This window comes from Phaeocystidibacter luteus, assembly GCF_008933115.1.
In the GTDB taxonomy this organism is placed as follows: Bacteria; Bacteroidota; Bacteroidia; order Flavobacteriales; family Schleiferiaceae; genus Phaeocystidibacter; species Phaeocystidibacter luteus.
In genome coordinates this window covers 173014-230684 of the sequence record NZ_WBVO01000002.1, presented here as the reverse complement: position 1 = coordinate 230684, position 57671 = coordinate 173014, and the positions used below count along the sequence as shown (strand labels likewise).

The window sequence follows — 57671 nt, the reverse complement described above, 5'->3', positions numbered from 1 at the left end:
TGTCAACCAATGACGGCGGTGAAGTTGAATTCACGCTTGGAACAGAAGATGAAATTATGGGCGTTCCGCTCGTCGTGCCCATTACGTCGAGCACCGAGCACGTAGTGATTACCTACAAAACTAGTCCAGACGCGAAAGCACTCCAGTGGTTGGATCCTGAGCAGACTTCGAGCAAAACTGCTCCTTTCCTACTAACGCAGAGCCAAGCAATTTTGGCTCGCACCTGGATTCCTTGTCAAGATGGCCCAGGAATTCGCTTCACCTATAATGCGGATGTTTCTACTAGAGCCGACCTCATGCCTGTAATGAGCGCAGGAGGCAATCCAACAGAGCTTTCTGAGAATGGAACATACCATTTTGAAATGCCACAGGCCATTCCAAGTTATTTGATGGCGTTGGCAATTGGCGACATTGAGTTTCGCGCTATTGGTGAGAATACAGGAGTTTATGCTGAACCAAATATCGTAGAGGATGCCGCCTGGGAATTCGCCGATATCGATGCGATGATTACCGCTGCCGAATCACTTTACGGTCCATATGCATGGGGTCGATACGACATTATCGTGCTTCCGGCCAGCTTCCCATTTGGTGGAATGGAAAATCCACGAATCACCTTTGCAACGCCAACCATTTTGGCGGGTGACCGCAGTTTGGTTAGCCTCGTTGCACACGAGCTCGCACACAGCTGGAGTGGCAATTTGGTGACCAATGCCACTTGGAATGACTTCTGGCTAAATGAAGGTTTCACCGTGTACTTCGAGCAGCGCATTATGGAAGAAGTTTATGGTAGAGATTACAGCGAAATGCTCGCTAGCCTTTCTCACGAAGGCCTAAAAGATGAGGTTGCTGAATTCATGAAAGAGCATCCAAACGATACGAAATTGGCCATCGATTTGACAGATAGAAACCCAGACGATGGAGTAACAACCATCGCATACGACAAGGGCTATCACTTCCTTCGTTTGGTTGAAGAAACCGTTGGACGTGACCGTTTTGATTCATTCTTGAAAAACTATTTCAAGACACATGCTTTTGAGGTAATGACTACAGGGCAATTTGTAGCCCTACTCAAAGAAGACCTACTTACAGAAGAAGAGGTTGCAAGTATTGGGGTTGACAAATGGATTTATGAAACCGGTCTACCTGAAAACGCTCCAGTTCCATCGCCTGCTCGTTTCGAAAATGTAGACAAGGCCGTTGCCATGTTCATGGAAAACGGAGAGTTCTTGGCTACTGAAACTACAGACGAATGGTCTACGCATGAGTGGTTGCGATTCATTCACGGACTTGAGGGTGCTACGCTAGCTCAGGTTCAGGCTGCAGACGAGAAATACGGCTTTACACAAAGCGGGAACAGTGAGATTCTCGCAGCATGGTTCCAACCAGCTATCCGTGCTGGATACGAACCGGTTAAACCAGTAGTAGAAAACTTCTTGATCAACGTGGGTCGTCGTAAATTCCTAACCCCTACTTATCGCGCGATGCTAGAGAGCGACAAGTCTGATTGGGCCATGAACGTTTACACGAAGGCGCGTCCTAACTACCACGCCGTTGCTCGCGAAACGATGGACCACCTCCTTAACTACGAAGGTTAAATGGTGGTAAGTGGATTTACGTTCGTTCGCAATGCTGACAAACTCTACATCCCTGTTAAGGAGAGTATAGAGAGTGTTCTGCCATTGTGCGATGAATTTGTAATCGCCTTAGGTGACAACGATGCGAGCGACCGAACGGAAGAAATCATCCGTTCGATTGATTCAGATAAGATCAAGATTGTTCGCACCGTTTGGGACAAGGATGGAAAGTACTTGAAGAATACGGAGTACGCACATCAAACCGACATTGCGAAGCAAAACTGCTCGGGTGATTGGCTGCTCTATATTCAGTGTGATGAAGCGATTCACGAGAAAGACCATCCCGAGATTCGCGAAGCACTAGAAAAGTACGTTGACGATCCGCAGGTGGAAGGGTTTCTCTTCAACTACAACCACTTTTGGGGCGATTACGACCATGTGCATCGTTCGCATGGATGGTACAAGCACGAGATAAGAATTATCCGAAACAAGCCGGAGATTCACAGCTGGAAGGATGCGCAGAGCTTTCGTGTGTTCGACAAATTCGAGGAGGACACCTATGAAGAATACATGCGGACAGAAGGAACCCGCAAGTTGCGTGTGATTCCGCTCGATGCGTACATCTATCACTATGGTCATGCTCGTCCACCACGTGTGATGTCAAACAAGCGCAAACAAACCTTCGGAACCTTCCACGGCAAGAAAAAGGGAGAGCGGTTGTTGAAAAATATGCCCGACGAATTTGACTATGGTCCGTTGAACCGAATCCCAAAATTCAAGGGGACTCATCCAGCCGTTATGGAAGAATGGATGAAGGACTTTCATTGGAAAGAGAAACTTCAATACTCCGGTTCACCGAATAAATATCGTCAGAAGCATAAACACGAAAAGACGAAGTATCGATTGGTTTCCTTTATTGAGAACACCTTCAATGGTGGAAACCCTCTTTGGTCGTTTCAGAACTTTGAATTGCTAAAGAAGAAATAGTGGTAAAATCGTCAGCCGATTTGGTAACCGCCCTAGAAGCGCTAAGCATTCCCGCGAGAAAAGAACACAATCCAAAGTTCTTCAAATCGGGCAAAGGGGAATATGCGGAAGGCGACTTATTTATAGGGAACAAGGTTCCGGATATGCGCGCTGTGGCGAAGGATTTCTATCCTAATATGTCCGATGCAGAGATGATTAAATCCCTGCATTCGAAATGGCATGAGGTCAGACTGACTGCTGTTTTCATCCTCATTCATAAATACAAGAAAGCTCGGAAAGACCAAACTCGCCGCGAAGAACTGATACAGATTTACCTAAACAATCTGGAAGGAATCAACAATTGGGACTTGGTAGACTCCTCCGCCCCTTACCTGCTGGGAGATTGGTTGTTGGATAGGGACCGAGCAATCCTTCGAGAGTTTGCGTTGGAGGAAGACCTCTGGAAAAACCGAATTGCGATGGTTTCGACCTATTGGTTCATTAAAAACAAGCAGTACGGTGACACTCTGGAGTTGGCCGAGGTCTTGTTGTTTCACGAGCACGACCTCATTCACAAGGCGGTAGGTTGGATGTTGCGAGAGATGGGCAATAGAGAACCTGTGCTACTTCGACAGTTTTTAGAGCATCATGCGCACCATATGCCTCGAACTGCGTTAAGGTATTCAATTGAGAAGCTCGACAAGGAAGAGCGAACTCATTGGATGACCGCAAAAGACAGACAGTAGAAGATGATGAATGCAAATGAGCTTGAAGAAATAAAGGACTTACAAACGGCCTTTTTCCAATCGAATGCCACGCGTGATTATAGATTCAGACTAAAATACCTGAAAGCCTTAAAGCGGGGAATTCAGGAGATGGAAGAAGAGATTATCGCCGCCTTGAAAAGCGACTTTAGCAAGCCAAAGTGGGAAACTTGGACGTCTGAAATCGGATTGCTCTATTCAGAAATTGACCATTTCACGAAGCACTTGAAACGCTGGGTTCGTCCGAAATCCGTCCCTTCTCCTCTTCCCCTTTTCCCCAGCCGAAGTAAGATTTACAGCGAGCCGATGGGTAGATGTTTCATCATTGCTCCCTGGAACTATCCATTCCAACTCGTTTTCGAACCCTTGATAGCGTGCCTGGGCGCAGGAAATACAGCTTTGGTAAAACCTTCGGAGCTTACCCCGGCAACGGCAAAAGTTGTTGAGAAGCTCATCACAAAGATCTTCCCAAAGGAATATGTCGCCGTTGTTCAAGGTGAAGGAGAAAAGGTCGTACCCGAGGTGTTCGACGCCTATCGTCCGCAGCACGTATTCTTTACAGGCTCGCCGGCCGTGGGCAAGATTATCGCCAAGAGGGCAGCCGAAGATTTAGTTCCTTGCGTGCTCGAACTCGGAGGTAAGAGTCCAGCTATAATTGATGGGACAACCCCCATGAGAACGACGGTGAGGCGCATCATCTTAGCCAAATTCTTGAATGCTGGTCAGACCTGCGTGGCGCCAGACTACATCTTGATTGAAAAATCGGCAAAAGAGAATTTTCTTGTGGTGATGTCGGAGGAGTTAAAGAAGAGCTATGGCGAGAATCCTATGCAATCTGCTGATTTGGCTAGTATCATCCATGATAGAGCTTTTTCGCGACTGACGGAGCTCATGCGTGATGGTGACATTGCGATTGGAGGAAAACACGATGCGTCTAATCGAAGAATAGAACCCACCCTACTTACCAATGTATCGTTGGATTCACGGATCATGAGGGAAGAAATTTTCGGCCCGATACTACCCGTTATCGAATACAACAGCTACGAAGAGATTATCGATACGGTTAGGAGAAATCCTGACCCACTTTCGCTGTACGTCTTCACGAAATCGAAGAAATTACAAAAGGGAATCATTCGAGATTTGAGCTTTGGTGGAGGAAGTGTGAACAATGCCGTTGTTCAATTCACGAGTAGTGAGATACCATTTGGCGGGGTTAGAAACTCGGGTCAGGGTAATTACCATGGCAAATTTGGGTTTGACGCATTCTCACATCAGAAAGCGATGGTTAGCTCAGGAATGTGGTTTGACCCAGGATTCAAATATGCGCCGTATACGGAATGGTCATTGAAGGTGTTGCGGAAGTTGTTCTAGCACCTCCTACTCAAGATTCATATATTGGGAAACCTCAATACTGGATTGGGTCCCCCTTGAATGAAACCATCCATCAAAACATATAAGTCTGAGGATTTCAGGAAAGAATATCTCAATGATGACCCTGAACTGAATAGGTTATTTGAGAAGAGTATTGTTGATTTCTTCTGTTTGCGCGTAGAAGATCTCATCGAAGGTGTGCTTAAACCCATTAAACCTTCAAGGGAAGAAAGCCACACGATAATTTACATCACTGAAGGATCGTACAAAACGAAAATTGGCTTCGAAGAGTACACAGTTGAGGCGGGCAACGTTTTGGTCATTCAGGCTGGAACTGTGTTCTCGGTCGAGCATATCATCACAAAAAATAAAGGCTTTACTTGTCACTTTCATCCAGACCTTCTCGAAGGACGATTTGGAAACCGCTCGCTTGTATCGGAGTTCGAATTCTTGGAGGTGGGACATCCTTCGGTTGTTAACGTTGATCATCACTCAAAAGGTGCCGTAGATAACGTATTTGAAAGACTTGTACGTGAGTTTAGGAGTGTTGACAAACCCAATCCACAAATCATTCAATCGTATTTATACGCACTACTCTCCGAGTTAAACGTGTTATTTGGATTGAACAGCTATAAGGAGCGTAACAGCTTCATTCGTATTGTTTCTAAGCTGAAATCCCTTGCTCACACTCACGCACAGAAGAACTTGAAGGTGTCTGATTTCGCCGAGTTGATGAACCTCAGCCCGAACCACCTAAACAAGGCAGTGAAGGCGATTACCACAAATTCGGCCTCCCAACTCATCGATGAGGTGAAAATGATCGAAAGTAAATACCTCCTATATCAATCTGATCTTTCTATAAGTGAAATCTCATTTGAGATGGGATTCTCAGACCCTTCATACTTTACAAGATTCTTTAAAAAGAAGGAAGGCATTGCCCCATCTGAATTCAGAAAAATGATTGAAAAGTCCTAGTAATGGAATGATTGATACCATGTGTTGAATTTAGGTGAATCTAACTTTGCACCTCTCAAACGACACAGAGTATGTATGCATTTGCCTTACCCTTACATTCCTTATTTAGATGGCTTGTCCTTGTTGCCCTATTGCTTTCTATCACAATTTCCATCGCGGTATTCTATATAAAAAGAGATTCTCGAAATCGGATAACAAGCTTCGTCACAGGACGGCGACTATAGCGCACATTCAGCTCATCATTGGTATTCTTCTGTATTTGAAAAGTCCCATCGTTTCCTATTTCTTTAACAACAAAACGGAAAGTTCCACAAACTGGGACCCAACGTTCTACGGGGTTGTTCATATTTCGTTGATGATTCTAGCGATAGTGACGATAACCATCGGCTCAGCAAAAGCGAAAAGACAGAATCAAGACTTAGATAAGTTCAAAACCATGCTGCTTTGGTATTCAGTTGGTTTAATGATCATTCTGATCGCTATTCCTTGGCCCTTCTCACCCTTGGCAAACCGACCCTTAATCCGACCCTTCTAATGAGACGATACTTCAACTCAAATATTGGACGCCTTCGCATGTTGGCATTTCTGGAGGGGACTTCATTGATAGTTCTTGTCTTTGTAGCCGTTCCTTTGAAGCACCTCTTTTCGATGGATGAACTATCGAAAATTTTAGGACCTATTCACGGCGCACTTTTCGTTCTGTTCATTCTGAACACTATTGGTGTTGCCACCGAGTATCGATGGAAATTCAGAAGCACAACATTCAAGGTGATGATTGCGTGCATAATTCCTTTTGGGACGTTTTACATCGACAGAAAGATTCTGAGACCTATTCACTTAAAGAGCGAATCATGAATGTTTACGTCTTTAAAACTTCTGTAGAAGAGAATACTCTAGAACATGTCAATCAACTTTTGGACGGCGTTCTTAGCGGTAGCTCATGGAGTTTTGACTTGGAGGATAGGGATAAAATCTTGAGAATCGTGTGCGATGAGCTCGATACGACATTGCTCACCACGTGCTTCAATAATGAGGGATTCTTTATTGAAGAATTGGAATAGTACCAATTAGAGCATGAGTTTCAATACTCAAATCATCTCCAATGAAGAACAAATACGTACTAGCACGCTCAATTTCCAATCAAATTCCCATTCGGTTGGATTCATCTCAAAATATTTTTTTGAAATCAGGACCAATTCAAAAATAGTGCTTGATATTTGAGCAAACAGCCTGTCACACTACACTAGTTGACCACCCAGTTACAGCTGTTTAGGCCTAGACCAAAGTTGAAGTGACTTTAGTCCATATAGCATTCGGAACAATTCTGAATCGGTGCCTATACGAAATGGGTGATTTTAAAACTACTTGTTATGACAGGTAAAACTTTTCTCAGCTTTTCATGGAGATTTATACCTCCAAATTGTACTTCACTGATTTTAGCAGTGAGCGTCAGTTTTCTTTTTGTCAGGTGTGGTGAGAACACCATTAATGAACAGATTCCTTCTGACAGACATTTCGAGAATCTATCTCTGACTTCGATGCTGGAATTTGAAATTCCATCTGAAGTCAAGGATGAAGTTTATTTAGCAGAAGAAGTATCTACTATTATCCTTGGTCCTTTCGAGCATACAGGGTTTGATGCAGAATCAACCGAAGTATTAGCCACTGGATACCTTAGAGTCAGAAGTACTTCCAAGGGAATAGTTAGCGTTGAGTGTTCGGCAGACCTTGTTTTGGCCCTTGGCACGAATACACGAATTTTTGTTGATGATCCTTTATGGAAGCAACGCTTGATGGATATGTTTGAGAACACATACCCGCTTTCAGGAAAAACGGACGGGTGGCTTTCTGACGTTGGTGACTGGTTCGTAAGAAATTTTTGGGGAGATAGAGAACATGGTCCATGCAATGATCATCCCGCTATGAACTTCCGACTCTATTGGTACGATCACTGGTTGTGGGGAGAACACTCTTACAATACGGAGCCATGTCCAAACTAGTAATATATCTACTCATAGCACTACCTGGCATTGCACAATGTCAGGTAGTGCTATATGACCGTATGGCGAAAGAACAAGTGAGTGATTATGTTATAATCATCGCTGATTCTATATCAGATTTGACCTTCACCCAGAGCACTTCTGGGAAAAGATGCCTTTTTGATTTGGCGATAATATCTTGTGGTTATCACTCCTTACGTTTATCAAAAAATGAATTACTCCCTGACACACTTGAAATGATCAAAATGCATCATGATCTCCTGGAGGTGGAGGTGTATTCCGAGGGTGCTCTGCGAGAATATAAATCAGCAGCCAAGAGGCCGAGGATTGAATTCTCCCCTGACCTTGGCCAGCTAGGGTATTTCATTCCAACTGGAGACACATGTAAGTGGAAGACTCTGATCCTCCATGATGTGAAAAAAATTGAAACCAACGATTCGGATTTAACGAGGTATAGAATTGCATGGATCAACATACAGGATTCCTTACCACTCACCAACCCCGATTCTATATTCTCTGCTCAAGTCTTCTATGAAATTGATGTGTTGGCTGTACATGACAGAACAGGCAACAGATCCGACCACATACTAGAATTACCTCAATTTGAATTCCAGAATTTTCGAACAGCTGAAGCCTCGTATCTCGGAATAATGGTACTTCCCCTTGACCCTGTTGAATTAGCTGGTGGTCAGGTCGGAAATCCATTGAATTCAGTGATAATTAGTCCAGTCAGTTTGGAAGGCAATGTCCTTTCAGCGTCAGGAATGTACTTCGGTTTGGATTATTCGCTAATGAGTAAGTGATTCAGAATTTATCTTCCGAATACTCGAGTCACTAATCTCGAAACTGCTTCAGGCTCCAACTTCTCCAGCGGATGCTCCCAACCTTCTATTTCTTCATATCGGGCATCGACGAGTGAAAGGCTAACGCTCTCAGACTCCTCTCGACTGACCATCTTGTCTTCACTGCCGCGAGTGATAACTACCGGATGTTGAATGAACTGAAGGTTGTGCTCATTGAGCAACGGATTCGCGCCTAGTGTGGTCATGAGTTGAGACGTAGCACTTAAAACATCCTTCCAGGCTCCACCATGCAGCGACTGTAAATGAGCCGCATACTTTGGTACCTTCTCCTCCAACAACGCTGGATCGAGGTATCTCATTTCCCTCTTAGCTCCTTCCACAGACCAATCAAACTTGGTCCCCAGGGTCAAGATGTGACGAATTCTCTCCGGATGTGTACGAACAGTGAGAAGGGCAATGTACCCTCCCATACTGTAGCCAAAGACGTCAGCTCCCAAAATATTGTTCTCACCAAGCCATTTGCCGAAATGAGCGGCTAAAGTGCCCATTTCAAACCCTTCCTCTGGCACGTCTTGTCCGCCATGCCCCGGACATTCGTACGCAAAAACCTCTCTGCTTGTTTGTTGTCGAATTTCCCGAGCAATAGGCTCCAGTTGTGAACCTGCCCCAAGAGCGCCGTGAAGGAGTACAATTGGATTCAAATCACTCGGTTTAGTTGGAGATTGATTTTGTTGCGCATCTTAGTGTACTTCTGAATTCGGTCCAAAGCATCACGAGAATCCTCTAAGGTGTGTTCCTTGAGTTGATCCTTTACGTCAGCAATTAACTTTTCAACCTTGCAGGCCTTGAATCGAAGTACAGCCTCGATGGTAAACTTCGACAAATGCACCGATCGATCCGTTATGAAAACTTCTTTTCTCCTCCAGTCACTCAGGGCGTATCGTTCGGTCATCAAATCCGTCGACATTGACGAAATACGTTGATCTTCGGATCTGGCAAAGTCCTTCCCGGTAGGAATAGGATCCTCATTCTTATAAGCCTCGAGCACCTGATCGTATACCGTTTGGAAGATGGCATTCTCGAAGGTAAATCCATCGTCCATCAATTCCTCTAGAATAAAGATCCCGGCCGGCTCTTCTATCTTCTCTTTGTTCTTAGGGTCTTCTGGATCTTCGTCATACCGGATGATATCTTCCGCGTGATTCAGCAAAATCCAAATGATGGCCTCTTCTTGCTTGTAGTGAAGGCTATCTTGAGCATCTGAGAGAAAGGCTTCCTCCGTAGCGGTAAGCGACTCAGGCGGCGCCACTTCCGGACGAACGACTTCCATGCGTCGCTGCTCGGTGCGAGAACGCTTTGCCTTATCGTCGAGATGCTTTTTGCGAAGTTGAGCGAGTTCTGCGTAGAGAACTTTCTCTTCCATCTCCATAATTTGCGCACATGTACGCAGGTAGATATCGCGAGAAATTTCGTCAGGTATCAGAGCAATGCTCTCTACAATATCTCGAATCACATTCGCCTTGGCGATAGGGTCGTTCTTGCTATCAGCCATCAACATTTTAGCCTTGAAGCTGATGAAGTCGGTCTCTTCCTCCTTCAGGTAATCTTCAAGTTCATGTTGAGGATGTTTGCGAGCGAAACTATCCGGATCCTCTCCATCAGGGAAAAGGAGCACGCGAACGTTTAAACCTTCTTCGAGAATTAGGTCAATTCCGCGGAATGATGCTTTAATACCGGCCGCGTCGCCGTCATAAAGTATCGTAACGTTGTTCGTCAGCCTTCGAATGAGCCTAATCTGCTCCACAGTAAGTGCCGTACCAGAGCTAGCTACAACATTCTTGATTCCCGCCTGAGTGAGAGAAATAACATCGGTGTACCCTTCAACGAGTAGGCACTTATCCTTTTTTACGATCTCGCCTTTCGACTGATAAAGGCCGTAGAGGATCTTGCTCTTATGGTAAATCTCACTCTCTGGAGAGTTGAGATACTTTGCGGTTTTCTTGTCGTTTCTAAGTGTTCTCGCCCCGAAGCCTAGCGTTCTGCCAGAAAGACTATGAATAGGGAAAATTACCCTACCCCAAAATCGGTCTAGCAACTCACCCGAGTCACGTTTGATGGACAAACCGCTTTTGACGAGAAACTCTTCTGCGTACCCTTTCGAAATCGCCTCATCACTAAAGATTCCGCGTCCATCTGGCGAGTACCCGAGATGGAAATTCTTGATGGTCTCTTCCGTGAATCCGCGCTCTTTGAAATAGCTTAGTCCGATGTTCTTCCCTTCTTCAGAGTTCCAGAGTCTGTCCTCAAAATATTTCTGGGCGTATTCTGAAACGACATACAAGCTTTCGCGTTCCGAAGCTGCTTCGCGCTGTTCATCGGTAACTTCATCCTCTTCAATTTCCACGTTGTACTTGCGCGCGAGCCAGCGCAACGCTTCTGGATAGGTAAAGTGCTCGTGCTCCATCAGGAATGTCACGGCCGTACCACCCTTACCAGAAGAGAAATCTTTAAAAATCTGTTTAGCGGGAGAAACGATAAAACTCGGGGTTTTCTCGGTCGTAAAAGGACTCAGCCCTTTCATGGAACTCCCAGATTTTTTGAGCTGCACAAACTCCCCAATAACCTCTTCAATTCGAATGGCGTCGAAGATTTTATTTATGGTGTCTTGGGAGATGCGGCTCATGGGGGCTAAGGTAACAATTTAGAGGGTTGGAGGGTGAGAGGGTTGGAGGGTTAGACTGGACGTAAAGTCTAAGGCTTGAGGCTTGAGGCTTGAGGCTTGAGGCTTGAGGCTTGAGGCTTGAGGCTTGAGGCTTGAGGCTTGAGGCTTGAGGCTTGAGGCTTGAGGCTTGAGGCAATATACTTCCGCTCTCGAAAATACAAGGCTTCTTTTGCAGCGCATGCTGCAATCCTTTCACAGCCGCTAGGCTGGGAACCTTTTGTCCGACTAAAAAGGAGGACAATCCTTATGCGCCAGCATCCTCCTCTTTCTCCCCCACCTCCGTAATCCCACCAGCGAGGATATACTTCATCACATCGGTTGAATTTTCTTTTACTTCAGTGATGTACTTCGGCGGAACCATGAAGAGTTGTCCGGAAATGGCGAAAGAATGCGGCACATAAACCGTTACCAAGGTGCCTTCATCGTCTTTCAAAAGGTCTTGAGCGTCATCCGTCACAAAACCCAATCGGCGAATCTCACTGTTCTCGTATAGCTTGATGAGAACAGGGTGTTTGAATCCTTTGCGCTGACCCGTAAAGCTCTTTAGAAAATCCTTAATGGATGTGTAAATCAGATTGAAAACCGGGATGCGCTCTAGCTTATCTTCAATCAAACTAAAGATTGGAAACTTGAGGAGGTAGCTTCCAAAAACACCAACTGCCGTAACGCCAACGAAGATTACGATAACCCCTAGACCGGTGAAACTCATTTCGGAGTCTTCGGGTAAGAGTCCATCAATCATGTGATCTACCCAATAAAAAACCTGGTAGAATGCGTAAAGTGTTACAGCCACAGGGGCCGTATATAGCAGTCCTTGTAAAAAGTACTTGATGACTCTCTTAATCATAGCTCTTCCAGTTCGCGTTGTGCTTTTTTCGTAAGCCCCTTTACCACAAGCTCATAGCTGTGTTTGATTAGGTCGATTACGAGATCTCTAGGTGTAATATCAGTAGCAACAGAGTTCCAGTGCTTCTTGCTCAGGTGCCAACCCGGATTGATTCCGTCATATTCCTCGCGAAGTTCAATCGCTCTTTCTGGGTCGCACTTCAAAGAAATAGATGGAGTTGGACTCTCGAGTGGAATAATGGCGTACATCTTACCCATCACTTTGAATACGAGTGTTTCATTATCAAAGGGGAAGGTCTCTTCTGTGGCTTTCAAAGTCATGCAGAAGGCGTGCAGTTCTTCGACGTTCATACTAGTCGATTTTGGTGGTTACGTCAAGTCCTAATTCCGTGATGGGATTCCAGAATACTGAATCGAAATCTTGCACGCAATCCTCTATGACTTTCACACCTTCGTTCTCCAGGAGTTGCTGCATCAATTTCGAACCTTGAAAGTAGTGCTTTCCCGTAAGCATCCCTACTCTATTGACTACTCTATGCGCGGGCACGTCATGTTGATTCATTGAGGCATTCATGGCATACCCAACCATTCGAGCGCTACGCGGAGCACCCACTGCCTTGGCAATAGCGCCATAGCTCGTAACGCGGCCTTCTGGAATCTTTCGAGCTACGTCATAAACCCTTTCGAAGAAATCGGACTTATCGCTCATTGAAACCTAAACCTTAGGTAATTGATAGGTTTACCTTGTTCGCGCCACATCTCCTCATAATACGTTTGAATTGTGAAGAGTATATGCTCTGGATCCTGCTCCTTGAGTTGGAAATCTATGTCGTGATAAGCCTCTTCAACCGGGTAGCCCAGCATTTGCACCACGCCATGCGTATACCCGTGCAGGAATTCGCTATCGCATTTGAGGTGAACTACCCCGCGATCTGAAAGCACCTTCCTGTACATTGACAGAAACTCGGGATTTGTCATCCTGTGCTTCATGCGCTTATACTTAATCTGTGGGTCGGGAAACGTAATCCAAATTTCATCAATCTCCCCTTCGGCGAAGGTTTTGTCAAGCAGTTCGATTCGAGTCCGCAAGAAGGCAATGTTAGTCAGACCCTCGTCTTGCGCCCATTTAGCGCCGTTCCAAAGTCGGTTGCCTTTAATATCCATCCCGATGTGGTTCACGTCTCGGTTGCGCATGGCTAAACCGAAGGTATACTCGCCTCTACCACATCCGAGTTCCACAACGATGGGATTATCGTTCTTAAAGAACTCCTCTCTCCACTTGCCTTTGAGTTCAAATTTATCGGCGTTCACGTCGGCCCAATTCGGCTCTATAACGTGACGCATTTCCGCGTTCTCGGCGAACTTCTTCAGTTTGTTCTTGGCCATGAGGCAAAGATAAGGTTACTGGGGGATTGAAGGGGCGTTGGACATATGGACCTATGGACCAATAGACTATTAGACTTTTGGAGGGTTAGAGGGTTAGACTGATGACTCGTCCTGATTTTGGTTGAAAGATGTGTCTGAAGATGATCGATGCGACGCTATTGATAGGCTGATGCAGTTACCAACGGAGGTATGGTGAATCTAGGCACTGACAACCCTACCCTCTGCCCATCTGACCTTCTGCCCCTCCAAAGGTCCAACCATCCAACCCTCCAACCCTCCAACCCTCCAACCCTCCAAAAGTCTAACCCTCTCCCGAATCGGCTGCGCCTCTCGGGATTCCTCCCTTCGGTCGGAACATCAGTCTATCAGTCCAAAAGTCTATTAGTCTATGAGTCCAACCCTCTAACCCTCCCCTCACCCCCACTAATTCTCCCCCCAATACTCCCCCACTTCCCAAGGAAGATTAACTTTGCAGCCGAATTAAACGACACTAACGAAAGATATCGATGGCCGCACAACCAGAAGATCAGTTCAAAAACGTGATTAGTCACGCCAAAGAATACGGTTTTGTATTCCAAAGCAGCGAGATTTATGACGGCCTCAGCGCCGTGTATGATTACGGTCAGAATGGTGCCCTCCTCAAGAACAATATCAAAGAGTATTGGTGGAGAAGCATGGTTCAACTGCACGAGAATATCGTAGGTCTCGATTCGGCCATCTTCATGCATCCCGAAGTGTGGAAAGCATCCGGCCACGTTGATGCGTTTAACGATCCAATGATCGACAATAAGGACAGTAAAAAGCGCTACCGCGCTGACGTCCTCATCGAAGATCACATGGAAAAGATTCGCCAAAAGGCAGATAAAGAGGTAACTAAAGCTGCCAAGCGCTTCGGAGAATCATTCGACGAAGCGATGTTCCGTCAAACCAACCCTCGTGTGCAAAAGTACATGGGACAAATCGAGGACATCCGTGGACGATTCGTGGACGCGCTCGAAAAGAATGACCTCGAAGCACTCCGAAACGTTATCGTTGAAGAAGGAATTACGTGTCCTGTTTCCGGTTCCAAGAACTGGACAGAGGTTCGCCAATTCAACCTCATGTTCGCCACCAAGATGGGATCTGTGGCAGAAGATGCAAACGACCTTTACCTTCGTCCAGAGACCGCCCAAGGCATCTTCGTGAATTTCCTCAACGTGCAGAAAACCGGTAGAATGAAAGTTCCATTCGGCATCGCACAAATCGGAAAGGCCTTTAGAAATGAAATCGTAGCGCGTCAGTTCATCTTCCGTATGCGAGAGTTCGAACAAATGGAAATGCAATTCTTTGTTCGCCCAGGCGAGGAAATGAAATGGTACGAGTACTGGAAAGAACACCGCATGAAGTGGCACCAGGCACTCGGATTCGAAGAGGGGTCACACCGCTACCACGATCACGATAAGCTCGCACACTATGCGAACGCGGCCGCTGACATAGAATTCAACTTCCCATTCGGCTTCAAGGAGCTTGAAGGTATTCACAGTAGAACGGATTTCGACCTCAACCGCCATCAAGAATTTAGCGGTAAGAAGCTTCAGTACTTCGATCCTGAAATCAACGAGAACTACGTTCCGTACGTAGTAGAAACATCGATTGGATTGGATCGCATGTTCCTCGCTATTCTTTCTAAGGCATATGAGGATGAAACACTAGAAGACGGCAGCCAACGCACCGTTCTTCGCCTCCCTCTACCTCTAGCACCAGTGAAGGCTGCCATTTTGCCGCTCACCAAAAAGGACGGCCTTCCAGAAATGGCCCGTGAGATTTTCAACAAGCTCAAATTCGACTTCCAAGTACAATACGACGAAAAAGACGCGATTGGCAAGCGCTACCGTCGTCAGGATGCGGTCGGAACTCCGCTCTGCATTACCGTAGACCACGATAGCCTTGAAGATCAAACGGTAACAATTCGTCACCGCGACTCCATGCAACAGGAACGCGTAGCGATTGATTCGTTAGAGGCAAGATTGAGAGAGCTTGTGAGCATGGAAAGCCTCTTGAAAACACTGTAATTCTTTTGTAGGAATCCTCTGTACAGATTTGCACAGGTCGTAAATAATTCTACTTTTGCGCCTTCCTGAGCTTAAACTCACTAACTAACACGAGATTATGAAAAAGGTTAGCCTTTTTGCTACTGCACTTGCAATGGTTGCTATGGTAGCATGCAACAACGCTGAATCAAACGCTGAAGAAGCTGCTGATCAGGTAGAAGAAACAATGGAAGAAGCTGGAGACGCTGTTGAAGAAGCAGCTGACGAAGCTGGCGACGCTATGGAAGACGCTGCTGAGGATGCAGGTGAAGCCATGAACGAAGCTGGTGAAGAGATGGATTCTCTCGCTACTTCTGCTGAAGAGTCTATGGAAGAAGCTATGTAATTAGCTTCCTTCAAAAAGCAAAAGCCGCACTGGTATCAAACTAGTGCGGCTTTTTATTTTAGGTGGATTCCGATCAAGGCTCAACTACACGTGGAACCGTATCCGTCCAAGCACCCCAATTTATCATAGCGGCCCGCACCGTTGGATCGTCCTGGTAAACCACTGGATAGAATCCATCTAGTCCCCAGATATTCTTTCCGATGAGCGCCTTCAATCTTTGCTCGATGAAGTCCCTCATCACCGCATCAATTCTGTTCTTAACTTCTGATGCTCCCAAGTGTGCTAGCAATTCGTTGTAAACCCCATTGCTAACCGCCCAATTCTTCACATATTCCTCAGCGGTCATATCCGCAAACTCGGCACGGTGTCTGTCCACATACTCAAACGCAAACTCATCAACATTACTGTAGCTGAATTTGTGATAAAGCCAGCCATTCGTGTAAATAGAACTGTCAATCGGCACAAAAATGTCTGGCATTATGCCTCCACCTCCATACACGACTTTTCCACCTTTGGTTATGTATCTGTCAGAAGGGTCAAATTGAGAGCTATCAGGCTTGAAGAGCTCACCGTTCTCCACACGTCGATAATAGTCGCGCTGATAAGATTCGTATCCATTATCGTATGGCTTCTGAATGCTACGCCCTGTTGGAGTATAATACCGCGATGTGGTAAGCCTCATTCTGGAGCCATCGCTCAAGCGCATTTCTTCTTGAACAAGGCCTTTGCCGAATGAACGTCTCCCGATAATGGTCGCCCTGTCGTTATCCTGCAATGCTCCCGCAACAATTTCAGCGGCAGATGCCGAATTCTCATTGATGAGCACAATAAGTTCACCCCTCTCAAAAATTCCTCTCGAGGTCGCGAAGGTCATATCCTTGTCACCTTCTCTATTCTGAGTATAAACGATAAGTTGATCTTTCTTTAGGAAGGCATCAGACATCTCTTCGGCGATACGAAGCAGACCGCCTGGGTTATCTCGAAGATCTAGGATTAGGCGATCCATACCTCTGCGTTCGAGACTGCGGATGGCTACCTCGAATTCATCCATGGTTGTTTCTGAGAAACGATTCACCTTAATGAGACCGATAGAGTCGTTCACAAGATAGCTTACATCTACACTTCGAATGGGTATCGGACCTCTTTCAATCTGAATCTTCCTGAGTGCATTGCCACCTCTTTGGGCAACTTCTACGACAACCTCGCTTCCCGAAGGTCCGCGAAGTGTTTCAATAATCGGCGCGGTCACCTTGTAATCGCCTATAGCCGAAACTCCATCGATAGATACGATTCGATCTCCGGCTTTTACACCGGACGACTGCGCTGGGCCACCATCGACGACTCGCACCACGGTAAGTGAATCGCGATTCATGTGGAATTCGATACCAATCCCTTCAAAATGTCCTTGTATGCTCTCTTCGTTTGCTTGCACGTCTTGCTCCGCTATGTATGAACTGTGCGGATCGAGACGGTGTAGCATATCGCGAATCGTCAGATCGAGTAGGCTATCCGTATTTACATCATCAACATATTCGTAATCGATATAATTGATGATTTGTCGAATCTTCTGCTCCTTCTCTTCTTCGCTCAACAAGCGTGTTGGTCGGGCTGGATAATCGTATCTCGACCCGATAAACATACCGAGAACGAGCGTTGCGGCCGTGACCAAAGGCAAGTAGATCTGTGCTGCTTTCATTCTTCTTCTGGATTCAACTGACAAACTTCTACGCCTGCTTTTTCGAGAAATTCCAGGCCAGAAGTATCCTTGTAACGTTCGATGTACACTAAACGTTTAATCCCTGCTTGGTGAACCAGCTTACTGCAGTCCTTGCAAGGCGACATTGTCAGGTACAGGGTTGCCCCTTCGCAACTGTGATTTGAGGAAGCAACCTTAGTAATAGCGTTGGCTTCTGCGTGAAGCACATACCATTTGGTATATCCCTCTTCGTCTTCGCAAATATTCTCGAAACCAGATGGAGTACCATTATAACCATCGCTGATGATCATTCGGTCTTTCACGAGAAGGCTGCCTACTTGTCTGCGCTTACAATAAGAAAGCTTGGCCCATTCACTGGCCATTCGCAGATAAGCATAATCGTATTTACGCTGCTTTGGAGTCACGAAAGTGTTACTAGGAAATTGAAATTGTCAGCTCAAGCACAAGGAACCAAAGGTAGCATTTTGGTTCAGCTGATGAAACGGTTGAAATTCATCACCCTTACAAAGATAAAAAGGAAGGGAAACAAAAAAGCCTCCTCGAAAATGAGAAGGCTTTGCAGTGCCCAGGGCGGGAATCGAACCCGCACACCAGTGGTACACGAGTTTGAGTCGTGCGCGTCTACCAGTTCCGCCACCTGGGCTTCTTATATTTGCATCGAAATCGACAGGAACTCCGGTCTCAATTTCGATCCCCAATTGGTCTGATGCTGGTGTGTATCCGTTTCAAATACGGACCATCATCTCAACTGAGGCGGCGAAATTACAACAAAGACAATGCGCGAACCAAGCAGTTGATGAAAAATTTTATTGTTTCATTGTTCAACACCCTGTCATTCTACTAAAGTTTATTACATTTGCAGCCCTTTTGACCAAGTGCCGAAGCACTACAGTTTCAAAGGATTAAAGTACAAGCATGGTACCTACGGCTAAGATTTTTGCAGGACGAAGCACACAAGCGTTGGCAGAACGTATCGCAGACGCGTACGGACAGCCTATCGGAAAAGTGGCTATTACTGAATTCAGCGATGGTGAATTTCAGCCTTCGTTTGAAGAAACGGTAAGAGGCGGACGAGTATTCATCGTTCAGTCTACCAACCCACCTGCAGATAACATGCTCGAGCTTTTGCAACTGTGCGACGCTGCAAAGCGCGCCTCTGCAAAGCACATTACGGCGGTGATACCTTACTTCGGTTTGGCTCGCCAAGATCGTAAAGACAAGCCGCGTGTTCCGATTGGCGCAAAGTTGATGGCAAATCTTCTTCAAGCTGCGGGCGCGACGCGTATCATGACTATGGACTTGCACGCCGATCAAATCCAGGGCTTCTTCGAAGTTCCGGTAGATCACTTGTTCTCTAGCAGCCTTTTCCTTCCGGATATCGAGGCCTTGAACCTAGACAACTTGACGATCGCATCGCCTGACATGGGTGGTTCGAAACGTGCGAATGCTTACGGAAACCAACTTGGAGCTGAAGTGGTAATCTGCTACAAGCAGCGCAAGAAGGCGAATGTAATTGACAAGATGACGGTTATCGGTGACGTTCAAGGTCGCAACGTTGTTTTGCTAGATGATATGGTAGATACAGCAGGTACTTTAACTAAGGCTGCTGATATGTTGATGGACAAAGGAGCGAAGAGCGTTCGTGCATACTGTACGCACGGTGTTCTCTCTGGAAACGCCATCGAAAGAGTAGAAAATTCTGCATTGGATGAGTTGGTGATCACCGATACTCTTCCACAACAGAAGAAGAGCGATAAAATCCGCGTGATCAGCGTGGCACCACTTTTCGCAGCAGTGATGAAGAAGGTGCACCACCACGAATCGATCAGTGGACACTTTGTAATGTAATCAGGGAATCTTAATAGATAGTAGTAATGGACTCAGTCGCTATCAAAGGTACGGTTCGCACCGATCTAGGAACAAAATTCGCAAAGAACCTTCGTCGTGAAGGCCAAGTTCCTTGCGTAGTTTACGGTGGAGAACAAACCATCCACTTCTCAGCTCCAACGTTGAGCTTCCGCGACCTCGTGTACACATCTTCAGTACACATCGCAGAAATCGAATTGGACGGCAAGAAGGTTGAAGCTGTAATGCAAGACATTCAGTTCGATCCAATCACAGACGCAATCACTCACATCGATTTCATCGAGTTGGTTGACGGCAAACCAGTAACTGTTAGCACTCCAGTTCGCCTTAACGGTAACGCTCGTGGTGTGCGTAACGGTGGTAAGCTCAAGCACTTCATGCGTTACCTACGCGTAAAGGCTTTGCCACAAGATATTCCAGCAAGCATCGAGCTAGACATAACCGACCTTCGTATCGGACAGTCTATCCGCGTGTCTGCCGTAGCATCTGACAGCAAGTACAGCATCCTGAACGCTGAGAACGCCGTAATCGTAACCATCAAAACTGCTCGTAACGCGGTTGAAGATGAAGAAGAAGAAGGTGAAGAAGGCGCTGAAGGCGAGGCTGCTCCAGAAGCAGCTGCTGAAGAGGCTTCTGCAGAATAAATCAACCCTAAAGGAGATCAGCTTTGAAGAAGTTCTTGATCTTCGGTTTGGGTAATCCGGGTGCCGAATACCATCGCACCCGCCACAACATAGGTTTCGAGGTGTTGGATGCAATCGCGTCCGACACCTCTTCTTTTTCCTCCGAACGCTATGCCGACGTAGCTCGTGTTCGTGTGAAAGGCAGAGAGCTCATTCTCGTAAAGCCCAACACGTACATGAACCTAAGCGGTAAAGCCGTGCGCTACTGGATGGAACAGGAAAAAGTTCCCCTCGAGAACATCCTCGTCGTAGTAGATGAACTCGCCCTACCCCTCGGTGCGATTCGAATCAAAATGAAAGGATCCGACGGAGGTCACAATGGCCTCAAGAGCATCCAACAGTTGCTCGGAAGAGCCGACTATCCCCGCCTGCGATTCGGCATCAGCAATAACTTTTCTAAAGGTCAGCAAGTAGATTTCGTGCTTGGTAAATGGACCGATGAGGAGTGGAAAGTCCTCGTTCCAAGAATTGAAAAGGCTGCCGAAGCCATCAAGAGCTTCGCACTAGCGGGACCACAGATTACGATGAATCAGTACAACGGCTGAATCACCCAAACAGCCCCCGCACCAAGTCCTCAACCTTAGCCACCTTCATCACATCAATACCATGTGGCGTCTTTTCTAGCTTCACAGCTTTGGAAACAAAGGCCTGATCGAATCCTAGCTTCGCAGCTTCATTCACACGGTGGTCGATTCTATTTGCCGGACGAATTTCTCCTGCCAATCCAACCTCGCCTGCAAAACAAACGCCCTGTCCAATCGGCATGTCTTGATCACTTGACAGAATTGCAGCAACCACAGCCAAGTCAATCGCTGGGTCATCCACCTTTATTCCGCCGGTGACGTTTAAGAATACATCTTTTGCCCCAAGACGAAAGCCACATCGCTTTTCTAAAACAGCAAGCAGCATATTCAATCGTCGGACATCAAATCCAGTGGAAGATCGTTGCGGAGTGCCATATACTGCCGTGCTTACTAGGGCCTGGATTTCAACGAGCATCGGACGAACACCTTCTACCATAACGGCAATAGCGGTCCCCGAAAGTTGTTCGGCATTGCCTGAAAGAAGCACCTCTGATGGGTTCGGAACTTCTCGAAGCCCCTCGCCTCTCATCTCATAAATCCCCAGCTCAGACGTAGACCCGAAACGGTTCTTTTGTCCGCGAAGTAGACGATATATATGGTGACGGTCACCTTCAAACTGCAGGACAACATCGACCATGTGTTCCAGAACTTTTGGTCCAGCCAAAGAACCTTCCTTTGTAATATGACCGATTAGAATCACAGGAATTCCTGTGGTTTTCGCAAACTGAAGAAACTCTGCTGCGCATTCTCGGATTTGCGACACACTACCAGGAGAAGCTTCAAGATGCTCCGTGCTTAGCGTTTGAATTGAGTCGACAACCACCAATCCAGGGTTGAGCGTCTCCGCATGCTGGAAGATGTTTTGTGTTCTGGTTTCCGTAAGAACTAGGCAATCTTCATTCTCAATTCCAATCCGCTCGGCGCGCATGCGAACCTGGTGATCGGATTCCTCACCGGAAACATAAAGCACAGAAGTCTTTAGCCTGAGTGCAACTTGAAGCATCAATGTAGATTTCCCGATTCCTGGCTCGCCACCAAGAAGAATCAGGGAACCGGGAACGATTCCGCCACCTAGTACTCTATCGAGCTCCGCATCACACGTACTCGTCCTTTTGGTGGTATCGTACTCGATGGATCGAATGGGCGTTGGACTCTTTCTTTCGGGTTGAGCAGAACGAGTGACCGAGCGTTTGTCCGGTTTATTGAGGACTTCCTCGACGAGAGTGTTCCATTCGTGACAGCGAGAACACTGCCCCATCCATTGACTATGTTGGGCGCCACAGTTCTGACAGAACCAGGCTTTTTTGACTTTGGCCATGCCGATGTAAATGTGAATCAGGTCGTTTTCTTACGACGACGCTCAAGGTACAAAATGAACATGGCCATTGCGCCAGTTCCAAACAACATTAGTGTTTGTCCGCTGTGTACAATCGTTGCAAAAGCAAGTCCGACGTCCTTAGTTAGACCAAGAACCACAAGCGCCATGCTTACCAGATAATGATATGCGCCTATGCCGCCAGGAACAGGAATAACGATTCCCAAACTTGCGGCAACCATTACGAAGAACCCATCGGCGATAGTTAGATGTGCCGTTTCTTCTATAGCGAAGAAGCAGACATAAACCATAAAGAAATAGTTCACCCAAATAAAAACGCTGTGTGCCCAAAAGGCGCCTTGACGTTTCATTTTGGTAACAGAACGGAATCCTTCTTTGAGGCCGGTCCAGAAATCGCGAATCTTGGCAAAAATTGGAAGCGCTTGAATGCGTCTTCTAAAGACAAAATACACGGCTACAAAACCGACAAGCGTACCTATTGTGATGTAAAGCAACATCGACGACCCGCCTTCTCCATTTGAATTAGAGGAGGTCAGGTTAAACAGCTCCTCGATATAACCGAAGTTGAGGATAAGAGAAACAATAAATACGAGGATCAAGAAGACGAAGTCGATTGTACGTTCTAGAAGAACGGTCCCGAACAGCTTATTTACGGGTATATCTTCCACTTGATTTAACGAGGTACAGCGGGCAACTTCACCAGCTCGAGGAATGGCGAGATTCACGAAATAAAGGACTGAAACCGCATGAATACTATTCCAGGTTTTAGGGTGATACCCTAGAGGTTCTAAGAGTAACTTCCATCGGATACCGCGACTGATGATAGCGGCGTACCCCATAATCATGGAGGCGAGAACCCAGCCATAATGGGCATGTGAAAGATCTTCCCACAGCTGAACCGGATCTGTTTCCCTAAATGCGAGGTAAAGCAATCCAACAGCTAGGCCGATGAATATGGTGTACTTAAGGATATTTTTGAGGAGATCGTTCAAGCTAGATATTAAGAGAGGGAGTTATTCTCTTCGTTCGGAAAGATAATGGAAGGTTTGAAAATATCCGCCTCCTCAGGCGTCATCATTCCGTAAGCGATGATAATAATGATATCACCCGCTTGAACTCGTCGAGCCGCTGGCCCATTGAGCGTGATTTCACCTGAGCCTCTTTGCCCTTTGATAACATAGGTATCTAGACGCTCGCCGTTGTTCACGTTCACGATCGATACCTTTTCACCTTCACGAATGTTCGATGCATCCATGAGATCTTCGTCTACCGTAATACTTCCTACATAGTTGAGGTCGGCGCCGGTAACTTTTACGCGGTGAATTTTGCTCTTGACAACTTCAATAAACATGGCGCAAAAATAGTCAATTCAAAGACAAATTGTCTATTAATCGAACGCTTCCTGCGAAGGCTGCAACAAATACTCTTGGTGCATTGGATTCGTTCCAATCGTGCACTATTTCAAGGGAATTTGAATCAGCTATTCGGACGTATTCAACTTCTAGACCGGCAGCGTTGATCTCTTTTATCACCCTTTCCGTCAATTCTGCCGGAGTATGATTGTGTTTGTTCTCGCTAGCCCACGTCATCATTCTATGAATAACAGGTGCGGCATCGCGATAGTTTTGTTTCAGAAGGAGATTTCGGCTAGACATGGCGAGACCGTCCGGCTCTCTGATTGTAGGGGCGGCGATAATCTCAATATGATGGTTCTTAAGGCTGGCCATTCTTCGTATCACGGCAACTTGCTGGAAGTCCTTCTCACCGAAAATCGCGCAATCGGGTTTTACAGACTTAAACAATTCGTCGACGATAGTGGCGACACCTTGAAAGTGACCTGGGCGGAATTCACCTTCCATCACTTCTTCGAGTCGGCCCAACTCAAAATGTTCCGATTTAGTTCCATTTGGATACATTTCGGCTTCTGTGGGAAACCAAACTGCATGGCAACCGGCGGACTCCAATTTTCGACGATCCCCTTCTTCATCTCGAGGATAATTCTTGAGGTCGTCAGAATTGTTGAATTGCGTTGGATTCACGAACACGCTAGCCACCACGTAATCCGCATTGCGCTTGGCTTCGCGGACAAGTTGAAGGTGCCCTTGATGAAGCGCCCCCATGGTTGGCACGAACCCTACCTTTCCACGAATGGAAGACAGATGGTTTTGCAGTGCTTCTTTCTCTCTAAAAATTTGCATCAAAATGGTGCTAAAGTGCGGCAAAGCTAAGGTTTAGCTTGATAAATCTCCTTAAAAATCGTACCTTTGCGGGCTACTAGTTTTTTAGTGAAAAGGCCTTTTGCAGATGGAATCAAAGCGTATACTCTACATTTCTCAGGAAATTCGTCCATATCTCCCTGAAACCCCAATTTCAAAAAACAGCTTGGAATTGCCCAAGAAAATGAATGAGGCGGGACACGAAGTTCGCGTGTTTATGCCGCGTTTTGGGGTGATCAACGAGCGTAGACACCAGCTTCACGAAGTGATTCGTTTGAGCGGGATGAATATCGTAATCAACGATATGGACCAACCTCTCATCATCAAGGTGGCCTCAGTGCCTCAGGCACGCATGCAAGTTTACTTCATCGACAACGAAGAGTACTTCAAGCGCAAGTCTACTTTGGTAGATGACAAGAAAAAGATGCACAAAGACAACGACGAACGTTCCCTGTTCTTCGCCAAAAGTGTAATCGAAACCGTTCGTAAACTCGGATGGAAGCCAGACATCATTCACGTTCACGGTTGGATGTGCTCTGCCGTTCCAATGTATTTGAAGGAATTCAACTCCGACGATCCACACTTTTCTGAAGCCAAGATCGTTTACTCGCTGTATAACAAAACATTTGACGGTCAACTTGGACCAAACCTCAGCGCAGGTATGAAGTTCGACGGCGTTAAGGAGACTGGTCACTTCGACGATCCGACTTTCGAAAACCTTCACAAAGGAGCAATGGAGTACTGCGATGCAGTAGTTAAAGCTCACGCTGAAGTTCCAGAAGAACTCATTTCTTTTGCTGAAGAAAAAGGTCTTCCGATATTCGAGTCGACAGCAGAAATTGACAAGGCGGCATTCAAAGAATTCTATGCGAATGTTGTCGCCGAAGATGTGACCGCCTAATTTGGCAACTTAATGAAACACACACTCTCTAAGATATCTACTAAGGCCATTGTTTCAATGGCTTTAGTTGTTTTTGTAGCATGCGATAGATCAGACGGCGACCTCGGTCTACCATACGTAGATGACGACCGCGTAAACTACGGCGTCCTCGAATCTACTCCTATCGTAATGTATTCAACATCTTACGATTCCGTAAGATCAAATAGCCCCGAAACCGGGGTAGGTATGTTCGGTGGTTATAACGACCCCGTATTCGGCAGAACCGATGCTGTTGTGGTTTCTCACCTCGTACCTTCTGGAGTTCCTTCTTTTGGAAGCAACCCCGTTTGCGACAGCGCCTTTCTCTTCATCCCTTATACCTTGCAAGAGTCTGCTTGGTACGGCGATACCACGGCGCAAATGCAGGTATTCGTGAATACACTCCGCGATTTTATGGATCCGGATAGCAACTATTACAGCAACCGTGTATTTGCCACAGACCAGGAGATTGGAAACTTATTGATGGATGTTCGTCCGCGTAAAAAAGTGCTCTACGAACACACCACGGTCGCACGTCCATTCATGAAAGTGCCTATCAACCAGAGCTTTGCAAACGATGTAATCTTCCCGCTTGAAGGCACTGGCGCATTCGAATCAGCCGAAAGCTTCATCAACCAATTCTATGGTATTAGCCTTTCTAGCGACGCAAATGCTGAGGCCATCATCGGCTTATTGATGCCTTCGACCGACACCAAGCTTCGCATGTATTTCCGAAACGACGATGGCGATACATCCTTCTACGATCTACGCATCACCTCTAGTGGCGAATTCGTCAACACCTTCCAGCGCGATTATTCAACCGCAATTTTCGACCTTGAAACTCAAGACTCCATCAATGGAGAAGATGCAGTATACATTCAAGGTTTGGGTGGTGTTTGTGCTGCTCTGGACATCCCAAACATTCGTGAGTATCAAGACTCCGGCTGGTTGATGAACAGAGCTGAAATTGAACTTCCAGTTCAAGAGGGGTCGGCTAACGGCTACAGGTTGCCAAACCGTCTTCAAATCGTGCGCGACGACACTGCAGGGCGTAGAATTATTCACGACTATTTCACCGAAGGACCGAGCGCCGTAGGTGGAGGCCTAACTACAGGCGAGCTTCGTGATCACACTTATCGCTTTGTGATCACCCGACAAATGCAACGATATCTAGAGAACAAGGATACAACCGTCCGTTTTCTAATCTTGCCAGAAATTGCCGTACCAGACCAAACTAGAGCGGTAATTAATGGTAACTTGAGCACGCTTGAGAGAGCGCAACTCAAATTGTACTATACACGAACGCAATAAACCCTAACCTATGTGTGGAATTGTAGGATATATCGGCCCTAAGGACGCTTATCCAATTCTCATAAAAGGGCTCCAACGTCTCGAGTATCGCGGATACGACAGCGCCGGAGTTGCCCTTCTAGACGATGGTAACCTCCATCTCTACAAGAAAAAAGGAAAAGTAAGCGACCTCGAAGGAGAAGCAGAGGGTAAAAACCAAAGCGGTCACCTCGGTATTGGACACACTCGTTGGGCCACCCACGGACCACCTAGTGATAACAATTCTCACCCTCACGTTTCTAACAACGGTGAAATCGCCCTTATCCACAACGGCATCATTGAGAACTATTCAGCTCTGAAAGAAGCCCTTATTGATCGTGGTTTTAAGTTTTACAGCGATACCGATACAGAGGTTCTAGTCAACCTCATCGAAGATGTAAAATCACAAGACAACGTAAGCCTTGAAGACGCTGTTCGCATCGCTTTGAATCAAGTGGTGGGCGCCTACGCGATTTGCGTTTTCGAACTCGACAATCCATCTGAAATTGTAACCGCTAAGATGGGTAGCCCACTGGTTATCGGCCTTGGGGATCAAGAATATTTTGTCGCTTCCGACGCAACCCCATTTCTTGAATACACCAAAAAGGTCGTTTACCTAGAGGATGGCGAAATGGCTACTGTCAATCTTGAAAAAGGATTGAAGGTTCGCACCATTATCGACAACAAGGATATCGCCCCATACATTCAACAACTTCAGCTCGACCTTGCCTCGATTGAAAAGGGCGGCTATGAGCATTTCATGTTGAAAGAGATCTACGAGCAACCAAAGGCAATCTTTGACACTTTCCGAGGAAGACTTCTTCCAGACCAGAACATGATTAAAATGGGCGGTTTGTTCGAGTACAAAGACCGCTTCTTGAATGCAGATCGCATCATCATCGTAGGCTGTGGTACTTCATGGCACGCAGGATTGGTGGGAGAGTACCTCTTCGAAGACCTCGCCCGCATACCAGTAGAAGTTGAATACGCTTCAGAATTCAGATATAGAAACCCGGTTATCACCGACAAAGATGTGGTTATCGCCATTTCTCAATCTGGTGAAACTGCCGACACGCTTGCCGCTATCAAACTAGCCAAGCAAGCTGGCGCATTGATTTTCGGTGTTTGCAACGTGGTGGGAAGCTCTATCGCTCGCGAAACACACGCAGGGGCCTACACCCACGCCGGTCCAGAAATTGGTGTTGCTTCAACCAAAGCATTTACCGCTCAGGTTACAGTACTAGCGCTTTTGAGTATTCAGTTGGCCAAGTTGAAAGGCACACTTAACGAAACGCGCTATCACCAACTCTTGGAAGAGCTTTACAGCATTCCTTCTAAGATTGAGTACATGCTAAAATCTGACAAGCAAGTACGCGCTATTTCAGAGAAGTATAAAGATGCGCAGAACTGCTTGTACCTCGGACGTGGATACAACTTCCCTGTGGCATTAGAAGGCGCCTTAAAGCTCAAGGAAATCAGCTATATCCATGCAGAAGGATATCCAGCTGCTGAAATGAAGCACGGCCCAATTGCACTCATCGATGAGAACATGCCTGTTTTCGTGATCGCACCGAAAAACGGACAGTACGACAAGATCGTTTCCAATATTCAAGAGGTTAAAGCCCGCAACGGTAAAATCATCGCCATCGTAAGCGAAGGTGATGAAGAGATTGCCAAGATGGCTGACTTTACTCTTGAAATTCCTGACAGTAGCGAAGCTTTCTCACCATTGCTCACTACTATTCCACTGCAACTTCTCTCCTACCACATTGCGGTAATGAGAGGATGTAACGTTGACCAACCTCGCAACCTAGCGAAATCGGTAACTGTGGAATAAGGAATAGAATCAGACTCACGAACCCCGTCAGAAATGGCGGGGTTTTTTTGTTTCTTTGAGAGGCAAAACTCTCACTCATGACCAAATGGACGCTCCCCATTCTACTGGGAATAACACTCTCGTTTAGTTCCACTGCACAATCCTTTTTTGGATACTCTGTATCGACAGATGGTTTTTCTAATCTTGAAGATTACCGCTTACCCAATTCAATTGTATACCCCATCAATTTTGTGAATTTTCATGTTCAAGGTAGGTTGACAGAAAAGCTGGATTACAAGGTTACTTTTGGAGATGGCGAACCGGGATACTTCATTCCCTATGTTCAAGTGAGCTTCCCCTACTTCTTCAATGACCTTAGAAGCGAGTCGGGTTTTGGTCGCGGTTTCTACTTTGAACCCATCATCAGTTATGGGAAAAACCAATACCATGGGGTAGGTGCTGGACTTGGACTTGGCTATCAGTACAATTTCGGAATCTTCACAGCCTTTGCGAATGCAAAAACAGTTTTCGAATCAAGCGGGGTATTCCAACGTTACGGAACACGATACGACTCCTACATCTATGAATTCAACCTCGGACTAGGAATTCATCTACCTAGATCAAAAAAACGGATTCACACTCCAGAAGTTGAAGCTGGCCGTAAAACGAGAATCTGGGTAACCGCGAGTATAGGTAATGATGATCAATACAACGCCTATTCTGGAAGGGTAGAAGCATCCTTTAAACATTACGAATGGTTCTCACTGGGCTTCGAATATTTCCGAACGAAGACAGGATCTGTATTCACGGATCTGAACACGGGGATAACCACTTTCTCAAACACCCCAGTGAACGGATATATGTTAAGATTTGACGCCAGACCAGTACAAGCTTGGCACCCACTTTCTTCTTGGGACCCATTCATAGGTTTCGGTCTAGGGCTATACACCTTCCCAGAGAAAGGTTATTCACGTTATGCCCCTAGCCTACAGGGAGGAATCAGATACTGGGTAAGCGACAATTTCGGTATTCATGTTGAAGCAGGAGTCCTCATGAAACTTGGCTTTCACACAGGCTTGGCCTATAGATTCTAACAACCGCAGTAAAGCTCAAGAACAATCCGGCCGTACTGATCTTTCTGGATGGAATAATAACAACCAGCTTCACCATCTGGCGGACCAAAATTATCCCCTCGCCAAGAGTATGTGCCATGCTCTTCGCCAACGTACAGCTTATTCCAGGCTTCCACCCAGGCCTTCAGTTCATCGATATCTGTTTCAGATGGGAGATAAACCCAGGTGTTGGAACCAGACTCTTCAACGCATCCCTGGTCTTCCTTCACATAAATGCCACCGGCGTAAGACTTCCCGATAATACATGGCGATTCTCCTCGATCCACGGTATACTCTCTGCGCTGAAGTACTTTCAATCCACCATGTCCTTCCAGCGTACTATCCAAATAGGCAAAAAGTCCTCCGCTTTGATAAGGGCTTTCGAACCAATCTTCATTGATCTCACCAAGCACGAACTGAGCTGATGCAAATGTTGAAAGAATAAGGACAAAGAGTGTGGTAAAAAGTGTGCGCATACCCCAAAAATAAAAAGTCCCGCTGACAAAATGCCAACGGGACCTCAGACAAAGTAAATCAGGAATTATCGCATCGAACCAATGAGGTCAACTAGCTCACCCAAATCTGGGGTTAGAATGACCTCAATTCGGCGGTTCTTCGCCTTGCCTTCGGCGCTATCATTGTCTGCCACTGGCAGGTGTTCTCCTCTACCTGCAGCTGTAATTCTTTGTGGATCAATACCCTGGTTCTGTTGAAGAATCTTTACAACACTTGTAGCGCGCATAACGGATAGATCCCAGTTGTCGCGTACTTGACCACTTCCGCGGTAAGCGTCGTCATCGGTATGACCTTCAACCATAATCTTGATATCTGGATTCTCTGCTAATACCTTAGCGAGTTCCGTAAGCGCGTTTTTACCCTCTTGTTCGACGGTCCAAGAACCAGAAGCAAAGAGGAGACGGTTCTCAAGTGAAACGTAGACCTGACCGTTCTTCATTTCTACCGTAAGGCCCTTTCCTTCAAAACCAAGAAGCGCGTCAGACACCTTCTGTTGAACGTACTGAACGATGCTATCTTGACGTGCAATCACGCTCTCCAATTCGTTCACACGTTTCTCTCTGGATTGAAGTTGAACGCTTAGTGCAGCGAGACGATCCTGCTCAATGCGCAAGCTGTCTTCCTTGCCTTCCAAACGTTGCTGAAGGTCCTCCATACGATCGAGCAACTCTCGGTTTTCACGAGCGTTTTCGGCCAACATTGTATTGTTGTTTTCTAGAAGGAACTGGTAGTTCTTATTGAGGTCATCGTAGTTGCCACGTAGCCTACGAACCGTTCTATTCTGAGCAATTGTATCTGAAACGAGTTGATCTCGATCTTCAATACAGCGCTCCAGCATGGCTTTAGCTTCTGTGAGGCTTGCATCGCACTCTTCATTCTCTGCGAGAAGGTTATCGTGTTCAGCTGCAAGTTCGTCGTACTTGCTTTGAAGTTCTTGGTGAACCTTTGACGATACACATCCGGTAAGTGTAAGCGCAATGGCTGCACCGGATATCCAAATTTTAGCTTTCATCATTATCAGGTGTTTAATACCCAATAACGAAGGTACATAGCGCCCTATTTGATTCTGGAACGCGTTCAAGAAGTACTCAACTATGGATTGTTAATTACCTGGTGCTTTAAAACAAAAAACTCCGACACATCTCTGCATCGGAGTTTCTATTCTGAATCTTATTCGATTAGTCGAGCACAAAGCGAGCCTCTTGCGTGAGGGCTCCATCAATGTAAATCTCAACCATGTATGTGCCTTCGGCAAAGTCTTCGAAGTCGAAAGTCAAGCACACGTTGGTGTTCTCATTCTCGTACCAAACGGTCTTCTTTGCGGTAAAGAATAAGTTGTTGCCGTTTACACTAAACTGGTTGCTGCCTTGTCCGGTTGAATCTTGAGCAGCCGTTAGCACTTTCTTCTCTGGAGTGATGACACGCATGATTACCTCACGCTCGCCTTTCTCTGCGATGGCATTGGCACCAATAGTGATGCACCCTTTTACTCTTTCGGCACGACGAGCACGATCGGTTTCATCCTCTTCGCCCCCGCTAGACACCTTGTACGCACCGGCATTGATGGCTGTAAGTTGCAGGCGCGATCCAGCAACCACATCGTCGCTCAATTCTTGATTGCTCTGACGAAGGTCATCGTTATCCTCAATTTGCTGAGCGAGGTTCACCTTCGTTTCAGCATTCTCAATTGAAAGCGCTTCATAGGCCTTCTCGATAGAGTCAACCTTACCTTCAAGTTCAGCCACTTGGCGGCGCAAGCTATAGGTATTGTTCTTCCAGCGAGCCAATTGCGCATCGGTCGCATTCTTTGCATCCTGAACACTGTCGAGAAGTGCCTCGAGGTATGCTTCACGGTTTACGATATAGGCATCCATACTGTCGTTAGACGATTCTAACATAGAAATCGACTCAAGTGATGACTTGAGATCGGCTTCAATGGATGCGAGCTCCGTACTTTGGTCCTCGATAGTGGCTTCCTTGTCAAACAAGAGATATCCCATTCCGGCGATTACCAATAGTAGGATGATTACAAGGGCAACGAGCCCCTTGTTGCTTTTCTTCTTTTCGGTTGCTTGCTCACTCATAGTAATGAAGTGTTTAATTCAGGTCGGACCAAAGTAACTGTTTTTTACGCAACTAAGTATATATCAAACTATCAGAATGTGCTGACAAACACCATAAATTTATTGTTCCCCAAGCGTTGTAAACTCTGTAACGAGCCACTTTCTGACCCCAAGTCTGGCATATGCGTTGTTTGCATCGATTCCATCGCGGGTTGGCCCCCAGATTTCAACCCCGCAGCCTTGGCGGATGAGATCTTCGGAGGACGCATCGAAATCGAAGCAGTCTACTTATTAGCGTCATTTCATGCTGAAAGTCCGCTTCGAAGCGCTTTACATGAGATAAAATATGAGGGGAATGTAGAATTGGCAGGCAAACTAGGTCGACAATTAGCCATCCGCAATCAACTCAATCAAAAGGGTTTTACTTCGGTTACTCCTGTACCTCTTCATCCTGCGAAGTTCGATCTCCGTGGGTACAATCAGAGTGAAGCTATAGCGAAGGGTATTGCCACTGAGGCTGGAATTTCGGCTGAAGTTCTGCTCAAGCGAACGAAACACACACCAAGTCAGACCAAGCTAGACAGAACGCACAGGTGGTCGAATGTGGAGGATGCCTTCGAAATAATTGACACATCTCAAATACCCTCACACGTGCTCGTTGTAGATGACACCATAACCACCGGTGCAACCCTTGAGGCCTGCGCAATTCAATTAAAAAGAGTTGGGGTGAAACGAATCTCAATAGCTGCTCTTGGATACGCAACCGCATAATTCAACGTTGTGGTCTACGTTCGCGCGCAATTCCCGTAATTTGCCACCGAAATTGATGTGTCTTGAAACAACTCCTTCGAATTAATCTGTTCATAGCCTTCACCGCGCTAGTCTTGGTGGGGTGCGCTGTGCAAAGCTCTCCAGACGGAGGCGCCAAGGATGTTGAACCCCCCGCGGTTGTAGAAACCACGCCAGTTAACCGCTCAACTAATTTCAATGCCAAAAGAATTGAAATTGAGTTTGATGAATACGTCAAGATCGAAGGCTTTACCACACAGTTTATCTCCTCTCCTCCCTTGAAGCACAGGGTTGAGTATTCATTGAGAGGAAAGACACTTCGCCTGGATATCGAAGACACACTTCGCGAGAACACGACGTATACCTTCTCGTTCGGGAACGCCATCAAGGATATCACAGAGAACAATCCACAGACCGATTTTAAGTACGTCTTTTCTACTGGCGCTGTGCTCGATTCGCAAGTTGTCCATGGCTCTGTGCAAGATGCATTTACAAACAAAGCGCAAAGTGGAATCATGATTGCACTTTACGAAGTCGATTCAGAAGACTCTGTTTTCATGAAAGAAACGCCGCTCTATTACGGCTTGAGCGATGAGCAAGGTCATTACGACATCGAGAACGTTGCTCCTGGCAAGTACAAGATTTTCGCCATCCAGGATTTCGATTTCAATTACACTTGGTCGGGCGGCAGCGAACCCATGGCGTTCGTGGATGAAACTATCGACTCGGAACTGGATCCGGTTGTGGACTTCTCCCTCTTTCGGGCAGAGGCAGATTTTAAATTCTACAGAGGCAAATTTGCATCCTTTGGAAAAGTAGACGTGTACTATTCTGCCCCAGCTCAAGATGTCGAATACACTCGATTGGATACCATAGGCGAGACATTGAAGTTTGAATATCCAGAAGATGGAGACACCATAGTGCTATGGACAAATACTTGGAAGAACGGTGGAGAGGCACAATGGCAAATAGTTCATGAAGAATCTCAACTGGTAGATACCGTACGTGTGAAGTTCTACGAGAAAGATTCTGCGAAATTCAATCTCAAACTCGCCAGCAAAACACCCCTTTCTCCAGTAGATTCCATCATTATCGAATCGACTACCCCTATTTTGAGCCTCGACCCTTCGAAGATTTCGGTTTTCCGGAGCGATTCTATTCCGATTACACACCGCACTTACATTTCCGCGACGCGAAACATTCGCTTGCTGGTAGATGCCGACTATGGAGACAAAATCACCTGGTCAATCGATTCAGGAGCCATTGAAGATTTATTTGGTAGATGGAACGACAGCACGGGGTACAGTTTTAAGTTCAAAAACGACAACGAGCTATCGATTTTTCATTTGAAAGTGGAGTCCGATTCCATAACTACAAGAGTACTGGAGCTATTTGATGAAAAGGGAAAAGTAGTCTATCGATCGTCCTTTAGTGAGTCGTTGAACGTAGACTTGTTCGACATCCACCCACAGAAGTATAGCGCCAGGGTTATTTACGACAGAAACGGCAATGGTCGCTGGGACACTGGAGAATACTTCGAAGGCACACAACCTGAGAAGGTCATTTACCTCGGTAAGCAAATTGACTTACGTGCGAATTGGGAAATTGACGAAACCTGGATTATACCTTGATGTCAAATTGATCTCTATCGTTGAGAAAGCGAAATCGTTCGCGAGTTGACTGTAACTCTTCCTTGCTCAAGACCGCGGTAATCACTTCCTCTTGGTGCGGTGTAGCTTCTGCAATTGGTTCTCCTAAAGCATTCAGAATAACGCTATCGCCGGAGTGTGCAACTCCATTTCCGTCTTCGCCTACGCGATTCAAGCCGACCACACATGCCATATTTTCGATGGCTCGAGCTCTGAGTAAGGTCTTCCACGGATAGTTTCTTCGCTCTGGCCAGTTTGCCACATAAAAGATGAGATCGTAGTCGTTGTCATTTCTGCTCCACACGGGGAACCTCAAATCGTAACACACTTGTGGGCGAACCTTCCATCCCTTTAGCTCCCAGGTGGGTCTATCAGCACCCGCGGTGTAATGCTCATCTTCACCGGCATATGTAAAGCGATGGCGTTTATCATAAGACTTCACAATCCCATTGGGTTCTGCCCAAATCAATCTGTTGAAATAGTTGCCTTCTTCAAGAATAATGACGCTTCCCGCAATCACAGCACTCTTCGCGGCAGCTTGTGCCATCATCCACGAAACCGTCGGTCCCCCCATAGGCTCCGCCAACTCTTCTGGCTTCATGGAAAAGCCGGTCGAAAACATCTCTGGAAGAAAGATGATATCAACATCCTCGACAGAGGCAAGTAAACTATCAAAATGAGCTCGATTAGCCTTCGCATCTTCCCAATGCAAGGCTGTTTGTACCAATGAAACTTTCAAATCGTTCATACTTCTAAAGTACGAAGCTCAATTCGGCTCTCGAACCTGTATCAAACTATATTTGTGGAATGAATAGAACTCTCCTTCTCGTCCTAGTAACCTTCGGCACATTTGGTCATGCTCAGCAAATTGAGCGACTTTGGAGTGCAAAAGACTACGAAGGCGTTTACGCAAATGTTGACCGAGTGGATCGCATGCGTGGCTCGGACATGCTCCGAGTGGCACAGGCCGCGTTCAAGCTGAATCACGATTCCGAAGCTGTGTATATACTTGAGTTGGCGGAAAGAAAGGGCTATGCAGGAGATCAGCATTACTTCGTGAAGGGAGAAGTTCACTTTTCATTGCAGGAGTTTGATAAGGCAGCTGAAGCGTATCACGAGGCACTGCACCTAAATCACAACAGACTTCCTTACCTCATGGCCTTGGGTGACGCGTACTATCGAGGCAATCGATTGGATTCTGCTTTGGCAGTCTACCAGCGAGTTCACCAAATGTTTCCGGAAAAGGATGTAGCCACTTTTGCCATGTGCAAGATTCCGGCGGAACAAGGTTTTTTGGCAAAGTCCGCCCAATGCTGGCGCGACAATGTAACCGCCTTTGTGGATCGGCAATATGAAGTGCGTGCGAGAGAAGAATACAGCAACATTCTGTGGCACGGAATCAAAGACACTGCTGAGGCGGCTGTTCAAATCAATCGGCTCATTCGCATGGAGCCCGACGTGGTGAAATTTCGTCTATCAGCCATTCAAATTCACGCCGAGTTAGATGAATGGGAGGTAGTAGATGCACAAAGAGCGGAACTGACTCGGATTGAGGAAGAGGGCAAGCTTACCAATTTCTATCTGGGAAAGAATGCCTATCCAATTTTAGATATGGTTGGGGGATATTACCGACTACAATTCTTCGAAACAATTGAAGTTAGACCTGAGCATGCGGTATTCAAGGCTAAGTGGTCTTGTTTCCTTGCTACGCCGCAACACGGCGTACTGGCCGGCACGTGGAAGTATGTGGAAAACGACGACGAGTACTGGATTTATAGCACGGAAGAAGGCTATCCGCCTGTCCAACTCGAAGCGCCCCTTACACTGAGGGATTTCGTTTCCTATATGAGAAGTATAGAATCAAAAATGTAACAGCTACTTGGAGTTTTCAACAGAACCGATTATATTCGTTCTGGAAGAGCTTTTGTAGTTTTTTCATTTTTGTGTTTTAGTTTTTGTTGATTATTTTGAAGGTGGCCGCGTGATTCGTTTGCGCGGCTTTCTTTTTTCCCAATAATCAGCCCTAAAATGAAGAGTAGTGCTCTTGAATCTACTCGTCTTCATCCAGCAATAGCGGAATCTGATCAATCATTAGCTGCATATCCACGTCGCTGGTACCATCATAAAATCCACGAAGTCGTCCTTTTTCGTCAACCAAGATGATATTCTCCGTGTGTATGAAGCTGTGTTCGTCCCATCCTTCACCTTGCTCCATTACTGCGAAGTACGATGTTCTTGCTAGCCTATTTATTTCATACGGGTCACCGGTCAACAGCCACCACTGGTCGTAATTAACACCATTGGCCTCGGCATAAGCTTGTAGCACTTCAACCGTGTCATATTCCGGTTGAACTGAATGCGAAAGAATCTGAATTCTAGGCTCATCCTTATAGGCCTCCTGAACTTTGCGGAGGTTCTTAGTCATGTCGATACAAATGCTTGGGCACGTTGTAAAGAAGAAATCTACGACTAAGATCTTTCCTTGGACATCGGCAAGTGACCTTTCAACCCCATGGTGATCTACGAGATTGAAATCACTGATTTTGTGGTTGACACCCACACTTTCGAGGCTGTCGGCCACTAAGGCTTCATTCAACATCGCTGGGTTGATGATGGGTAGTGTTTCCTTTGGTTTTTGAATTTGATATGCGATGATGACACCGATAACGAAGATTCCCAAAAGGACGCCAATCTTCCAGAGTTCTGCCTTGCGAAGTTTCAATTTAGCCATGATGCAAATATCCGATATACACCAATAACAGCAGAACATAGGGCGCTGTTTTCCCATATCTTCGCAACATGAATATCCTATCGGTTGAACAGCTCAAAAAGAGCTTCGGTGAACGTGTATTGTTTGAGGGAATGACCTTTGGCTTGGCGGAGCGCGAGAAGGTAGCTCTAGTTGCAAGAAATGGCACAGGCAAAACTTCACTTCTCCGCATTTTGGCCGGTGAAGAAATGCCCGACGATGGCCGGGTTGTCACCCGTAAAGGGTTGCGCGTTGGATATCTCAAACAGGAGCCGCATTTTCCACCGGGAGTTGAGGTCATGGAATGGCTCCTCACCTTGGACCATCCCCTTCTAAAAGCTGTAATCCGGTATAAGGAGGCGATTGCGAATCCTGAAGATGGCGATGAAATGACCAACAGTCTGGCGGAGATGGACCGACTAAACGGTTGGGATACCGAATCGCGATTAACGGCCATCCTCGACAAACTTGACTTAAAGGACATTCATGCGCAGGTGGACACCCTAAGTGGAGGTCAGCGTAAGCGACTCGCCCTGGCCGGCCTCCTTTTAACCGAGCCTGACTTTCTCATTTTGGATGAGCCGACAAACCACTTGGATTTAGACATGATTGAGTGGCTAGAGGAATGGCTTAGGGAGGCATCGTTTGCCTTGTTGATGGTAACTCACGACAGGTACTTCTTAGAGGCCATATGCCAAACGATATATGAGCTAGATGAAGGCGAGTTGTACAAATACGATGGCAATTACTCCTACTATCTAGAAAAGAAGGAGGAGCGAATACAGACGCAGAGGTCGAATATTGAGAAGGCCAAGAACATCTATCGACGGGAGCTGGAGTGGATTAGGAGCACACCTCAAGCGCGAACGACTAAGAGCAAATCGCGTATAGATAGCTTTTCGGAAGTCAAGAAGCAGGCGCATCAACAAGTACAAAACAAGCAAGTTGAAATTGATGTGAAGATGGAGCGATTGGGGAGTAAGATTCTCGAGCTCCACAATGTGAAGAAATCGTACGACGATCTGCCCATATTGAACAAGTTCTCTTACACGTTCAAGCGTGGCGATCGCATTGGGATGGTTGGAAAGAACGGGGTTGGAAAGTCAACTTTCCTGCGCATGATTACGCAGGTGGAGGAAATCGACGCTGGAAAGATCATCACAGGAGAAACCGTTCGCTTTGGATTCTACCGTCAGGACGGCATGCAGATGTCGGAAGATAAGCGAGTGATTGAGGTCATCAAGGAGATTGCGGAAGTCATCCCGTTGGCAAAGGGCAAATCGATGACTGCGAGCCAGTTGCTAGAGCGTTTCCTCTTCGAGGGTGATCAACAATACACCTTTGTTAGTAAGCTCTCGGGTGGTGAAAAGCGACGCTTATACTTGCTCACCATTTTAATGTCGAATCCAAACTTCCTCATACTGGACGAGCCTACGAACGACCTCGACATCCTGACCCTGAATGTACTGGAAGACTTTCTGTTGGACTTCCAGGGGTGTTTGGTGATTGTGAGTCACGATAGGTACTTTTTAGACAAGCTCACCAATCACCTCTTTGTCTTTAAGGGCAATGGAGAGGTGAAGGACTTCAATGGGAATTACTTGGAGTATCGGATGGATCTAAAAATTGAGGAGGAAAAGAAGAAGGAGGCGCGCAAGCTATATGCCGAACCGACGGTAAAAGATGCTCGTCCGAAGCGAGAAAAAACGAAGCTCAGCTACAAGGAAGAACGAGAATTTGAAGCTTTAACAGAGGAGATAGAGCAGCTAGAAAACCGCAAAGCCGAGATAGCCGGCATCTTCGAATCGCCTGACGTGGATGCGTCGGAAATCGAGAAATTGTCTATTGAGATGAACCAAATCACGGAGCGATTGGATGAAGCGGAAATGCGTTGGTTGGAGTTGAGTGAGTATGTAGAATAAAAAAATCTCTTCCTGTTCCTCGAGGAACAGGAAGAGATTCAACGCTAGGCTATTCAATATTGTATTCGTGTGAATCGAAACTTACAATTGAAATAAGAAGTTTTTCACCTTGGACGTCCTTTGCAAAAGTGTTTCCGGAGATAAATTCAAAGAAAATCATTTGGCAATCTGGAGTGGATATTAGGTCATCTATTGAAAACGACCCATCGTCTTCGAGCACGATTACTCTCTTTTCAAAGGGTAAATCTCCAAATCTCTCCTCATCTTCTTGGCTGTAATCAAACAGTTCATAATGAAGAGCAACCTTTTCACTGGTGTTATTGGGATCTGGGGTCCACATCAAAGTATGTGAATCCATAGTGGATATCGTACTCTCTCCTGTAGAGCTTAATCGTGATACTATGGCTTGGTTTGGAAAGTATCTTGTTTCATCGAGGAGAACTCCTCCCGAATGAATCAATCGTATTTGGACTTGTTTTCCATAGTATTGGTTCAGATTAACTCCGCTGTACAGGAATCCTTTTCCGTCAAGTTCATTTGGAATAAATACATTCCCATTTAATTCAAGGGAAACACCTGACAACGGTAATTTACCGGATAGAATAAGATCACTACCACGATCTGTACTATGCACTCCAAATGACGAGTTATCGTAGATGCTCAATTCAAAATCAGGATTAACGATTGCATCATACATACGTTCGAGCTCAGGATTAACTTCCCCTTCAACATCGGTATTTTGAATGAGTGCCCAGCTCACCACACTTTCGTTTACATCTTCTATCTTCTGTTCGCATGATAGCAAAAGGAAGCCAGCAAGGACTAAGACTAAGTTTTTCATTTTTTTATTATTGGCAAGAACCTATAGTTCTGTCGGTTAATTCAAATTGAGTATTGTTCGAGCAGAGCAACTCTCCCGTCACGCTACTGTAGTGTTTACTTCTCATCCATCTGTAGCACTTTTTTTCAAGAGTGCCGTAGTCATTATTATAGCAAGAAGATGTCGTGCCAGTCTCGTTTGGAGTATGCGAAGGATAGGTATCACCGTACTCAATATAGTAGAGTTTGATGCGAAATCCCCCAGAAGAGGGAACGTCAAACCGTACAGCTCTGGGTGTGGTCAACTCTTGAGCTCCGGAAGATGATGTGGCCGCATTCATCTTAATTGAAGAAAAGACCGGGAAGTCTATTGGAAGAAAGGTCAAAGATTGGCTAAACTGTGGTGATGTATTGTCACCAGTAACCGTAGATTGTAGAGATCCAAGACCGGCATTCACCCCGTTGGAATAAGGTATTTCACATTGTAATTGAAGATTATCCATTAGCTCTAAACAGACAGCCTGAGGCGAGGCCGCCGATGGTGGATTCGGATCAATAGTACAAGAGGAGACTATAATCCCGATCATGCTTGCGCAGATTAATTGCTTATGTGTCATTTTTTGACGATTACTGGTTTATTGGCGTTAGTTGGTGTTCTTATCTTGGCGCTCCTAGAAGCGGTTAAGTCAAAAAAACCTCTTCCTGTCTCGAGACCACCTTGACATTGGAAGAGGTTTTGCCATCGCGCTAGTTGGGGCTATGCGCTCAGGCAGCTCGGATTACCGACCTAATGAATAATCCGAACTAAGAAGTACACATTGCTCGAAAAACTACTCTCAAAATCTACTCCAGTTGATAGTGGAGAGAGGGAGGAGCTAACTCGCGCTATCCTCCCTCACCTACCTACTAACTACTAACCTGTGTCTGTACCCAAAACAGAGTCGAGAGTTCTGTTTTGCTCTCTTGGACACATTGTAAATGTATTGGCATCTCAATCCAATGTTGTAAATACAAAACCGTTTTTTTGTCAGTACAAACACTACTTTTTTGTAAGTATTTTGCTGGTGCTTTTTATGAATCCGCATCTAAACAATACATGACACCCTATCTATCAAACAGTTAGGCAACTCGCTTGAATGGGTTGAGAAAATCACACGGAATTAAGCCGTAAAAAATCGATTCGTAAAATGACCAATAGATGTTACGAGAAGCTACTCATTGACATCTACTCTTCGTCCAATTCGCTACATTCGTAAGGCAAACAACTAAAGCATGGCCAAACCTGTCATCGAGCTCAGAGGTATCAAACGAAACTTTGCCATGGGCTCCCATACCGTAAAAGTGCTGAAGGGAATTGACCTCACGATAGAGAAAGGCGAATACGTCGCCTTGATGGGGCCTTCCGGAAGCGGCAAGTCGACGTTGATGAACCTGCTAGGGTGTCTTGACACGCCAACGGCCGGCGAATATACCCTTAATGGCCAGGACGTAAGCCGCCTTTCTAGCGACGATTTAGCCGATATTAGAAATAAGGAAATTGGCTTTGTCTTTCAGACTTTCAACCTCCTACCGCGCCAATCGGCCTTAGACAACACCGCGCTTCCGTTGGTGTACGCCGGACTAGGAAAATCGAAGCGCTCCGAAAGAGCCTCTCAAGTCCTGGAACAAGTTGGCCTGGGAGATCGAATGGACCACCAACCGAGTCAGCTTTCGGGTGGTCAACGGCAGCGTGTGGCCGTAGCGCGCGCTCTTGTCAACAACCCATCGCTCATACTTGCTGATGAGCCCACGGGTAACCTAGACACTAAAACAAGCGTGGAGATTATGGCGCTCTTCAATGAAATTCATCAAAATGGAAACACGCTGGTGGTAGTCACCCACGAAGAGGACATTGCTCAACATGCACACCGCATTATTCGCTTGCGAGATGGGATGATTGAGTCGGATACGAAGAATCGATAGGCGCTTCGCCATCAGAGTTTTGGTGCAGAAACTCAATGAGTGCATCTCGGTCCTCAGACACGGCGAAAAAGGCTTTGAAAACGACCAGCCCATTATCCAACATCAATCCGAAGTGCCACTCATAGCGATCTTCGAATATGAAAGCGACATCCCGAAGCCGCACATAGAAGCCAGTCGATTTCGCAAATTGCAGAGAGGACTCAAGCAGAAACAAAAGGGCGATTATGCCCACACCTATTAGCATCCATTCAGGAGACCAAAACTTCACTTCCTCATGGATGCCAGGAATAATAAGGCCAAGCATGAATACCCAGTATATTAAAATTTTACACGCTCGAATAATCCATAGCAATCTCCGCTCACGTCCGACTGCCACGCCGTGATGCTGCCAATAATTCAATAGGCTAAGTTCTTTCCATTTCTCTCTTTTCTGCTTCACCTTTTTGAAGGAAAGCCACAGCTTATCCCCTTCAAACTTCACGGAACCAGTCTTAAATTGCACATCCAATGAGTTCAGTGGGATATCACCTTGCGCGTGAGTGGGTCCACTCCATCCAATTATTACTTTCTTATCCAATGAACTAGAACCCAACCACTTCGTGAAGGAAGCGAATTCATCATCATCGAAACGCATTAAATAGCTTGTATCCGAAAATGTACCCGTGAGCAGCAAGGTCCATCCGGAAGTCAGTATTGTGCAAGTATTTTGATCTGTGAGCACAACCTTGCGAATTTTAGCGAATGGGATGTTGGTTTGAAAATGCTCAGCCTCGATGCTCTTGGGCTTGACAAAAGCCGATAGAATCAAAATAGTCAGTAGAGCTACATTTATATAAACAACCTGAGCCCAATCTAAAGCGGTAAACTGATGATAAGATTCAAAAGCATCTAACCGAAAGCCAAAGTATACGGAAGGTGCAACAACCAAGAATAGAAACAACACTATGCTACTTGTCGACCAACCCTGAAAGATCGTAGAATCTTGCCTTCGGTAACGCTTCTCCTTTGAGTCTAAAAACAAGAAGCTATCGTGAACTTCTACGTTACCTGATTTATGTCTGAATGAATCCATTGAGAGAGCTTTGTCCCGTGAAGATACAACCTCAATACGTATGGTCAATCGCCCACCCAAGTACAATGGCGAACCGCACAATTACAGGTATCATTCGAACCCAAGCTTTGGGAATGAAATAGGCCGGTATGAGTAAGGCTAGAATTGCAATTCGCTCCCATAGGTAATCGATATTCATTCCAATAATGAGATCGACGCCCAAACTGACTACACCGAAAATGAACATCAAGCCAATAAAGGGCTTCACATTCGCGAGGAAATACTCCTTATATCCCCGTCCCCCACTAGGCGTAAAGGTTTGTACCACTACATAATACAGAATTGCCGGAAGCATGAGCAGCACGTAATACCCGTAGCCATTCTTCAACACCTCAATTCGGTAAAATGTAGAATACCAATTGAGCGCTCCCATATCAAAGAGCATGATGGCCCATACGATGTACTCCCAATACGATTTCGTGATAATATCCTTGGTGTGACTCACCAAATCCACAATGGCCATCCCGAAGATGACGCCGTGGAAAATCATGAGGAATTCTTCTTGGCTCATTTTATTTAGACTAATGGACTTTTGGACTATTAGACTTTCGGACTTGCGAAAAGTTAGAATATATGGATTCACCCTGTATCCTTCAGGCGGTAAAATGGGTCATTCGCCTATCGGGCAATGAAAGACCCAGGTTGAAACTTAGCCTGCTTTACAAATTGACGCATTAATCTCTTGTTTCTCTCTTTACTGACGGCTTTTACTATCTAAATATACCTTCACTAATTCTTGGCGTCCAACTTTTTTCGCGGCGAATGCCGACGAAAATCCTTTCGTTCGCCGATAGGCGGACGATCCTTTCTTGGCTTCGCCAAGATCCTCACCTCACCTGTTCCGGGTGACCCAAACTCTCAACGTACATATGGTGCAATTCGAAGGTTTGCTCCGCTCCAACTTTCTGTCCGAACTGAGCTATGACATACAATAATACTGCAACTATCGCGCATCCGCCGAAGGCGAGAAATGCCCAACTCCTTTGATCTACTAGGTACTGCGACAATCCGATGATGAGGAAGAACATCCCCAAGACTCCCATGGCAGCATAGCCATAAAAGAAGATCGCCCAAACGTTGGGATGCGGACCGTACAATCCTCTAACCAGAGTCCCCTCTTCGTTTTCCTCAAATGAAAGTTGGAGTTGAGGCGACCAATAGTGCCTCACGTCATCATTATATTCCACGATCAGATACTGACGAGCCTTCACAATATGAATGCTGGGTTTCGACTCTAATCCAATTAATAACTTCTCACGGATGGTCTCCTCGCTTTCGGCGAGTTGATGTCGGAACCTCGGTCTTACGCGGACACTCGTCATTCTACAGAAAGACTATCGTTTGCGCGCTCAATTTGACGAACCACATCGCCTACAATGGCATTTGGAATGGGAATCGAGAGATTATAGTGAGCGATTTTCCATCCTTCAGGGGTGAGTTTTAAAACACCTGACCCTCGTGAAGGACCTAAGTTCGGAGTGGCAAGTTCTTCATCGAACCATGCAATTGTGCTATCCGAATTGTAATAAACCCAACGGTCTGTTGCCTCGAAAGACCAAGCCTTTCCTCTGTCGAAATAAGGCTTCGACCATGGCCTAAACTCTGCAATAGTCCAACGTTCTGTTTCGTCCGTACCCATGAAGATCGACTCTTCATTCTCAAAGTGACTGAAGTAGGCTTCGAAGTCGGCATTTGCAGCATCTTGATGCCATTGGTCAAGAACTTCATCAACCCCCAACTTAGGTTGAGGAAGATCTACTCGTGCAGCTGGATCGCAAGCCGTGAACAGAGCGCATAAAAAAACAGCCATGAAATATTTCATGACTGTAATTTACTTTTTCTGAATGATTCTGAACCTAGAGTTCGAAATCCAGATTCACTCCGAGTTTCTTTGCGATGAGCATGTTCACCTTTTTGCGTAGCTCGAGAATATCAACTTCTCCGAGGGCATCGCTTGCAAAGGCGTACATCAAAAGTGCTCTTGCTTCTTTCTCAGCAATACCACGGCTGCGCATGTAGAAGAGTGCTTCTTCGTCGAGCTGACCAACCGTACAACCATGGGAACAGGCCACATCATCTGCGTAAATCTCAAGCTGAGGTTTTGCATCTACAGTAGCTCTATCACTCAATAACACACTGTCGTTTTGCTGGAAAGCATTGGTCTTTTGAGCGTCTTTGTGAACCACAATTTTACCGTTGAACACGCCGGTTGCATTCGAGTCGTAAATCCCCTTGTAGAGCTCGTGGCTCTCGCAATGTGGAACGAGATGGTCTGCTAAGGTATGGTGGTCGACATGCTGATTTTCACCGATGATGGTCACACCGTTCATGTAGGTCAGACAGTTCTCCTCCTTCAAACCGAAGTGTAGGTTGTTTCGAGTGATTCTACCGCCAAAGCTAAACGTGCTAAACTTGGCGACACTGTCGCGATGCTGATCAATCCACGTATTATCTACCAAAGACGACGTGTGACGGTCGTTTTGAAGCTTGTAATAATGAAGCTCTGCATTTGCCCCCACTGAAACTTCGGTAACCGCATTGGTGAGTACCGGTACGTCGTTCAAACTTTGATGGCGCTCAATGATTTCGGCCTTCGCACCTTGTTCAAGAATGATCAAGTTGCGAGGTTGAACCATGATTTCGCGGTCATTCGTCGTATTGAAGAAGATGATTTGGATAGGCTTATCCACCACCTTGTTCTTTGGCACGCGAATGAAAGCACCTTCGCTGGCAAATGCGGTATTCAACGACACCATCGCTTGCCCATCTTGCTTGGCGATTTTATTGAAATAGCCATCAATTGCATCGGGGTACTTACGCAGTGCGTTTCCGAACGTGCAGATGTCGTATCCCTGGTGTGTAGTCTCGCTGAGCCAGCTGCTGTACACGCCGTTGATGAATACGACTTTATAGCTATCGATTTCATTGAGGAAGTACTTCTTTACATCCTTGAATTCGATATCGTCTTCTTGTTTAGGAAAGAGCTTGTAATCGGCTTTAAGAATGGGCTTGAGGTTGGTATACTTCCACTCCTCATTCCTCTTCGTAGGGAAGCCGAGTTGTTCGAAGTTCTCAAGAGCATCTCTGCGCATTTTGTGCACAGGAGTATCTGATTCTCCGTTCAGCTCATTTTCAAAAACGATGTAGCTCGATTCGAGCTTGTCTTTCAATTCCTCCACAGTAAGGGTTTTTAGATAGAAGCAACTTCCTGCTTAATCCAGTCGTATCCTTTGTCTTCTAGTTCGAGTGCGAGACTCTTATCTCCCGACTTCACGATTTTTCCATTCATGAGTACGTGTACAACATCAGGAACGATGTAATCGAGTAGACGCTGGTAGTGTGTGATAACTACAACGGCGTTGTCTTCACTTCTGAACTTATTCACACCATTGGCAACGATGCGCAGGGCATCAATATCCAAACCAGAATCGGTCTCATCGAGGATGGCCAGTTTTGGTTCGAGCATTGCCATTTGGAAGATCTCGTTTCGCTTCTTCTCACCACCAGAGAACCCTTCGTTTAGGGAGCGACTCAAGAAGGATTTATCCATTTCAAGCACCTTCAACTTCTCTCTCATTTTCTTGAGAAGGTCCGCAGCACTCATAGGCTCTTGACCGCGTGCTTTGCGAATTTCGTTGATGGAGGTTTTGAGAAAGTTTGAAACGCTTACACCAGGGATTTCGATTGGGTATTGGAAAGAGAGGAAAATCCCCAATTGAGCGCGTTCCTCTGGGCTGAGGTCGAGAACGTTTTCGCCTAGGAAATCGATGCTTCCTTCTGAAACGTCATAATCTTCTCTACCTGCAATCACGCTAGAAAGAGTACTTTTTCCTGATCCATTAGGACCCATGATTGCGTGAACTTCTCCCGGTTTAACTTCGAGGTTGATTCCCTTCAGAATCTGCTTTTCCTCGATGTTAGCGTGTAAGTTTTTGATATTGAGCATTACCGTGCTAGTGCTTTTGGCCTTCCGGCCGATTTTCCTTTGTTGATGATTAGCCTACTGAACCTTCGAGTGAAATGGCGAGGAGTTTTTGTGCCTCTACGGCGAACTCCATTGGAAGTTGATTCAAGACTTCTTTTGCGTATCCGTTTACGATGAGTGCAACGGCTTCTTCCGTCCCGATTCCGCGCTGGTTACAATAGAAGATTTGATCTTCACCGATTTTCGAGGTGGTAGCCTCGTGCTCGATTTTGGCTGATTTATTCTGTGTCTCGATGTATGGGAAGGTGTGGCTACCACATCCGTCGCCCATGAGAAGTGAATCACATTGAGAGAAGTTACGGGCATTGTGTGCGCGCGGACCAATTTTCACCAATCCACGATAGCTGCCGTCTGAACTTCCGGCACAGATACCCTTCGAAATGATAGTACTCTTGGTATTCTTTCCAAGGTGAATCATTTTGGTTCCGGTGTCTGCCTGCTGATGATTGTTCGTCACAGCCACGCTGTAGAACTCACCGATTGAATTGTCGCCTTTCAGGATACAGCTAGGATACTTCCAGGTAACTGCGGAACCAGTCTCCACCTGTGTCCAGCTAATTTTCGCATTCTTCTCGCAGATACCGCGCTTGGTAACGAAGTTGTACACCCCGCCTTTTCCATCAGCATCGCCAGGATACCAGTTTTGAACTGTGCTGTACTTGATCTCGGCATCATCGAGGGCTACGAGCTCAACCACTGCGGCGTGCAGCTGGTTTTCGTCACGCTGAGGCGCTGTACAACCCTCCAGGTATGAAACATAAGATCCTTTGTCGGCCACAACCAGTGTGCGTTCAAACTGACCGGTACCTGCCTCGTTGATTCGGAAGTACGTTGACAATTCCATTGGGCATTTTACACCTTTGGGAATGTAGCAGAATGAACCGTCGGTAAACACCGCCGAGTTGAGTGCTGCGTAGAAGTTGTCTGTTTTAGGAACCACGGTGCCGAGATACTTCTTCACCAATTCGGGATGCTCCTGAATGGCTTCGCTCATGGAGCAGAAGATGATACCGAGTTCGCGTAATGTCTTCTTGAAGGTGGTAGCAACCGAAACTGAATCGACAACTACGTCCATAGCCACGCCGGTAAGACGTTTCTGTTCGTCGAGGGAAATACCCAGTTTCTCAAAGGTTTTGAGAAGTTCGGGATCCACTTCGTCGAGGCTATCAGGACCTTCTTTCTTTTTTGGAGCAGCGAAGTACGTTATTTCCTGAAAATCGGGTTGTACATACTTTGGCTTGAGCCAAGTAGGTTCTGTCATTTCGAGCCATTTGTGGTAGGCATCGAGTCTCCATTCTGTCATCCATTCCGGCTCGTTCTTCTTTGCAGAGATGAACCGGATGATGTCTTCATTCAAACCTTTGGGGGCACGGTCGGATTCAATATTGGTATAGAAACCGTACTCGTACTCCTTTTTGGTTACGTCATCTAATATCTGATCGCTATTGCTCATGAAAATCTTGCGATTTCGAAATTCTTAAACGGCGAAGCTTTCGCCACATCCGCAGGTGCGCGAAGCGTTGGGGTTATTGAAGGAGAATCCTTTACCGTTGAGGCCTCCACTATATTCGAGCGTAGTCCCTAGGAGATAAAGGAGACTTTTCTTGTCCACTAAAATCTTAACACCTTTATCTTCAAAGAGTTTATCTCCTTCTTGCTCGTCCTCTACAATTTCCATCTTGTATGAAAGACCTGAGCAACCGCCGCTGGCGACGCCTACGCGGATGAACGCAGAATCGAGGTTTTTACCCTCTTCTGCTACCAAGCTTTGAAGCTTGCTCAATGCAGGTTCTGATACGTTTATCATACTCTTGTTTGGAATCAGTCTAATTCTTTGCAAAACTACGAAATGATTACTGAACTCCTCCACTTTTGAGAGAGGAGGCTGTTGGGGTCTGACATACTGTTGTGGTTTAGTCAGAATCTTAAACAACAACTCTTCAGGAACAGTTTTTGTGCTATCGTGTTACATTACAAAGTGTAATGGATAATTGATATTCACATAAACAAAGCCTTATGAAAAATCTGCGCCTCCTTCCCGTGATTTTGCTTTTGGGAATTATGCTTCAAAGCTGTGCTGTCGTTCGCCCCGGCGAAGCTGCCGTCAAGCAAACTTTGGGTAAGCTCGACAATCGTGTGTACGTGGAACAACCCGTTTGGTACTTCCCATTTACTACTCGAGTAATCAAGACATCTATTCAAACCAACAACCTCGAACTTTCCCTAAACATTCCGAGTAAAGAGGGATTGAGCATCAATTCAACCATTTCCATTCTCTATAGAATTGACAGTGAAAATGTACCGCAGGTGATCAGAACGCTCGGACTTGAGTACGAATCTATCGTGGCTAACGTGTTTAGATCGGCATCAGCTGATGTGTGTGCGCAGTACTTTGCCAAGGACATGCACTCTGGAATGCGCTCAGAAATTGAGCAACAAATTAAAGAGCGCATGAATGCCACGCTTTATGAGCAAGGCTTGATTATCGAGGCCGTTTTGATGAAGAACATTCAACTTCCACCTGGGCTAGCGTCTTCCATTGAGCGTAAACTTCAAGCTGAACAAGACGCCATGCGGATGGAATTTGTGCTTCAGGAAGAAAGGCAAGAAGCCAAAAGGAAGATTATTGAAGCAGAGGGTACTCGAGATGCACAACAAATTCTTTCTGAAGGTCTAACTCCACAAATTTTAGAGCTTAGGAGAATTGAGGCATTCCTTGAGCTGAGCAACTCCAACAATGCCAAAGTCATTATCACTGATGATGAATCTTCGGTTTTAATCAGCGATTGATCCAAAATAAGCGACACCAGTTTTGTAGAGCTCCAGAACGGGGCTCTATTTTTTTTCTCTAGCCCCCGACCCAAACATCCACAACGGCGTTTGATCGAATACTGCCTTTGCTTCGGCTTCCATCAGTCCGGCCGTCACTTTTGGCGGCTTACCAAAGAACGGAGGGAATCGCTCAAGCTCATCATCCTCCATTATATTCCACTTTGAATGTCCGCCCATAAATGGCGAAGGCAACGCGTAAACCACCTCGGCTACTTTGTATTCGCGAGCCATGAAGGAACACATTGGGCACGGTTCGCAGTTGGAATACAGAATAGCTCCTTCCAAATTAGATGTACCAAGCTTCTCATGTGCCAAATGCAAGGCAACAATCTCGGCATGGTCACTCACCCTTCTTGCCGCAAAGTTTGTCGATTCCGCTATCACCTCACCGTCTTTCACCACGATAGACCCGAAGGGCGCATCGCCATTATCTAGACTCTTTTGCGAAAGTTCAATGCACTTTTTGATGTGTGGAAGGTGGTGGGTCATTGGGTGGAGGGTTAAAGGATTTGAGGGTTGGAGGGTTGGAGGGTTGGAGGGTTGGACTTTCGGACTTATAGACGCATGGACTTATGGACTTATGGACTTATGGACTTATGGACTTATGGACTTATGGACGAAGTAATGTCCCTTCCTGATTTTGGTTGACAGGTTTTAGACTTAATTACTGGTTAAAGTTAACATCTCATTTTTCTTCCTAGATAAGGTCGACATATAGGAGGCATTCCGATATTTGGAGCCGTGACGGCAGACCACGGGACCGCAAGATACGTTTCAAAAACTCAGTCTCAAGTCGGAACAACAGGTTCAAGCATAGGCGTTGGTTTAGGGCTGGGGCTTGCATCCCCTCCCCGGTCTCAAGTTACGATTCCAAAGGGGGAGTCGACGATTCTCAGACACAAAACGAACTGTGAAAAACTAGCCGATTGTAAACGTTTATCATACGACTCGTATGGTCTAATAGTCGGAAATTGATGGTTGGGCGGTGGGGGCATCAAACCCATTGTATAGCACCCCAAAATGCCCCGCTTCGCAAGCCCATTCACAAAACTCCATTCCCATCAAAGTGTTAACTTCCTTTCCAAACCGACCACACCATGCACGCAGGAAGTCATTTCAAACTGCTCGAAGCCCTAATTTGGACGCGTCGAGACCTCTACAAATTTGCCCTCATAGCGTCCATCGCAACCGTCGCCTATGAAGTGCTTGATTTCAAATGGATTTCAATTCCTTGGATTCCTGTGACTCTCATTGGCACTGCGGTCGCTTTTCTGATAGGCTTTAAGAACAACGCGACCTACGACCGACTTTGGGAGGCACGAAAAATCTGGGGTGCAATCGTAAACGCAAGTCGAACCTGGGGCGTGACAGCAAGAGATTTCGTCACGAATGATTTTGGCAATAGCGATCTCACAAAGGAAGAAATCCACTCTATTCACAAGCGACTCATTTACCGCCATATAGCCTGGCTAGCCGCATTGCGACATCAATTGCGCCAAACGAAACCATGGGAAAACATGAATCAAAGGCGAAATGAAGAGTACCGCAGAAGATTCTCGGTCCGCGAGCATGACGTCTCCCTCGAATCGGAAATGATAGACCTTCTGAGCGATTCAGACCTCAAATATGTACTCGCAAAAAAGAACAGGGCAACACATATCCTAAGTCTCCAATCGGCAGACCTTAAGCATCTGAGATCGAAAGACCTAATTGATGATTTCCGACACGTAAAGCTGCAAGGCATGATTGAGGAGTTCTATACCGAGCAAGGCAAATGTGAACGAATTAAAAACTTCCCGTATCCTCGTCAATTTGCCACACTCAATCGTTACTTCGTCTGGCTCTTCCTCTTACTACTCCCTTTAGGAATGATTGCAGAATTCGAGAAACTAGGCAACATCCTCATTTGGATGAACATCCCATTCAGCATGCTCGTATCTTGGGTATTCTACACAATGGATAAAATTGGAGAGGTTAGCGAGAACCCCTTCCAAGGCGGGGCAAACGATATTCCTATCACCAATTTGAGTCGGACCATTGAAATCGACCTTCGGGAAATGCTCGATGAATCCGACATCCCTGCACCTACTGAAGCGGAGAACCAAATCCTCATGTAAGGAGCTGTTTTCCTTCACGTTGCACAGGTATTCCTCAATCTGAACATTACCAATTTAGAACTGTTCTATTTTGTGCGTTTCATTTACGACCTTTGCACCACAATGGAGAACACCATATCATTTGATATCAACGATATTCGCAAGCAGTTTCCCGTTCTTTCACGAGAAGTAAACGGCAAACCACTCGTTTACATGGATAATGGCGCGACTACTCACAAGCCAAAAGCCATGACCGATGCAATCACGGATTACTACGAGCGCATCAATTCTAATGTGCACCGCGGCGTACATCACTTAAGTCAACAAGCTACTGATGCTTTTGAAGTGACTCGCGAAAAGCTCCGTGCGCATATTAATGCCGAGCATGCACGAGAAGTTATTTTCACGAAGGGAACTACCGACAGCATCAATACGGTGGCTTGGAGTTTTGGTGAGCTGGTGAAACCTAGAGATGAAGTCATCATTTCCACATTAGAACACCATAGCAATATTGTTCCTTGGCAAATGATGTGCGAACGCAAAGGCGCCACCCTCAAGGTTATCCCTATGGATGACCGAGGTGTTCTTGACCTTGAAGCATATCAAACCCTGCTCACCGAAAAGACAGTCCTAGTAGCTTTCAACCACATATCGAACGCCCTGGGAACCATCAACCCTGTCAAGAAAATGACCAAAATGGCCCATGAAGTTGGTGCCGCAGTAATGATTGATGGTGCGCAAAGTATGCCCCACTTGAAAGTAGATGTCCGTGATTTGGACGTTGACTTCTACGCGATCAGCGCACACAAGATGTATGGTCCTACTGGCATCGGTGCATTATATGGCAAAGAAGAATGGCTGAATAAACTTCCCCCATATCAAGGTGGAGGCGAAATGATTGCCACTGTCACTTTCGAGAAGACAACATATGCAGATCTACCTCATAAGTTTGAAGCCGGAACCCCGCACATCGAGGGCGTGATTGCTTGGGCTGCTTCGCTCGATTGGCTGAACGCAATCGGAATGGAAAACATCACGCATTATGAGGCCGAGCTATTGGAATATGGCACCAAAGCCTTGAGCGAAGTTGATGGGATGACCATTCACGGTACGGCACCTCAGAAATCGGCCCTGTTCAGTTTTAACATCGAGGGCCTTCATCCGTATGATGTAGGAACCCTGCTTGACCAGCTTGGCATCGCCGTGAGAACAGGTCACCATTGCACACAACCCCTTATGAATCGTTTGAATGTTCCAGGAACAATTCGCGCATCAATGGGATTGTACAACACAAAGGAAGAAATTGACACATTGGTTGCCGGCTTAAACCGAGTAATTCCAATGTTGAAGTAAGCGTATGAGCGAGAGCATTCAAGAGAGGACAACAGATATTGTCGATGAATTCGACATGTTTGAAGACTGGATGGATAAGTATGACCACATCATTTCATTGGGCAAAGAACTCCCTTTAATTGATGAGCAACACAAGGTGGACGATAACCTTATCAAGGGTTGTCAAAGTCGCGTTTGGCTGCACGCCGATTATGATGGTCAGAACGTGACTTTCACGGCCGACAGCGACGCGATCATTACCAAGGGAATTATCGCCTTGATGGTGCGTGTGCTCAGTGGTCAATCACCAGAAGCCATTGTCAATGCCGATTTATCTTTTGTTGATGAAATCGGTTTGAAAGATCACCTCTCTCCGACCAGAGCGAATGGTCTAGTTTCAATGATCAAACAAATGAAGTTCTACGCCCTCGCCTATCAATCTAAATAAGCATGAGCACAGCTATGGCTTTATCAGAAGAACAAATGCAGAAATTGGGTGAAGATGTGGTTGATGTGCTACGCACCATATACGACCCAGAAATCCCAGTTGACATATATGAGCTCGGACTCGTTTACGACGTGAACGTAAGCGAAGAAGGCGACGTACATGTACTCATGACGCTCACCTCTCCGAACTGTCCGGTTGCGGAATCACTTCCCGTAGAAGTTGAAGAAAAGGTAAAAACCATCGACATTGTTACGACTGCAGAAGTGGAAATAACCTTCGATCCGCCTTGGACAAAAGATATGATGAGCGAAGAAGCTCGCCTCGAACTCGGTATGTTCTAAGATGGCTGATGAAATCGTAAATAAAATTGCCAATAGCGGGTTGGTGAATATCGACCTTGAAGAGCTGTACCCCAAGAGCAAACGTCATGCTCTTGACATTGCACCTTGGCTTTACGAAGGCGTAATGCTCCGGGAAAAAGACTTTCGTGATCATATTAAAAATCACGATTGGTCTCAGTATAACGACGCATACGTCCATGTCTTTTGTTCTGAAGACGCCATCATTCCTCAATGGGCGTGGATCCTAGTTGCCCGAGCCTTAAACGGTAGAGCGATTCGCACGGTTTACGGCGATAGGGAAGCGTTGGAAGCACTGATTTTCGAAACGGTTATCAATCAACTTGACGTGGATGAATACCATGGGAAGAAAGTCATTGTGAAAGGATGCTCAAATCTACCTGTGCCTGTTCAAGCGTATATCAAGCTAACTGAGAAACTCACACCGGTTGTTCAAAGTTTGATGTATGGAGAAGCGTGCTCCACTGTGCCGATTTACAAGAAACCCAAGGACTGAATTCCTTTTAGAAGGATGAAAAAAGACTCACACCTCATCGCGATTGAACATCGCATTGAACCACTTCGTCAGCAAATCCTAAATCACCCTTTGTACACCAAATTGAATGGCCTGGAAGACCTCCGCACATTCATGGAATATCACGTATTTGCGGTTTGGGACTTTATGAGCTTGTTGAAATCGCTTCAAATCCGACTCACCTCGGTATCCGAAGCTTGGGTTCCTACGGAGAGTCGCCTAGCTCGCAGACTCATAAACGATATCGTGCTTGCGGAGGAAAGTGATGAAGATTCTCAGGGGAATCCTGCAAGCCATTACGAGTTATACCTCGATGCCATGCGACAGTGTGGAGCGAACACCCGACCGGTCTTACATTTCATCAAAACTCTGCAAAGAGGCTTTAAGGTGAAGGACACGCTTCGCTTTAATGTTGCTGAAATCGAGCCGGCAATCATCGAATACCTCAAGGCGAATTATGCGATTATCAAACGTGGTAAGACGCATGAAATGGCCGCGGCATTCACCTATGGTCGAGAGGATTTGATTCCCGAAATGTTCACGGAGATTGTCTCAGAACTCGACACCAAGTTTCCGGATCAACTCGATTCATTTGTCTATTACATGAATCGTCACATCGAACTCGATGGCGACGAACATGGTCCGATGGCGCTCACAATGATCACTGAACTCTGTAGCAATGATGAGGAAAAATGGATGGAGGCAGAAGATGCTTGTGTTGAAGCTTTAGAAGCTAGACTTCAATTGTGGAATGCGATCGAAAAGGCACTTTCACGTCAGGAAGTCGCGCACTCGAATTGACCTGACTTATTGAGGAAAACATTGATCTAGGTAGCCCACCCGCTCCTGAAGTAAAAAAGAATTGCCTTTTTGACACCAAGTGAGTCTGGCCCTTGCTGGCACTTGCTGGCACTTGGCACATGGGGCTTACAGCCCCACCCCGTTCTCAAGCTACAGAATCCTCGGTTCCTAGTCGGACGTTAAACGTTTACAATCGCTTAGTTCTCAACTTCTACGATTGTCCACTAATTGTCCACCTAATGTCCACGAATTGTCCTCGTGAGACTTCCAATCTTCTCAAATCGATTCAAGAACTTTAGACTGGGGAGGGGCTCCAAGCCCCCTCACACTCGCCCTACATCCGGCACTCCAACAGTTCATCTGCTCATCTGCCTTTCAGTCTAACAGTCCATCCCTCTCCCGAATCGGCTGCGCCTCTCGGATGCCTCTTTTAAGTCGGCACATCAGTCCAACCCTCTCCCGAATCGGCTGCGCCTCTCGGGATTCCTCCTTCCAGTCGGAACTTCCAGTCGGAACTTCCAGTCAGAACTTCCAGTCGGAACTTCCAGTCGGAACATCAGTCTATGAGTCTATAAGTCCGAAAGTCCGAAAGTCCAACCCTCCAACCCTCCAACCCTCCAACCCTCCATTTAGCAACATCCCACCACCCATTCCTCCCTCCTGTTCGCTATATTTGCGTCCGCACGAGTAAAATCAAGGAAAATCCAATTATGAAGAAATTCATTTTATCCCTTGCAACCGCTATGATTACCCTCACCGCATTCGCCGGTGAAGGAATGTGGTTGCCTATGATGTTAGGCCGCACCTACGAAGACATGAAGGAGCACGGCCTCAACCTTTCACAAGAAGAATTGTACAGCCTCAACGCACCGAGCTTGAAAGACGCAATTGTGTCAATGGGCGGTGGTTTCTGTACTGGAGAAATCATCTCTTCTCAAGGTCTATTGCTTACAAACCACCACTGTGGATATGACTTCATCCGCAGTCACTCCTCAGTTGACGCCAACTATCTACGCGATGGTTTCTGGGCGATGGAGAAGTCTCAAGAGCTTCCAAACGAAGGTCTATTCGTTCGATTCCTAGAGCGCATGGACGACGTTACTCCACAAGTTCTCGAAGGTGTAAACGACGCAATGTCAGAAGGTGAGCGCGCTGAGAAAATTCAGGCGAACATCAAGGCTATCGTTGAAGCACAGATGGAAGGCAAAGACGAAAAATTCCACGCCGTTCAAGTGAGAAGCTTCTACCACGGTAACGAATTCTACATGTTTACCTATAAAATTTACCGCGACGTTCGCCTCGTTGGCGCTCCGCCAAGCAGCGTTGGTAAGTTCGGTGGCGATACCGATAACTGGATGTGGCCACGCCACACAGGTGACTTCAGCATGTTCCGCGTGTACATGTCTGCAGACGGTCAACCTGCCGAGTACTCTCAAGACAACATTCCACTTAAGCCACGTCACCACCTCCCTATCTCAATGAAGGAGCGCAACGAAGGTGACTATGCCATGATCTTTGGCTACCCAGGATCTACCGACCGTTACCTTTCTTCTTTCGGTGTACAAGAGGCTGTTGAGCTTCACCACCCTGCAATTGTAACGGTGCGTGACCTCAAGCTTTCCATCATGCGCGAAGCGATGGATGCCGACGAAGCAGTTGATCTTATGCTTGCTTCTTCTTACGCGTCAACAGCCAACTATTGGAAGTACTTCCTTGGTCAGACCGAGCAGTTGATCAACAACCGTGTTTACGACAAGAAGAAGGAGCAAGAAGCTCAATTTGCTGAATGGGTAAATGCTGATCCTGCAAGAAAAGAGAAGTACGGCGAAACGCTTGACCTCCTCAAGAATGGATATGCTGCAAAAGCAGACTTTGTAGAAGTAGATGTTTATGCCCTCGAAGCCGGACTTACCGGAGTTTCCAGCGCTCTATTCGCCTACCAATTCAACCGAGCGGTATCTCAAGGTGCTAGCAGCGACGACCTCAAAGCAATGGTTGAAGAGCACTTTGCCGAAACGCATATCCCTACCGACCACAAGCTGATGGGAGCGCTATTTGCGCTTTACAACAAAAACATCGACGAAGATCAACATCCAAAGTTCTTTACCACGGTTGATACGGCATATGGTGATGATTTTGGAAGATATGCCAACTTCGTATTTGAGAATTCAATGTTCGCCGACCAAAACAAACTCATGAACTGGGTAGACAATCCAGTGGATAGTTTGCTTTCGAGCGATCCGATGATGACCGTAAGTACAGACCTCCTTACAGTATACCTGACAGCAGCAAGAGCCTCTCAGGCTGCAGAAGCCGACCTTCAA

General features: G+C 46.2%; 59 protein-coding genes and 1 tRNA gene (2 of these 60 only partly in view). 31 read left to right on the top strand and 29 right to left on the bottom strand.

All coding sequences use genetic code 11. The features are described 5' to 3' along the window. The 9 genes from F8C67_RS04835 to F8C67_RS04790 form a co-directional block, all read left to right on the top strand. Positions 1–1595, top strand: the 3' portion of a protein-coding gene (locus tag F8C67_RS04835) for a M1 family metallopeptidase (RefSeq protein ID WP_151666676.1). The gene continues 280 nt to the left of window position 1, outside the view; only the last 1595 of its 1875 coding nucleotides appear in the window; its start codon lies off the left edge, out of view; it ends in the stop codon at positions 1593–1595. After that, positions 1596–2561 carry a glycosyltransferase family protein gene (locus tag F8C67_RS04830; RefSeq protein ID WP_151666675.1) on the top strand — a complete coding sequence of 322 codons (966 nt, stop codon included), beginning with the start codon at positions 1596–1598 and terminating at the stop codon, positions 2559–2561. It begins immediately after the preceding gene. After that, positions 2561–3286, top strand: a complete 726-nt coding sequence (locus F8C67_RS04825; RefSeq protein ID WP_223277516.1) for a DNA alkylation repair protein — start codon at positions 2561–2563, stop codon at positions 3284–3286. Before F8C67_RS04830 ends, F8C67_RS04825 begins: the two co-directional genes overlap by 1 nt. Positions 3287–3289: 3 nt before the next feature. Continuing rightward, positions 3290–4675 (top strand): aldehyde dehydrogenase family protein, encoded by a 1386-nt coding sequence (locus F8C67_RS04820; protein WP_151666674.1) that lies wholly within the window; start codon positions 3290–3292, stop codon positions 4673–4675. 60 nt (positions 4676–4735) lie between these two features. Next, positions 4736–5650, top strand: coding sequence for an AraC family transcriptional regulator (locus F8C67_RS04815; protein ID WP_151666673.1), 915 nt, complete (start codon positions 4736–4738; stop codon positions 5648–5650). 534 nt (positions 5651–6184) lie between these two features. Further along, the gene (locus F8C67_RS04805; RefSeq protein ID WP_151666672.1) at positions 6185–6505 is read left to right on the top strand and encodes a DUF3817 domain-containing protein; all 321 of its coding nucleotides are present in this window, start codon (positions 6185–6187) and stop codon (positions 6503–6505) included. Then, complete coding sequence (locus tag F8C67_RS04800) at positions 6502–6711, top strand: hypothetical protein (protein ID WP_151666671.1); 210 nt, start codon at positions 6502–6504, stop codon at positions 6709–6711. The genes F8C67_RS04805 and F8C67_RS04800 overlap by 4 nt, the downstream gene beginning before the upstream one ends. 477 nt (positions 6712–7188) lie before the next feature. Further along, the gene (locus F8C67_RS04795; RefSeq protein ID WP_151666670.1) at positions 7189–7650 is read left to right on the top strand and encodes a hypothetical protein; all 462 of its coding nucleotides are present in this window, start codon (positions 7189–7191) and stop codon (positions 7648–7650) included. Next, positions 7638–8453 (top strand): hypothetical protein, encoded by an 816-nt coding sequence (locus F8C67_RS04790; protein WP_151666669.1) that lies wholly within the window; start codon positions 7638–7640, stop codon positions 8451–8453. Before F8C67_RS04795 ends, F8C67_RS04790 begins: the two co-directional genes overlap by 13 nt. Positions 8454–8461: 8 nt before the next feature. On the opposite strand, the gene F8C67_RS04785 is transcribed toward F8C67_RS04790, so the two are convergent. The 6 genes from F8C67_RS04785 to trmB all read right to left on the bottom strand — a co-directional run bounded on the left by F8C67_RS04785 (position 8462) and on the right by trmB (position 13407). Further along, positions 8462–9154, bottom strand: a complete 693-nt coding sequence (locus F8C67_RS04785; protein ID WP_151666668.1) for an alpha/beta fold hydrolase — start codon at positions 9152–9154, stop codon at positions 8462–8464. Continuing rightward, positions 9151–11136, bottom strand: coding sequence for a DNA primase (gene dnaG, locus F8C67_RS04780; protein ID WP_151666667.1), 1986 nt, complete (start codon positions 11134–11136; stop codon positions 9151–9153). Before dnaG ends, F8C67_RS04785 begins: the two co-directional genes overlap by 4 nt. A gap of 283 nt (positions 11137–11419) precedes the next feature. Further along, positions 11420–12022 carry a DUF502 domain-containing protein gene (locus F8C67_RS04775; RefSeq protein WP_223277515.1) on the bottom strand — a complete coding sequence of 201 codons (603 nt, stop codon included), beginning with the start codon at positions 12020–12022 and terminating at the stop codon, positions 11420–11422. Then, positions 12019–12372: an MmcQ/YjbR family DNA-binding protein gene (locus F8C67_RS04770; protein ID WP_151666666.1), complete on the bottom strand. Its 354-nt coding sequence runs from the start codon at positions 12370–12372 to the stop codon at positions 12019–12021. Before F8C67_RS04770 ends, F8C67_RS04775 begins: the two co-directional genes overlap by 4 nt. Position 12373: 1 nt before the next feature. Further along, positions 12374–12730, bottom strand: coding sequence for an MGMT family protein (locus tag F8C67_RS04765; protein ID WP_151666665.1), 357 nt, complete (start codon positions 12728–12730; stop codon positions 12374–12376). Continuing rightward, complete coding sequence (trmB, locus tag F8C67_RS04760; protein WP_151666664.1) at positions 12727–13407, bottom strand: tRNA (guanosine(46)-N7)-methyltransferase TrmB; 681 nt, start codon at positions 13405–13407, stop codon at positions 12727–12729. The genes F8C67_RS04765 and trmB overlap by 4 nt, the downstream gene beginning before the upstream one ends. A gap of 506 nt (positions 13408–13913) precedes the next feature. Between trmB and F8C67_RS04755 the strand changes: the two genes are divergently transcribed. Continuing rightward, entirely contained in the window at positions 13914–15458 is a 1545-nt protein-coding gene (locus F8C67_RS04755) for a glycine--tRNA ligase (protein ID WP_151666663.1), read from the top strand. 97 nt (positions 15459–15555) lie between these two features. Further along, on the top strand, positions 15556–15822 hold the full coding sequence (locus F8C67_RS04750; RefSeq protein WP_151666662.1) for a hypothetical protein: 267 nt from the start codon (positions 15556–15558) through the stop codon (positions 15820–15822). Positions 15823–15895: 73 nt separating this feature from the next. Here the strand turns inward: F8C67_RS04750 and F8C67_RS04745 are convergent, their stop codons facing one another. The 3 genes from F8C67_RS04745 to F8C67_RS04735 form a co-directional block, all read right to left on the bottom strand. Next, positions 15896–17518, bottom strand: coding sequence for a S41 family peptidase (locus F8C67_RS04745; protein WP_151666661.1), 1623 nt, complete (start codon positions 17516–17518; stop codon positions 15896–15898). Then, positions 17515–17943 carry a deoxycytidylate deaminase gene (locus tag F8C67_RS04740; protein ID WP_223277514.1) on the bottom strand — a complete coding sequence of 143 codons (429 nt, stop codon included), beginning with the start codon at positions 17941–17943 and terminating at the stop codon, positions 17515–17517. Before F8C67_RS04740 ends, F8C67_RS04745 begins: the two co-directional genes overlap by 4 nt. 158 nt (positions 17944–18101) lie before the next feature. Beyond that, positions 18102–18182: transfer RNA gene (locus F8C67_RS04735), tRNA-Leu, on the bottom strand. Between the two features lie 272 nt (positions 18183–18454). Here F8C67_RS04735 and F8C67_RS04730 point away from each other — a divergent pair. Genes F8C67_RS04730 through pth form a run of 3 tightly spaced genes read left to right on the top strand, consistent with a single transcriptional unit; the run spans position 18455 to position 20633 of the window. After that, positions 18455–19387: a ribose-phosphate pyrophosphokinase gene (locus tag F8C67_RS04730; RefSeq protein ID WP_151666660.1), complete on the top strand. Its 933-nt coding sequence runs from the start codon at positions 18455–18457 to the stop codon at positions 19385–19387. A 26-nt stretch (positions 19388–19413) separates the two neighbouring features. Continuing rightward, positions 19414–20049, top strand: coding sequence for a 50S ribosomal protein L25/general stress protein Ctc (locus tag F8C67_RS04725; RefSeq protein ID WP_151666659.1), 636 nt, complete (start codon positions 19414–19416; stop codon positions 20047–20049). Positions 20050–20072: 23 nt separating this feature from the next. Next, positions 20073–20633 (top strand): aminoacyl-tRNA hydrolase, encoded by a 561-nt coding sequence (pth, locus tag F8C67_RS04720; protein ID WP_151666658.1) that lies wholly within the window; start codon positions 20073–20075, stop codon positions 20631–20633. 1 nt (position 20634) lies between these two features. Here the strand turns inward: pth and radA are convergent, their stop codons facing one another. From radA to panC, 4 genes are read right to left on the bottom strand one after another with little or no spacing between them, the layout of a single operon-like run. Then, complete coding sequence (gene radA / locus F8C67_RS04715; protein ID WP_151666657.1) at positions 20635–21990, bottom strand: DNA repair protein RadA; 1356 nt, start codon at positions 21988–21990, stop codon at positions 20635–20637. Positions 21991–22007: 17 nt separating this feature from the next. Further along, entirely contained in the window at positions 22008–23000 is a 993-nt protein-coding gene (locus F8C67_RS04710; protein WP_170266368.1) for a lysylphosphatidylglycerol synthase transmembrane domain-containing protein, read from the bottom strand. Positions 23001–23008: 8 nt separating this feature from the next. Then, the gene (panD, locus tag F8C67_RS04705; protein ID WP_151666655.1) at positions 23009–23359 is read right to left on the bottom strand and encodes an aspartate 1-decarboxylase; all 351 of its coding nucleotides are present in this window, start codon (positions 23357–23359) and stop codon (positions 23009–23011) included. 13 nt (positions 23360–23372) lie between these two features. Beyond that, positions 23373–24206, bottom strand: a complete 834-nt coding sequence (gene panC, locus F8C67_RS04700) for a pantoate--beta-alanine ligase (RefSeq protein ID WP_151666654.1) — start codon at positions 24204–24206, stop codon at positions 23373–23375. A 106-nt stretch (positions 24207–24312) separates the two neighbouring features. Between panC and F8C67_RS04695 the strand changes: the two genes are divergently transcribed. From F8C67_RS04695 to F8C67_RS04680, 4 genes are all read left to right on the top strand, one after another. Next, positions 24313–25125 (top strand): glycogen/starch synthase, encoded by an 813-nt coding sequence (locus F8C67_RS04695; RefSeq protein ID WP_151666653.1) that lies wholly within the window; start codon positions 24313–24315, stop codon positions 25123–25125. A gap of 12 nt (positions 25126–25137) precedes the next feature. After that, entirely contained in the window at positions 25138–26454 is a 1317-nt protein-coding gene (locus F8C67_RS04690; RefSeq protein WP_151666652.1) for a DUF4270 family protein, read from the top strand. 10 nt (positions 26455–26464) lie between these two features. Continuing rightward, positions 26465–28309, top strand: coding sequence for a glutamine--fructose-6-phosphate transaminase (isomerizing) (gene glmS, locus F8C67_RS04685; protein ID WP_151666651.1), 1845 nt, complete (start codon positions 26465–26467; stop codon positions 28307–28309). 77 nt (positions 28310–28386) lie between these two features. Continuing rightward, positions 28387–29382 carry a hypothetical protein gene (locus F8C67_RS04680; RefSeq protein ID WP_151666650.1) on the top strand — a complete coding sequence of 332 codons (996 nt, stop codon included), beginning with the start codon at positions 28387–28389 and terminating at the stop codon, positions 29380–29382. On the opposite strand, the gene F8C67_RS04675 is transcribed toward F8C67_RS04680, so the two are convergent. From F8C67_RS04675 to F8C67_RS04665, 3 genes are all read right to left on the bottom strand, one after another. Continuing rightward, entirely contained in the window at positions 29379–29876 is a 498-nt protein-coding gene (locus F8C67_RS04675) for a hypothetical protein (protein WP_151666649.1), read from the bottom strand. The two genes, F8C67_RS04680 and F8C67_RS04675, sit on opposite strands and share 4 nt — an antisense overlap. Positions 29877–29941: 65 nt before the next feature. After that, positions 29942–30931, bottom strand: coding sequence for an OmpA family protein (locus tag F8C67_RS04670; protein WP_223277513.1), 990 nt, complete (start codon positions 30929–30931; stop codon positions 29942–29944). Positions 30932–31094: 163 nt separating this feature from the next. Next, positions 31095–32000 carry a coiled-coil domain-containing protein gene (locus tag F8C67_RS04665; RefSeq protein ID WP_151666648.1) on the bottom strand — a complete coding sequence of 302 codons (906 nt, stop codon included), beginning with the start codon at positions 31998–32000 and terminating at the stop codon, positions 31095–31097. 219 nt (positions 32001–32219) lie between these two features. Between F8C67_RS04665 and F8C67_RS04660 the strand changes: the two genes are divergently transcribed. Then, on the top strand, positions 32220–32750 hold the full coding sequence (locus F8C67_RS04660; protein WP_170266367.1) for a ComF family protein: 531 nt from the start codon (positions 32220–32222) through the stop codon (positions 32748–32750). A gap of 62 nt (positions 32751–32812) precedes the next feature. Continuing rightward, a complete protein-coding gene (locus F8C67_RS04655) occupies positions 32813–34399 on the top strand; it encodes an Ig-like domain-containing domain (protein WP_151666646.1) in 1587 nt (528 codons plus the stop codon). On the opposite strand, the gene F8C67_RS04650 is transcribed toward F8C67_RS04655, so the two are convergent. Beyond that, positions 34389–35165 (bottom strand): amidohydrolase, encoded by a 777-nt coding sequence (locus tag F8C67_RS04650; protein ID WP_151666645.1) that lies wholly within the window; start codon positions 35163–35165, stop codon positions 34389–34391. The two genes, F8C67_RS04655 and F8C67_RS04650, sit on opposite strands and share 11 nt — an antisense overlap. Positions 35166–35224: 59 nt before the next feature. On the opposite strand from F8C67_RS04650, the gene F8C67_RS04645 reads away from it, so the two are divergent. Further along, positions 35225–36289, top strand: coding sequence for a tetratricopeptide repeat protein (locus F8C67_RS04645; RefSeq protein ID WP_151666644.1), 1065 nt, complete (start codon positions 35225–35227; stop codon positions 36287–36289). 178 nt (positions 36290–36467) lie between these two features. Here F8C67_RS04645 and F8C67_RS04640 read toward each other — a convergent pair whose 3' ends face one another. Beyond that, positions 36468–37148: an SCO family protein gene (locus tag F8C67_RS04640; protein WP_170266366.1), complete on the bottom strand. Its 681-nt coding sequence runs from the start codon at positions 37146–37148 to the stop codon at positions 36468–36470. A 68-nt stretch (positions 37149–37216) separates the two neighbouring features. On the opposite strand from F8C67_RS04640, the gene F8C67_RS04635 reads away from it, so the two are divergent. Beyond that, positions 37217–39088, top strand: a complete 1872-nt coding sequence (locus tag F8C67_RS04635; RefSeq protein WP_151666642.1) for an ABC-F family ATP-binding cassette domain-containing protein — start codon at positions 37217–37219, stop codon at positions 39086–39088. A 49-nt stretch (positions 39089–39137) separates the two neighbouring features. Here the strand turns inward: F8C67_RS04635 and F8C67_RS04630 are convergent, their stop codons facing one another. Continuing rightward, complete coding sequence (locus F8C67_RS04630; protein ID WP_151666641.1) at positions 39138–39929, bottom strand: hypothetical protein; 792 nt, start codon at positions 39927–39929, stop codon at positions 39138–39140. Between the two features lie 7 nt (positions 39930–39936). Beyond that, on the bottom strand, positions 39937–40524 hold the full coding sequence (locus F8C67_RS04625) for a hypothetical protein (RefSeq protein ID WP_170266365.1): 588 nt from the start codon (positions 40522–40524) through the stop codon (positions 39937–39939). Positions 40525–41179: 655 nt separating this feature from the next. Between F8C67_RS04625 and F8C67_RS04620 the strand changes: the two genes are divergently transcribed. Next, the gene (locus F8C67_RS04620; protein ID WP_151666639.1) at positions 41180–41869 is read left to right on the top strand and encodes an ABC transporter ATP-binding protein; all 690 of its coding nucleotides are present in this window, start codon (positions 41180–41182) and stop codon (positions 41867–41869) included. Here F8C67_RS04620 and F8C67_RS04615 read toward each other — a convergent pair. The 8 genes from F8C67_RS04615 to F8C67_RS04580 form a co-directional block, all read right to left on the bottom strand. Continuing rightward, on the bottom strand, positions 41820–42941 hold the full coding sequence (locus tag F8C67_RS04615) for a hypothetical protein (RefSeq protein WP_151666638.1): 1122 nt from the start codon (positions 42939–42941) through the stop codon (positions 41820–41822). The genes F8C67_RS04620 and F8C67_RS04615 overlap by 50 nt on opposite strands. Before the next feature lie 31 nt (positions 42942–42972). Next, positions 42973–43491 carry a hypothetical protein gene (locus tag F8C67_RS04610; RefSeq protein WP_151666637.1) on the bottom strand — a complete coding sequence of 173 codons (519 nt, stop codon included), beginning with the start codon at positions 43489–43491 and terminating at the stop codon, positions 42973–42975. 316 nt (positions 43492–43807) lie between these two features. After that, positions 43808–44302 carry a hypothetical protein gene (locus F8C67_RS04605; RefSeq protein ID WP_151666636.1) on the bottom strand — a complete coding sequence of 165 codons (495 nt, stop codon included), beginning with the start codon at positions 44300–44302 and terminating at the stop codon, positions 43808–43810. Then, positions 44299–44802: a nuclear transport factor 2 family protein gene (locus tag F8C67_RS04600; protein WP_151666635.1), complete on the bottom strand. Its 504-nt coding sequence runs from the start codon at positions 44800–44802 to the stop codon at positions 44299–44301. Before F8C67_RS04600 ends, F8C67_RS04605 begins: the two co-directional genes overlap by 4 nt. 34 nt (positions 44803–44836) lie before the next feature. After that, a complete protein-coding gene (sufD, locus tag F8C67_RS04595) occupies positions 44837–46159 on the bottom strand; it encodes a Fe-S cluster assembly protein SufD (protein ID WP_223277512.1) in 1323 nt (440 codons plus the stop codon). An 11-nt stretch (positions 46160–46170) separates the two neighbouring features. After that, complete coding sequence (gene sufC, locus F8C67_RS04590) at positions 46171–46926, bottom strand: Fe-S cluster assembly ATPase SufC (protein ID WP_151666634.1); 756 nt, start codon at positions 46924–46926, stop codon at positions 46171–46173. A gap of 49 nt (positions 46927–46975) precedes the next feature. Then, complete coding sequence (gene sufB, locus F8C67_RS04585; protein WP_151666633.1) at positions 46976–48418, bottom strand: Fe-S cluster assembly protein SufB; 1443 nt, start codon at positions 48416–48418, stop codon at positions 46976–46978. 24 nt (positions 48419–48442) lie between these two features. Next, a complete protein-coding gene (locus tag F8C67_RS04580) occupies positions 48443–48772 on the bottom strand; it encodes a HesB/IscA family protein (RefSeq protein WP_151666632.1) in 330 nt (109 codons plus the stop codon). A gap of 209 nt (positions 48773–48981) precedes the next feature. On the opposite strand from F8C67_RS04580, the gene F8C67_RS04575 reads away from it, so the two are divergent. After that, the gene (locus tag F8C67_RS04575; protein WP_151666631.1) at positions 48982–49755 is read left to right on the top strand and encodes a prohibitin family protein; all 774 of its coding nucleotides are present in this window, start codon (positions 48982–48984) and stop codon (positions 49753–49755) included. A gap of 45 nt (positions 49756–49800) precedes the next feature. Here F8C67_RS04575 and F8C67_RS04570 read toward each other — a convergent pair whose 3' ends face one another. Further along, on the bottom strand, positions 49801–50286 hold the full coding sequence (locus tag F8C67_RS04570; protein ID WP_151666630.1) for a nucleoside deaminase: 486 nt from the start codon (positions 50284–50286) through the stop codon (positions 49801–49803). A 608-nt stretch (positions 50287–50894) separates the two neighbouring features. On the opposite strand from F8C67_RS04570, the gene F8C67_RS04565 reads away from it, so the two are divergent. The 7 genes from F8C67_RS04565 to F8C67_RS04535 all read left to right on the top strand — a co-directional run. Further along, entirely contained in the window at positions 50895–51914 is a 1020-nt protein-coding gene (locus F8C67_RS04565; RefSeq protein WP_151666629.1) for a bestrophin family protein, read from the top strand. Positions 51915–52016: 102 nt separating this feature from the next. Then, complete coding sequence (locus F8C67_RS04560; RefSeq protein WP_151666628.1) at positions 52017–53246, top strand: aminotransferase class V-fold PLP-dependent enzyme; 1230 nt, start codon at positions 52017–52019, stop codon at positions 53244–53246. 4 nt (positions 53247–53250) lie between these two features. Continuing rightward, positions 53251–53673, top strand: a complete 423-nt coding sequence (locus F8C67_RS04555; RefSeq protein WP_151666627.1) for a SufE family protein — start codon at positions 53251–53253, stop codon at positions 53671–53673. Positions 53674–53675: 2 nt separating this feature from the next. Continuing rightward, on the top strand, positions 53676–54014 hold the full coding sequence (locus tag F8C67_RS04550; protein ID WP_223277511.1) for an SUF system Fe-S cluster assembly protein: 339 nt from the start codon (positions 53676–53678) through the stop codon (positions 54012–54014). Position 54015: 1 nt separating this feature from the next. Beyond that, a complete protein-coding gene (locus tag F8C67_RS04545) occupies positions 54016–54528 on the top strand; it encodes a DUF2480 family protein (protein WP_151666626.1) in 513 nt (170 codons plus the stop codon). A 15-nt stretch (positions 54529–54543) separates the two neighbouring features. Further along, complete coding sequence (locus F8C67_RS04540; protein ID WP_151666625.1) at positions 54544–55347, top strand: DUF3050 domain-containing protein; 804 nt, start codon at positions 54544–54546, stop codon at positions 55345–55347. Between the two features lie 710 nt (positions 55348–56057). After that, positions 56058–57671 carry the 5' portion of a S46 family peptidase gene (locus tag F8C67_RS04535; protein WP_151666624.1) on the top strand. The gene runs 540 nt beyond the window's last position, so only the first 1614 of its 2154 coding nucleotides appear in the window; it begins with the start codon at positions 56058–56060; its stop codon lies beyond the right edge, outside the window.

Coding starts and splice junctions, on each gene's coding strand:
- F8C67_RS04790 (WP_151666669.1), top strand. CDS start 7,638: ATGTCCAAACTAGTAATATATCTACTCATAGCACTACCTGGCATTGCA.
- F8C67_RS04830 (WP_151666675.1), top strand. CDS start 1,596: ATGGTGGTAAGTGGATTTACGTTCGTTCGCAATGCTGACAAACTCTAC.
- F8C67_RS04730 (WP_151666660.1), top strand. CDS start 18,455: ATGGTACCTACGGCTAAGATTTTTGCAGGACGAAGCACACAAGCGTTG.
- F8C67_RS04555 (WP_151666627.1), top strand. CDS start 53,251: ATGAGCGAGAGCATTCAAGAGAGGACAACAGATATTGTCGATGAATTC.
- F8C67_RS04690 (WP_151666652.1), top strand. CDS start 25,138: ATGAAACACACACTCTCTAAGATATCTACTAAGGCCATTGTTTCAATG.
- F8C67_RS04680 (WP_151666650.1), top strand. CDS start 28,387: ATGACCAAATGGACGCTCCCCATTCTACTGGGAATAACACTCTCGTTT.
- F8C67_RS04725 (WP_151666659.1), top strand. CDS start 19,414: ATGGACTCAGTCGCTATCAAAGGTACGGTTCGCACCGATCTAGGAACA.
- F8C67_RS04570 (WP_151666630.1), bottom strand. CDS start 50,286: ATGACCCACCACCTTCCACACATCAAAAAGTGCATTGAACTTTCGCAA.
- F8C67_RS04580 (WP_151666632.1), bottom strand. CDS start 48,772: ATGATAAACGTATCAGAACCTGCATTGAGCAAGCTTCAAAGCTTGGTA.
- F8C67_RS04620 (WP_151666639.1), top strand. CDS start 41,180: ATGGCCAAACCTGTCATCGAGCTCAGAGGTATCAAACGAAACTTTGCC.
- F8C67_RS04600 (WP_151666635.1), bottom strand. CDS start 44,802: ATGAAATATTTCATGGCTGTTTTTTTATGCGCTCTGTTCACGGCTTGC.
- F8C67_RS04815 (WP_151666673.1), top strand. CDS start 4,736: ATGAAACCATCCATCAAAACATATAAGTCTGAGGATTTCAGGAAAGAA.
- F8C67_RS04630 (WP_151666641.1), bottom strand. CDS start 39,929: ATGAAAAACTTAGTCTTAGTCCTTGCTGGCTTCCTTTTGCTATCATGC.
- F8C67_RS04615 (WP_151666638.1), bottom strand. CDS start 42,941: ATGGATTCATTCAGACATAAATCAGGTAACGTAGAAGTTCACGATAGC.
- radA (WP_151666657.1), bottom strand. CDS start 21,990: ATGGCCAAAGTCAAAAAAGCCTGGTTCTGTCAGAACTGTGGCGCCCAA.
- F8C67_RS04675 (WP_151666649.1), bottom strand. CDS start 29,876: ATGCGCACACTTTTTACCACACTCTTTGTCCTTATTCTTTCAACATTT.
- sufC (WP_151666634.1), bottom strand. CDS start 46,926: ATGCTCAATATCAAAAACTTACACGCTAACATCGAGGAAAAGCAGATT.
- panD (WP_151666655.1), bottom strand. CDS start 23,359: ATGTTTATTGAAGTTGTCAAGAGCAAAATTCACCGCGTAAAAGTTACC.
- F8C67_RS04560 (WP_151666628.1), top strand. CDS start 52,017: ATGGAGAACACCATATCATTTGATATCAACGATATTCGCAAGCAGTTT.
- F8C67_RS04565 (WP_151666629.1), top strand. CDS start 50,895: ATGCACGCAGGAAGTCATTTCAAACTGCTCGAAGCCCTAATTTGGACG.
- F8C67_RS04635 (WP_151666642.1), top strand. CDS start 37,217: ATGAATATCCTATCGGTTGAACAGCTCAAAAAGAGCTTCGGTGAACGT.
- F8C67_RS04770 (WP_151666666.1), bottom strand. CDS start 12,372: ATGAACGTCGAAGAACTGCACGCCTTCTGCATGACTTTGAAAGCCACA.
- F8C67_RS04670 (WP_223277513.1), bottom strand. CDS start 30,931: ATGATGAAAGCTAAAATTTGGATATCCGGTGCAGCCATTGCGCTTACA.
- trmB (WP_151666664.1), bottom strand. CDS start 13,407: ATGGCCAAGAACAAACTGAAGAAGTTCGCCGAGAACGCGGAAATGCGT.
- F8C67_RS04800 (WP_151666671.1), top strand. CDS start 6,502: ATGAATGTTTACGTCTTTAAAACTTCTGTAGAAGAGAATACTCTAGAA.
- F8C67_RS04650 (WP_151666645.1), bottom strand. CDS start 35,165: ATGAACGATTTGAAAGTTTCATTGGTACAAACAGCCTTGCATTGGGAA.
- F8C67_RS04820 (WP_151666674.1), top strand. CDS start 3,290: ATGATGAATGCAAATGAGCTTGAAGAAATAAAGGACTTACAAACGGCC.
- glmS (WP_151666651.1), top strand. CDS start 26,465: ATGTGTGGAATTGTAGGATATATCGGCCCTAAGGACGCTTATCCAATT.
- F8C67_RS04645 (WP_151666644.1), top strand. CDS start 35,225: ATGAATAGAACTCTCCTTCTCGTCCTAGTAACCTTCGGCACATTTGGT.
- F8C67_RS04695 (WP_151666653.1), top strand. CDS start 24,313: ATGGAATCAAAGCGTATACTCTACATTTCTCAGGAAATTCGTCCATAT.
- F8C67_RS04550 (WP_223277511.1), top strand. CDS start 53,676: ATGAGCACAGCTATGGCTTTATCAGAAGAACAAATGCAGAAATTGGGT.
- F8C67_RS04745 (WP_151666661.1), bottom strand. CDS start 17,518: ATGAAAGCAGCACAGATCTACTTGCCTTTGGTCACGGCCGCAACGCTC.
- F8C67_RS04750 (WP_151666662.1), top strand. CDS start 15,556: ATGAAAAAGGTTAGCCTTTTTGCTACTGCACTTGCAATGGTTGCTATG.
- sufB (WP_151666633.1), bottom strand. CDS start 48,418: ATGAGCAATAGCGATCAGATATTAGATGACGTAACCAAAAAGGAGTAC.
- F8C67_RS04640 (WP_170266366.1), bottom strand. CDS start 37,148: ATGGCTAAATTGAAACTTCGCAAGGCAGAACTCTGGAAGATTGGCGTC.
- F8C67_RS04795 (WP_151666670.1), top strand. CDS start 7,189: ATGCTGGAATTTGAAATTCCATCTGAAGTCAAGGATGAAGTTTATTTA.
- F8C67_RS04805 (WP_151666672.1), top strand. CDS start 6,185: ATGAGACGATACTTCAACTCAAATATTGGACGCCTTCGCATGTTGGCA.
- F8C67_RS04610 (WP_151666637.1), bottom strand. CDS start 43,491: ATGAGCCAAGAAGAATTCCTCATGATTTTCCACGGCGTCATCTTCGGG.
- dnaG (WP_151666667.1), bottom strand. CDS start 11,136: ATGAGCCGCATCTCCCAAGACACCATAAATAAAATCTTCGACGCCATT.
- F8C67_RS04575 (WP_151666631.1), top strand. CDS start 48,982: ATGAAAAATCTGCGCCTCCTTCCCGTGATTTTGCTTTTGGGAATTATG.
- F8C67_RS04625 (WP_170266365.1), bottom strand. CDS start 40,524: ATGACACATAAGCAATTAATCTGCGCAAGCATGATCGGGATTATAGTC.
- F8C67_RS04540 (WP_151666625.1), top strand. CDS start 54,544: ATGAAAAAAGACTCACACCTCATCGCGATTGAACATCGCATTGAACCA.
- F8C67_RS04665 (WP_151666648.1), bottom strand. CDS start 32,000: ATGAGTGAGCAAGCAACCGAAAAGAAGAAAAGCAACAAGGGGCTCGTT.
- F8C67_RS04545 (WP_151666626.1), top strand. CDS start 54,016: ATGGCTGATGAAATCGTAAATAAAATTGCCAATAGCGGGTTGGTGAAT.
- F8C67_RS04775 (WP_223277515.1), bottom strand. CDS start 12,022: ATGATTAAGAGAGTCATCAAGTACTTTTTACAAGGACTGCTATATACG.
- panC (WP_151666654.1), bottom strand. CDS start 24,206: ATGCAAATTTTTAGAGAGAAAGAAGCACTGCAAAACCATCTGTCTTCC.
- F8C67_RS04605 (WP_151666636.1), bottom strand. CDS start 44,302: ATGACGAGTGTCCGCGTAAGACCGAGGTTCCGACATCAACTCGCCGAA.
- F8C67_RS04765 (WP_151666665.1), bottom strand. CDS start 12,730: ATGAGCGATAAGTCCGATTTCTTCGAAAGGGTTTATGACGTAGCTCGA.
- F8C67_RS04755 (WP_151666663.1), top strand. CDS start 13,914: ATGGCCGCACAACCAGAAGATCAGTTCAAAAACGTGATTAGTCACGCC.